34 protein-coding genes and 1 pseudogene are annotated in these 43,266 nt (G+C 49.1%); 7 read left to right on the forward strand and 28 right to left on the reverse strand.

Translation table 11 applies throughout. The features are described 5' to 3' along the window. The first annotated feature begins 219 nt into the window (after positions 1 to 219). Positions 220 to 1,293 carry a heavy metal translocating P-type ATPase gene (locus GEI7105_RS28755; RefSeq protein ID WP_202804414.1) on the forward strand — a complete coding sequence of 358 codons (1,074 nt, stop codon included), beginning with the start codon at positions 220 to 222 and terminating at the stop codon, positions 1,291 to 1,293. Positions 1,294 to 1,541: 248 nt separating this feature from the next. Continuing rightward, a complete protein-coding gene (locus tag GEI7105_RS0102525; protein ID WP_144053645.1) occupies positions 1,542 to 1,937 on the forward strand; it encodes a hypothetical protein in 396 nt (131 codons plus the stop codon). A 72-nt stretch (positions 1,938 to 2,009) separates the two neighbouring features. On the opposite strand, the gene GEI7105_RS0102530 is transcribed toward GEI7105_RS0102525, so the two are convergent. From GEI7105_RS0102530 to GEI7105_RS0102540, 3 genes are all read right to left on the reverse strand, one after another. Next, a complete protein-coding gene (locus tag GEI7105_RS0102530) occupies positions 2,010 to 3,812 on the reverse strand; it encodes an ArnT family glycosyltransferase (protein WP_017658913.1) in 1,803 nt (600 codons plus the stop codon). Between the two features lie 252 nt (positions 3,813 to 4,064). Further along, the gene (locus GEI7105_RS0102535) at positions 4,065 to 5,531 is read right to left on the reverse strand and encodes a leucyl aminopeptidase (RefSeq protein WP_017658914.1); all 1,467 of its coding nucleotides are present in this window, start codon (positions 5,529 to 5,531) and stop codon (positions 4,065 to 4,067) included. A gap of 292 nt (positions 5,532 to 5,823) precedes the next feature. Continuing rightward, entirely contained in the window at positions 5,824 to 6,414 is a 591-nt protein-coding gene (locus tag GEI7105_RS0102540; protein WP_017658915.1) for a COP23 domain-containing protein, read from the reverse strand. A 142-nt stretch (positions 6,415 to 6,556) separates the two neighbouring features. On the opposite strand from GEI7105_RS0102540, the gene GEI7105_RS0102545 reads away from it, so the two are divergent. The 3 genes from GEI7105_RS0102545 to GEI7105_RS28760 all read left to right on the forward strand — a co-directional run bounded on the left by GEI7105_RS0102545 (position 6,557) and on the right by GEI7105_RS28760 (position 13,631). Beyond that, positions 6,557 to 7,018, forward strand: coding sequence for an ATP-dependent zinc protease family protein (locus GEI7105_RS0102545; protein ID WP_051044169.1), 462 nt, complete (start codon positions 6,557 to 6,559; stop codon positions 7,016 to 7,018). Positions 7,019 to 7,080: 62 nt separating this feature from the next. Next, positions 7,081 to 7,986, forward strand: a complete 906-nt coding sequence (gene rimK / locus GEI7105_RS0102550; protein ID WP_026097371.1) for a 30S ribosomal protein S6--L-glutamate ligase — start codon at positions 7,081 to 7,083, stop codon at positions 7,984 to 7,986. A gap of 875 nt (positions 7,987 to 8,861) precedes the next feature. Further along, the gene (locus tag GEI7105_RS28760; protein ID WP_017658918.1) at positions 8,862 to 13,631 is read left to right on the forward strand and encodes a PAS domain-containing protein; all 4,770 of its coding nucleotides are present in this window, start codon (positions 8,862 to 8,864) and stop codon (positions 13,629 to 13,631) included. A 145-nt stretch (positions 13,632 to 13,776) separates the two neighbouring features. On the opposite strand, the gene GEI7105_RS28765 is transcribed toward GEI7105_RS28760, so the two are convergent. From GEI7105_RS28765 to GEI7105_RS0102680, 23 genes and pseudogenes are all read right to left on the reverse strand, one after another. Next, positions 13,777 to 18,438 (reverse strand): O-linked N-acetylglucosamine transferase family protein, encoded by a 4,662-nt coding sequence (locus tag GEI7105_RS28765; protein ID WP_017658919.1) that lies wholly within the window; start codon positions 18,436 to 18,438, stop codon positions 13,777 to 13,779. A 96-nt stretch (positions 18,439 to 18,534) separates the two neighbouring features. Next, positions 18,535 to 19,452, reverse strand: a complete 918-nt coding sequence (locus GEI7105_RS0102565) for a GDP-mannose 4,6-dehydratase (protein ID WP_017658920.1) — start codon at positions 19,450 to 19,452, stop codon at positions 18,535 to 18,537. A gap of 92 nt (positions 19,453 to 19,544) precedes the next feature. Further along, positions 19,545 to 22,061 carry a TylF/MycF/NovP-related O-methyltransferase gene (locus GEI7105_RS39200; RefSeq protein WP_017658921.1) on the reverse strand — a complete coding sequence of 839 codons (2,517 nt, stop codon included), beginning with the start codon at positions 22,059 to 22,061 and terminating at the stop codon, positions 19,545 to 19,547. Between the two features lie 152 nt (positions 22,062 to 22,213). Beyond that, positions 22,214 to 24,610: a tetratricopeptide repeat protein gene (locus GEI7105_RS0102580; protein ID WP_144053647.1), complete on the reverse strand. Its 2,397-nt coding sequence runs from the start codon at positions 24,608 to 24,610 to the stop codon at positions 22,214 to 22,216. Positions 24,611 to 24,645: 35 nt separating this feature from the next. After that, a complete protein-coding gene (locus GEI7105_RS0102590; protein ID WP_071591953.1) occupies positions 24,646 to 25,500 on the reverse strand; it encodes a sulfotransferase family protein in 855 nt (284 codons plus the stop codon). Between the two features lie 36 nt (positions 25,501 to 25,536). Next, positions 25,537 to 26,586, reverse strand: a complete 1,050-nt coding sequence (gene pseI, locus GEI7105_RS0102595) for a pseudaminic acid synthase (protein ID WP_017658925.1) — start codon at positions 26,584 to 26,586, stop codon at positions 25,537 to 25,539. Positions 26,587 to 26,607: 21 nt separating this feature from the next. After that, on the reverse strand, positions 26,608 to 27,216 hold the full coding sequence (locus tag GEI7105_RS0102600) for a hypothetical protein (RefSeq protein ID WP_017658926.1): 609 nt from the start codon (positions 27,214 to 27,216) through the stop codon (positions 26,608 to 26,610). A gap of 282 nt (positions 27,217 to 27,498) precedes the next feature. Then, entirely contained in the window at positions 27,499 to 27,912 is a 414-nt protein-coding gene (locus GEI7105_RS0102605) for a GNAT family N-acetyltransferase (protein ID WP_017658927.1), read from the reverse strand. Between the two features lie 13 nt (positions 27,913 to 27,925). After that, positions 27,926 to 30,118, reverse strand: a complete 2,193-nt coding sequence (gene pseG, locus GEI7105_RS0102610; protein WP_202804380.1) for a UDP-2,4-diacetamido-2,4,6-trideoxy-beta-L-altropyranose hydrolase — start codon at positions 30,116 to 30,118, stop codon at positions 27,926 to 27,928. An 8-nt stretch (positions 30,119 to 30,126) separates the two neighbouring features. Continuing rightward, complete coding sequence (locus GEI7105_RS0102615; RefSeq protein ID WP_017658929.1) at positions 30,127 to 30,810, reverse strand: Uma2 family endonuclease; 684 nt, start codon at positions 30,808 to 30,810, stop codon at positions 30,127 to 30,129. 47 nt (positions 30,811 to 30,857) lie between these two features. Beyond that, complete coding sequence (locus tag GEI7105_RS0102620; RefSeq protein WP_017658930.1) at positions 30,858 to 31,532, reverse strand: PIG-L deacetylase family protein; 675 nt, start codon at positions 31,530 to 31,532, stop codon at positions 30,858 to 30,860. Positions 31,533 to 31,562: 30 nt separating this feature from the next. After that, positions 31,563 to 32,153, reverse strand: coding sequence for a Uma2 family endonuclease (locus GEI7105_RS0102625; protein ID WP_035492415.1), 591 nt, complete (start codon positions 32,151 to 32,153; stop codon positions 31,563 to 31,565). A 61-nt stretch (positions 32,154 to 32,214) separates the two neighbouring features. Beyond that, positions 32,215 to 33,278: pseudogene (locus tag GEI7105_RS35775) on the reverse strand (IS630 family transposase). Positions 33,279 to 33,398: 120 nt separating this feature from the next. Further along, positions 33,399 to 34,151 carry an acylneuraminate cytidylyltransferase family protein gene (locus GEI7105_RS34290; RefSeq protein WP_071591955.1) on the reverse strand — a complete coding sequence of 251 codons (753 nt, stop codon included), beginning with the start codon at positions 34,149 to 34,151 and terminating at the stop codon, positions 33,399 to 33,401. Further along, the gene (locus GEI7105_RS0102645) at positions 34,148 to 35,212 is read right to left on the reverse strand and encodes an N-acetylneuraminate synthase family protein (protein ID WP_017658935.1); all 1,065 of its coding nucleotides are present in this window, start codon (positions 35,210 to 35,212) and stop codon (positions 34,148 to 34,150) included. The genes GEI7105_RS34290 and GEI7105_RS0102645 overlap by 4 nt, the downstream gene beginning before the upstream one ends. A gap of 35 nt (positions 35,213 to 35,247) precedes the next feature. Then, on the reverse strand, positions 35,248 to 35,880 hold the full coding sequence (locus GEI7105_RS0102650) for a pseudaminic acid biosynthesis-associated methylase (RefSeq protein WP_017658936.1): 633 nt from the start codon (positions 35,878 to 35,880) through the stop codon (positions 35,248 to 35,250). Between the two features lie 33 nt (positions 35,881 to 35,913). Further along, positions 35,914 to 36,123, reverse strand: a complete 210-nt coding sequence (locus GEI7105_RS39205) for a hypothetical protein (RefSeq protein ID WP_202804381.1) — start codon at positions 36,121 to 36,123, stop codon at positions 35,914 to 35,916. Positions 36,124 to 36,179: 56 nt separating this feature from the next. After that, positions 36,180 to 36,776: a Uma2 family endonuclease gene (locus GEI7105_RS0102655; RefSeq protein ID WP_017658937.1), complete on the reverse strand. Its 597-nt coding sequence runs from the start codon at positions 36,774 to 36,776 to the stop codon at positions 36,180 to 36,182. Beyond that, positions 36,773 to 37,939, reverse strand: a complete 1,167-nt coding sequence (pseC, locus tag GEI7105_RS0102660; protein ID WP_017658938.1) for a UDP-4-amino-4,6-dideoxy-N-acetyl-beta-L-altrosamine transaminase — start codon at positions 37,937 to 37,939, stop codon at positions 36,773 to 36,775. Before pseC ends, GEI7105_RS0102655 begins: the two co-directional genes overlap by 4 nt. Positions 37,940 to 37,943: 4 nt before the next feature. Further along, positions 37,944 to 38,933, reverse strand: coding sequence for a UDP-N-acetylglucosamine 4,6-dehydratase (inverting) (gene pseB, locus GEI7105_RS0102665; protein WP_017658939.1), 990 nt, complete (start codon positions 38,931 to 38,933; stop codon positions 37,944 to 37,946). Between the two features lie 270 nt (positions 38,934 to 39,203). Beyond that, positions 39,204 to 39,770: a Uma2 family endonuclease gene (locus GEI7105_RS0102670; RefSeq protein ID WP_026097374.1), complete on the reverse strand. Its 567-nt coding sequence runs from the start codon at positions 39,768 to 39,770 to the stop codon at positions 39,204 to 39,206. 31 nt (positions 39,771 to 39,801) lie between these two features. Continuing rightward, the gene (locus GEI7105_RS0102675; protein WP_245555362.1) at positions 39,802 to 40,452 is read right to left on the reverse strand and encodes a Uma2 family endonuclease; all 651 of its coding nucleotides are present in this window, start codon (positions 40,450 to 40,452) and stop codon (positions 39,802 to 39,804) included. A gap of 30 nt (positions 40,453 to 40,482) precedes the next feature. Next, positions 40,483 to 41,328 carry a DUF2887 domain-containing protein gene (locus tag GEI7105_RS0102680; protein WP_017658942.1) on the reverse strand — a complete coding sequence of 282 codons (846 nt, stop codon included), beginning with the start codon at positions 41,326 to 41,328 and terminating at the stop codon, positions 40,483 to 40,485. Between the two features lie 171 nt (positions 41,329 to 41,499). On the opposite strand from GEI7105_RS0102680, the gene GEI7105_RS0102685 reads away from it, so the two are divergent. Together GEI7105_RS0102685 and GEI7105_RS0102690 are read left to right on the forward strand one after the other, a co-directional pair. Beyond that, complete coding sequence (locus tag GEI7105_RS0102685) at positions 41,500 to 42,090, forward strand: Uma2 family endonuclease (protein WP_017658943.1); 591 nt, start codon at positions 41,500 to 41,502, stop codon at positions 42,088 to 42,090. Positions 42,091 to 42,208: 118 nt separating this feature from the next. Continuing rightward, the gene (locus tag GEI7105_RS0102690; RefSeq protein ID WP_017658944.1) at positions 42,209 to 42,802 is read left to right on the forward strand and encodes a Uma2 family endonuclease; all 594 of its coding nucleotides are present in this window, start codon (positions 42,209 to 42,211) and stop codon (positions 42,800 to 42,802) included. A 52-nt stretch (positions 42,803 to 42,854) separates the two neighbouring features. On the opposite strand, the gene GEI7105_RS38145 is transcribed toward GEI7105_RS0102690, so the two are convergent. Together GEI7105_RS38145 and GEI7105_RS38150 are read right to left on the reverse strand one after the other, a co-directional pair. Continuing rightward, on the reverse strand, positions 42,855 to 42,998 hold the full coding sequence (locus tag GEI7105_RS38145; protein ID WP_158413146.1) for a hypothetical protein: 144 nt from the start codon (positions 42,996 to 42,998) through the stop codon (positions 42,855 to 42,857). A gap of 65 nt (positions 42,999 to 43,063) precedes the next feature. Next, positions 43,064 to 43,266, reverse strand: a 203-nt coding sequence (locus tag GEI7105_RS38150) for a transposase (RefSeq protein WP_158413147.1), incomplete at its 5' end; no start/stop codon positions are given.

Below are 43,266 nucleotides of genomic sequence, written 5' to 3' on the forward strand. Positions count from 1 at the left end.
GCTGGCTTTCCCCGAGTAATCCTCCCAAATAGTGTCAAACCCCTTTTTTTTGTGCTTGGGTTTTGAAGTCGGGGTCGAAACGCTTGCACCACTTCTCAAAGCAGGGTGGCATAGCGGCTGGGGTGGTCTCTCTCATGGGGACACTCTCCACCTTAAATCCTTGTCAGTCAAGGGTTTTGCTTTTATTTTACCTTTTTTACCGTTTAAGTCCCGTTAGTCATTACCTGTCCCCACGCGTTGGGTCTCGCCATTCCCCTCGTCATTGCCAACTCGACGGGACTGGCAGCTCGCAACGGCATTTTAGTCCGCAACCGCGACTCCTTAGAACGAGCTAAAAATATCGAAATTATGGCGTTTGATAAGACAGGGACGCTGACTCAGGGCAAGTTTGGGGTTCAAAATGTTGCAGTAGACGAAACGGACGAAGATCGAGCGTTGGCGATCGCCGCCGCCTTAGAAAACGCTTCAGAACATCCCCTCGCTCGAGCCATCGTCGAGGCCGCTCGTCAGCGTCAGCTCGACCTTCCCGAAATGGCAGATTTCCAAACGGTGACGGGACAGGGAGTCGAAGGTAAAATCGACGGACAGACCTATCGAGTCGGTCGCCCGGAATGGGTGCAGGAACGAGATCTCTCGCTCTCAGATCGACTCCAACAGGCGTTAGATCGAGCGGACAAGCGGGGCGAAAGTGCTGTGGTTCTCATGACTTTCGATCGCCCGATCGCCGTGATTTCAATGGCAGACCAGGTACGAGAACGCGCCCGGATTACGATCGATCGCTTGCACGAGATGAACCTTCAAGCGGTGATGATTACTGGCGATGCGGAGGCGGTCGCTCGGTCGGTGGCTGAAGATTTAGGCATCGATCGCTATTACGCTCGCGTCCTTCCTGAAGACAAGGTCAACCGCATTAAAGAATTGAAACGAGAAGCTCCCACGGGATTCGTCGGAGACGGGATCAACGATGCAGCCGCGTTACTCGAAGCCAATATGGGCTTGGCGATCGGGGCGGGAACCAACGTCGCGATCGAATCGGCCGATTTGGTGTTGGTCGAAGACGATCCGTTAGATGCCGTCAAAGCGTTGAATTTGGCGAAAAAAACCTACGGAAAGATGATTCAAAATCTTTTCTGGGCGACGGGCTATAACGTCATTGCGATTCCCCTTGCGGCTGGAGTCCTTCAACCCTGGGGAATCGTTCTCTCTCCAGCAATGGGAGCGTTGCTGATGAGTCTTTCGACGGTCATCGTGGCGATTAATGCCGTTATGTTACGTCGGGCAAAGTTAGCTTAGAAACTGTTCCGGACGGGTCAGTTTTACGGTACAGCTCGAGTGGATACCGCCAGTCAAAGCAAGCAGTCTGATTTTTTGCTTTACAATCTACAATTCTCGAGTATATCGGTTGAAAATCAGTAACTCCGTAGATGGTTTTTATGAGATTCTGAGTTCTCTTTTCTAAGGTTAGAGTTCCCTATTCACTCTCATTTCATAATCGATCGGTATCTTGAGAATTGAAACTGTTCGTTGAAGAGAAATACGATATGAACGTATACCCAAAGTATCAAAAATCGATCGCTGCCTTAATGACGTTTGCGACGCTCGGAACTCTCAGCGCGATCGCCAAACCCGTTGTGAGTTCGACAGCGTTCCAAGAGTCCGCGATCGCTCAAAGAGAACCGAATTCAATGATGGAGTCCGGTCAGATGATGGAAGGCGGGCAAATGTCCCATCAAGGGATGCCGATGCAAATGTCAGGAGAAATGCTGGACTTGATGAGTCAAATGCACGAACTGATGTCTACGTTGACCCCAGAACAAATGCAAGAAGTACGTCCGATGATGATGGAGCATCACAACCGCATGATGGCAGAAATGCAGAGTACGCTCGAACAACTGCGCGACGTTACCGGCCAGACTCGCGACGCCAATTCCAACTAGCGACATAATCCCGAAGGCGAGCGATCGAGTCAACCCGATCGCTCGCCCCGAACCGAATCGAGATCGCGCGACTCAATCGATATCGTTATCCTTGTGAGTAAACTTATCGAGGCGATCGTGATAAATCCGAACCAGTCGATAGCGTCGTTCTGTATCCAAGCGATCGAACTGTTCGTCTCGCAAACCCAACTTCCGCAAGCGCTTTTTATCCACGATCGCCAACGTCGACGGAGATTCGGGGTGGTTCTGTACCCGTTCTCGCAAATATTCCCGCCCCAAAGACGGCCGAGATAGATACGTGACGGGTTGCTGCGTGTAAAACGCCAGGGACGGTTTTTTAAAGCCAATGGCGATGAGTTCCTCACTCGGAACCCGTTCCGCGTTAACCGTATCGGCTAAATCCCGTAACGGCTCTTGGCGCAGGCGATCGAGCAACTGAAACGTCGGATGTACCATCACCAGCAAAAACACCGCAAAACTGACGACATGAACCCCCGACATCCAACGGCGGCGATCGCTGACTACCACGCCCTCGATCGCCATCGCGATCGCCACGGCGACCCCCGATCCCACCAAGGTTAATCCCGATTTCCAAATTTCCTCATCGATGTCGTCCACGACGGGATCTTTCCCAATCCAAAAGGGAACCGTGGCGATCGCCACCGCCAACACCAACCAAATCCCAAAACTCAGCCAGTGACTCACCGACAGCCAACCTCGCCGCAACCGAGGACGACCCAAAGTTTCCTCCGCCAGCAGCAACGCCACCAAAATCGCCGCCGCCGGAATCAGGGGTAAAACATAACTCGGAAGTTTCGTCACCGCCGCTGTAAAAAACACGAACACCCCCGCAAACCAAAATAGGGCAAACCCTCCCAACTGTTGAGAGCGAGGGAGATTTCGCCAGGCTCGGCGCGGTAGCACCTGCAAACGAGCGATCGCCGCCGGAAGATAGACCGACCAGGGTGCGAACCCCACCAAAACTACCAAAAAATAGAAATACCAAGGGGCGCTGTGATGGTTCACCACCCGCGTAAACCGCTCGAAATTGTGATAGCCGAAGAAACTTTCGATATAGCTTTCTCCGTTGGTCGCCATCACCAAGACGTACCAGGGAACCGCGATCGCTAAAAACAGCAGCATTCCGCGCACCGGGCGCATTTCTCGCAATACCGCTTTCAACTGTCCCGCGTACAGCAAAAACGCCCCCACGATAAAGACCGGGAGGACGAACCCCACCGGGCCTTTCGTCAACACCGCCAAACCCATCAAGGCGAAAAAGGCTAAATACGCCCGAGTTGACGTTTTCCCCTCGCTGGCGTAGCCCCAGAAGAATGCCAACAGCGACGATCCCATACAAGCACACAGCAGCATATCCGAGACGCCCGTGCGTCCCCACACTAGCGTTTGCGGGTTAAAGGCGATCGCCACCGCCGCCAGCGTGGCCGCCCCCCAAGGCATCAACGCCCCCCGTCCCGTCAGTTTCGCGGGGGGAACGAAACGCCAAAGGGTTACGAACGTCACCGCCATCAGTGCGATCGCCGACAACGCCGAGGGGAGCCTCGCCGCCCACTCGTTCGTCCCCAAGGCCAAATATCCCACCGCCATCAGCCAATACACCAGCGGCGGCTTATCGAACCGGGGTTCGCCGTTGAAATAGGGGGTAATCCAATCTCCCGTCACCGTCATCTGACGGGCAGCCTCGGCAAACAAGGGTTCCGTTTCGTCGATGAGATTGGTACTGCCGAGTTGGTAGAGAAACGCCAAAATCGCAGCGATCGCCACCACCAACACCGACGTACTCCACACCAACGTCGGAAACTTTTCCGGCGAAGTCAACCACAACGAAGTCCGGTTGCGTAAGTTCGAGTTCATAGAAAAGGGGAGAGGGGGAGAGGGGGAGAGGGGGAGAAGGGGAGAGGGGGAGAGGGGGAGAGGGGGAGAAGGGGAGAGGGGGAGATTCGTAGGGTGCCGTGACGCGGCTAGAAAATGTTGCCGCAGTCAGGTCAATGTTGTATTACCGCGTCACGCACCGCCCCCAACCGAAAGGTAAGGAGATGAGGAGGTGAAGAGACGAGGAGAGAATTTCACCTCATCCGGTCGTCATATCATCTCCCCATCCGGTCGTCACATCATCGCCCAATTCACCAGAGTTCGCACGCCGAAGCCCGTCGCCCCAGCACTGTCGTAGCCGTTGTCTTTATCTGCCCAAACGGGGGCGGCGATGTCTAAGTGCGCCCAGGGCGTTTTTTCGACGAACTGCTTGAGGAATAAGGCTGCCGTAATCGCTCCTCCCGCGCGGCTTCCCGCGTTTTTCATATCTGCATGGAGGGATTTCATCAACTCGAAATAGGGTTCTTCGAGGGGCATACGCCAGAGTTTTTCACCGGCTACATCCGAGGCTGCCATCAACCCGTTCGCCACCTCGTCGTCGGGACTCCACAATCCAGCGATGGTATTGCCCAACGCGACTACGCAAGCCCCCGTCAGAGTGGCTAAGTCCACGATCGCATCGACGCCGAGTTTGTCGGCAAACACTAAGGCATCGGCGAGGGTGAGGCGGCCTTCCGCGTCGGTGTTGTTCACTTCAATGGTTTTACCGTTGGACGCGGTGAGGATGTCGCCGGGACGCATGGCGTGACCGCTAATCATGTTTTCCGTGACGGCGGAAATGAAGTGAACTTCTACGTCCGGTTTCAGTTGCGCGATCGCTTTGGCTGCACCGAAGGTCGCCCCGGCTCCGCCCATATCGATTTTCATGGTTTCGATGCCGCTGCCCCCGGTTTTCAGGTTGAGGCCGCCCGAGTCGAAGGTCAAACCCTTCCCGACGATCGCCAGTTTTTTACGGGGCGTGCCTTCGGGCTTGTAGGCTAAATGGACGAATTTCGGCGGTAAAGCTGAGGCTTGGGCGACGCCGAGAAACGCCCCCATTCCCAGTTTTTCGCAGTCTTCTTTTTCGAGAATTTCTAACTCTAAGCCATACTCGTTCGCCATAGCCTGGGCGGTTTCGGCCAGGGTAATCGGGTTGACCACGTTAGCCGGGGCGGCCACCAACTCCCGCGCCAATAGAACGCCAGAGCATATTTTGAGCGATTTGTCAACCGCCTCGTCCTGTCCGTCCAGTTCCAGTAAATCGACAGTTTCGACGATCGCACCTTTGTCATCTGTTTCGGATTTGAAGCGCGTGTCTTGGTGAAGTGCCAACTCGATACCTTCGACGAGGGATCGAACCGTCGAAGCGGGGTCGTTATTCCACTGCGGCACGCTGACGCCGAGGGTTTTACATTTTTCCTGTTTCGCCAAACGTCCCATCATCGCCGCGCACCGCCGCCAATCGTCGAGATGGTCGGCTTTACCCAGTCCCACCAAAATCACTTTACGGACAGTACTGCCCCCACCAACGCGAGTGACGGCACTGTTATCTCGCTTGCCGTCAAATTCCGTTTCTTCAATGAGTTCTTTGAGGGTTCCAGCCAGTTTTTCGTCCAGTTGCGCCAATTCGCCAGTTAATTCCACGGCATTTTCGGGCAATCCGATCGCTAAAGCGTCACCCGACCAATCTAACAGTGCCGTTGCGATCGCGTTGAATTTCATAAAACAGTCTCACTTCTACGACGTTGCAATATTTTATGTTAAATGGTTTTCGGCTCGGGAATAATCGATCCGTTGACAGGGAACAGTGTTCCAGTCACCAGTCATCAGTCACCAGTCACCAGTGAAGACGGGGAACCGGGAACCGGGAACCGGGAAGAATCGTAGGGTGTGTGACGCGGCCGGAAAAGGTGGCCGAAGTCAGGTCAATGGTACGTTACCGCGTCACGCACCGCCCCCAACCGGAAGATGAGGAGATAAGGAGAGAATTTCCCATCATCCCATCATCCCAGCTCTACCTCGGACAGACGCAGAACCCGCAGTAACATTGACAGGAAAGCGGCGTCTCGGGGTCGCGATCGAGATATTGGTTCACGTCCACGTAAACGGCCTCGTCGATGTCGCATTGAGATTGAGGTGGGATGAAGTCTAACTCGAACAGTTGGGACATAACCGTTTGAGCGTTGCGTCCCATTTGGCCGATGACGACGACGCGATTGATACGATTGCACCCAGACCGGCGATCGCTCACCGAACAAATTGCCAGTTGACCGTCAACGCGACCTAGGGTTAAATAATCGAGCGTGCCGTGACGAGCGGCGAGTTCTAATTGCTCTGCGGCCTCTCGACATTCGCGAAATCCCGTAATATCTAAGGTAACGTCTGGAGTGACGCCTGCTGCTGTTGCCCGATCGCGCTCCCATCGGACTAGCGGTAACACACCTCGCTCGGTGACCGCTTCTAGGATCGGTACGCTATCGCTGGCATTGCAGACAAACTGAAGGGCTTCGGCCGCTTCAGCAGACTGACTGAACACAGGACGGGGCGTAGCGGTGACGAGTGCGGCGATCGTCGCGAAGACGAAGCCGAGAGCTGTCGTTCTCATGCGAGAGCGCGTTAAGATCTTAGGGCGGCCTGTTATTCAAGACCGCAGGAGATCGAAAAAGTGCCGATCGAGCCATTGGAACCCACGCCAGGGATTGGGAGAAACAGGGAGTTGGCATCCGGTGACAGTACCAAACGAAACGATGGGTTGGCGGGAGTGGGTCGCACTGCCAGAGTTCGGGATTCCTGCCATTAAAGCGAAAATCGATACGGGGGCGCGATCGTCGGCACTTCATGCTTTCGATATCGAACCGTTTACAGAAAACGGAACGCAAAAAGTCCGTTTTCAAGTCCATCCCATTCAACGGGATACGAAAAGTACGGCGATCGCCTGCGCTGAGGTTTTAGACCGTCGCGAGGTTCGCAACTCTGGAGGGAAGGCAGAATTACGGTATGTCGTCCTAACGTCTGTCGAACTTGCAGGACGACGGTGGGAGATCGAACTGACTCTCACCAACCGCGACGTGATGGGGTTTCGGATGCTGTTAGGACGTCAAGCGGTGCGCGGACGGTTTCTCGTCGATCCGGGTCAGTCCTATCTCCTCAGTCGGGACGAAGAGGCGGCGCATCACGCTCAAGCCCATAAATCCCACGCCCACGAATAAGGCGAAAAATGCTCGTGTGGAAGCACGAAAACGCATCCAAGGATTATATCGAGTTTTTTTCTATGAAAATTGCGATTTTATCTCAAAATTCCTCCCTGTATTCGACCAAACGCTTAAAAGAAGCTGGAGAGAAACGGGGCCACGACATGAAGGTGGTCGATCATTTGCGGTGCTATATGAATATCACCTCTCATCGCCCGTCAATAATGTATCAGGGTAAACCGTTAGAAAATTTCGAGGCGGTGATTCCTCGTATTGGGGCATCTCATACGTTTTACGGAACGGCGGTGGTGCGACAGTTCGAGATGATGGGGGTGTTTACTGCTAACGAGTCCCAGGCGATTTCGCGATCGCGCGACAAGCTGCGCTGTTTGCAAATTCTCGCCCGCGAAGGCATCGGTTTGCCGGTGACGGGCTTCATTCACTCGACGCAAGATATTGAGGGGGCGATCGGGATTGTTGGGGGTGCGCCGTTGGTGATCAAACTTCTCGAAGGGACACAAGGCATCGGGGTGGTTCTCGCGGAAACCCATCAAGCTGCCAAGTCGGTTATCGAAGCGTTTCGTGGCTTGGACGCTAATATTTTGGTGCAGGAGTTTATTAAGGAAGCGAAGGGAGCCGATTTACGCTGTTTTGTGGTCAACGATAAAGTGATTGCTTCGATGAAACGTCAGGGCGCTCCTGGTGAGTTTCGATCGAACATTCACCGGGGCGGAAAAGCTGAAAAAATCAAACTTACCCCGGAGGAGCGATCGACGGCTGTGCGGGCGGCTAAATCGATGGGCTTAAAAATCGCGGGTGTCGATTTGCTTCGCGCCAATCACGGCCCGGTGGTGATGGAGGTCAATTCGTCTCCGGGGTTGGAAGGGATCGAAGCTGCCACTGGGGTCGATGTTGCGGGGAAAATTATCGAGTTTCTCGAGAAAAAAGCGGGTTCGAGTGCGCCGCGCGATCGCATTCCTTACTAAGTTATAAGAGAATCGAACTCAGGCGATCGAAATGGTAACTAAGCCCTCTCGTTTCTCGATGATGCTGGAGGGCTAATGTTTAGCTTCATTCGTACTGTTGCGATCGCGTTTGTTCGTTTGAATTATTGTCTTCACCACAGAGGCACAGAGGACACAGAGAAGGGCTTGCCATGTTTGATAAAACTACGTTTGAAATTCGGATTCCGCATCGTATCATTTTTTTATAAACTTTGCTATATGGCAATATTAAATAATTCGTGGCAAAATCCCCTATCGGTCAATGGCTGTGTGAGATCCTCAGCATCTTGTGGGTGTCGAGGATCTGAGGAGACCATCCGACCTTTAGTCTGGAGTTTCACTTCTGTTAGTTGCCACAAATGAATTAAAATTGCTATAAATGGTTGTAGGTTGGTTCGATCGAGGAAATCTAATAAAAAGTACCTACACTTACGACTGTTGAGTTGAGGCGAAGAAACTCAACTTATGTGACAAATAAACTTGCGGACTATCTCTAACAAGTTTAACGAAAAATGGTATCAATTCAAATTTTCACGCCGAAGTGTGAAAACGCGATCGTATCAGTACGTTATCGAAACTCGCAAGAGAGAGCTTTGTTTTGAGATCGTTAGTTATGGTGCTGCATTTAAGCTTGATTTTGTCTGTACGATATCAGACTTATAATGTTTTTTTTTGATGACCAATTCTACGAATATTAATAAATACAACGATATAAAAACATAAAAACTTATTAGCTAACCAAACTTTTTTATGTTAAAAAGAGGATAAACCTTACCCACTAATCGGTCGCGTCTTGTTGAGGTTCTCACGACCCAGAACTGGGACGCGAACCGTTCGATCTCGTCCAAAATTTCTTGATGTCTTCTTCCCATTCCCTGCCGTTCGATGCGTCGTCTTCACCTGGAGATCGATTTGCAGTCGTCGGCATCGGAGCTTCTGCCGGAGGACTCAGCGCCCTCGGAGCCTTTTTCAAGAACGTCCCCCCCGATTCCGAGCTGGCGTTCGTCGTCGTGCAACACCTGGCGGCTAACTTCGAGAGTGCCTTACCCCTTCTGATTCAAAATCAAACTCAGCTTGCGGTGCGAGTCGTTCGCGACGGATTAGCCATCGAACCGAATACAATCTACGTCATTCCCCCGAGGGCGAGGCTCGTGGCTCGCCAGCAACGGCTTTATCTATTCGAGCCTCAGTTAGAAACGTCGGGTCTCGACTTCCCTATCGATCGCTTTTTCGGCAGTTTGGCTAACGATATGGGCGCTCGGGCGATCGGGATCGTTCTTTCGGGAACTGGTAGCGATGGAACCTTGGGCTTACAAGCCATTCGGGAAGCTGGCGGGTTGACCTTTGCCCAATCTCCCGCATCGGCAGAGTTTTCGGGAATGCCCGAAAGTGCGATCGACAGTGGTGTCGTCGATCTGGTGTTGTCTCCCGAAGAACTGGCGCGAACCCTGGTGCGATCGCTCCAGCAAAACAACTCACCTCTACGTTCTTCAACAGAATCCTGGTGCAGCAATCTCTCGGACGATCTCTCGCTTCCCCTCGACGACATTATCGAGTCTCTTTCAGAGGACGATAGCCTCGATTTTTCTCACTACAAAACGGGAACGCTCACCCGCCGCATTCAACGTCGATTGTTACTGAGCGATTGCAGCGATATCCGAGCATATCTCGACTATCTCAAGAACTCTCCAACTGAGCGCCAGCGACTGCGGCGGGATCTCCTCGTCAGCGTCACCAGTTTCTTTCGCGATGTCGAAACTTGGCAAGTTCTCGAAACAAAGGTGTTACCTCCCTTGCTGGAGCGTCTCACTCGAGGGCAGCAGCTACGGGCTTGGGTAACCGCCTGTGCGACGGGAGAAGAAGCCTATTCGATGGCAATGGTTCTCGACGAGGCGCGACGGCGGGCGAACCGACGCCTGGACGTGAAGATTTTCGCGACGGACATCGACGCGATCGCCCTCGAACGAGCCTCCCTCGGTATTTACCCGGAAACCCTCGCCGATCGCATCTCTCCCGAACGGCTCGATCGCTATTTCACCGTTCGAGACGGTCAGCTTCAAGTTCGCCGGGAACTGCGGGACTTACTGGTTTTTTCTCCCCACAACCTGATTAAAAACGTGGGATTCTCCAGAATGCATGTGGTGAGCTGTCGCAACGTGCTGATTTATATGCAGCCTCACCTGCAACAACAGGTGTTGAGAACCCTGCACTTCTCCTTAGTACACCAGGGCGTTCTCTTTTTGGGAAGTTCTGAAACCCTCGGGAATCTCGATGGGGAATTCGAGAGCCTCGATTCGGCAACGAAACTGTTTCGCAAACGTCGCGACGTGCGCTTGAACCTGTCGCCTCGCAACCTCGAACCCCTGCAGCATCGCGCCCTCCACCGACCCCCTGCCGAAATGAAAACACCTCGGTTCGATCCGATTTTACAAGCGGCGTTTGAAACCCTCGTAGCCGATCGCAATGCGACCTGTTTCGTTGTCGGTAGCGGCGATCGCCTGTTACACGTTTTCGGCGACGGACTCCAACTGTTACAGGTTCCGAAAGGGGCCTTCAAAATCGATACAATGCTGCCTCAAGCGTTGCACCTGCCCCTCAAAGCCGCCTTGCAACGGGCCCGGCGAGAACAGAAAACCGTGCGCTATCGGGGAATTCGCTGGCAACAGGAGGGAGAGACGGTCGTTAACCTCAACCTCAACGCCGCCTATTGTCCGGCAAACTCTCCGGTAGAGGAATGTTTTGCGATTTCGATCTCAGCCGACGGTTCGCCGGAGATCGGACGTCCCAAGGCGTTGGAATTCGAGACGGATGCGGAAGCTGCCCAGCGAGTTTTGGAATTGGAAACCGAGCTTCAAAACATTCGCGAAAACCTGCAACAGACGATCGAAGAACTCGAAGTCAGCAACGAAGAACAACAGGCGACGAACGAAGAACTTTTAGCCTCGAACGAGGAACTGCAAAGTACGAACGAGGAACTTCAGTCGGTTAACGAAGAACTCCACACCCTCAACGCCGAATATCAGTCGAAAATTCGCGAGTTAGCGGCTCTCAACGAAGATACGAATAATTTTATCGACAGTACCCAAATTGGCGTAATTTTCGTCGATCGCACCCTGCGAGTTCGCAAGTTTACCCCCGCCGTGACGAACGCCGTTCCCTTAGTCGAGAGCGATATCGGGCGTCCTCTCCAACATTTTTCAAACAACCTCGACGTTCCCGATTTACTCGATCGCCTAACTGAAGTGACGGACAACGGCGGTGAATTTTCTCAGGAAGTCTACAATCGCGAAACCCAAAGCTGGTTTTTGCTGCGGGTCAATCCTTTTCGCCGACGAGATGGCAGTTTCGACGGGTTAGTGTTGAGTCTCGTAGACGTAAACCCTCTCAAACACGCGCAGGAGGAAATCGCGCGAAAAAACGCCGAGTTGAGCTATCTCTACAGTACGTTACCTGTGGGGTTGGCTTTGGTCGATGAAAACTTAGTGTTTCTCAAAATTAACGATATCCTGGCGGAGATAAACGGACTTACGGCTCGAGACCATATTGGGAAGACGGTTCGCGAGATTTTGCCGGAACTGGCTGAGGAGTTAGAGCAGCTTTACCAACGAGTTCTCGCCACTCGAGAGCCGATTCGCAATCTCGAAGTTGGCGGTATCACGCCGGCCGATCCCCAGCGTCTGCGGACGTGGTTAATCAGTTATAATCCCCTGGAACTCCCTGACGGAAAGCTTGCGGTCAGTTCGGTGGTGACGGACATTACCGAACTCAAGGCGGCGCAACAGGCGGTGGAAGACCGCGAAGCGCACTATCGCTTCGTGACGGACAATATTCAAGAGGCGATCTTTCAAACGGACGATCGGGGACGGTTGACGTTTTTGAATGCGGCGTGGACACGGCTGTTTGGGTTCGCGATCGCGGACAGTTTGGGACGACCGCTCGAGGCGTTTTTGCACCCGGACGATCGCGAACCGTTCGAGGCACTTCGACAGGCGGTTTTTAGCGACGGGGGAGACGAGAGAATTGTTGAAATACGCTTGGTGACGCGATCGCGCGAGATACGCTGGCTCGAGGTGTGGTTGCGGGAACTGCGGGACGGTCAGCGGGGAACGGTGAAACTGTTTGGAACGCTCAACGATATTAGCGATCGTAAGGCGGCGGAATGGGAATTCGAGCGGCTCAACCACGAACTCGAGGATCGAGTTGAGGAGAGAACTCGGGAACTCCAGGCGTCTCGGGAAGCGTTGGAGCGACAGGAATCGGAGTTTCGCCGCTTGCTGGCTAACACGCCGGATATTATCAGTCGGTTCGATCGCCAGTTGCGCTATCGCTATACGAACGCCACGATTCCCCCGAGAACGGACGAGCCCACGAAACTTGTCGGTCGAACTTTGGCGGAAACGGGAGTTTCGACGGAGTACGCCGACACCTGCGAGGCGGCGATGCGCCAGGTTCTCGAGACGGGGGAAGCGGTAAAGGTGGAGGAGTATTTTTCCGAAGACGATCGCTGGTATGAGATTCGCGTGATTCCCGAGTTCGATGGGACTTCTGAGGTCGTTACGCTGTTGAAAATCGTTCGGGACGTGACGGCGGCGAAACGGGCCGAGACGGAACTCCGCAGCAGCGAGGAGAAGTTCCGCCAACTCACCGAACATATTGAGGAGGTGTTTTATTTAACTGACCTCGAAACTCACGAGGTTCTTTACGTCAGTCCGGCTTACGAGCAAATTTGGGGGATTTCGCGAGAGCGACTGTACGATCGCTCGCTGTCGTGGCTCGATCCGATTCATCCGAGCGATCGCGATGGTGTCGCGTCGGCGTGGAAAGTGTTTTTTGAGGGACGAGGGGCGTACAACATCGAATATCGTATCTTGCGCGGGGAGAACGAGATTCGTTGGATACGGGATACGGCGTTTTTGATTCGCGATCGTACCGATCGACCTTATCGAATTGCGGGACTGGCGGAGGACATTACCGAACGCCACAATTACGAGGCGCGAATTCAGGCGTCGTTGCAGGAAAAGGAAGTGCTATTGCGGGAGATTCACCATCGGGTCAAAAACAATCTCAACGTGGTTCACAGTTTGCTGGCGATGCAGGCGCGTCAGGTCGGGGATAAACGGATGAAATCGCTGTTGCTCGAAAGTCAAAGTCGCCTGCGGACGATGGCGTTGATTCACGAGCATTTGTATCGGTCGGAATCTCTCTCGAAAATCGATTTTTCAAACTATTTGAGAAGTGCGATCGGGCATTTGTCGGATTTGTTCGAGCTGCATCGACAACCGATCGAGGTTCGTATCGAAGCCGAGGCGATCGAATTGAGTATCGAAACGGCGATTCCCTGCGGTTTAATCGTCAACGAACTCCTCTCAAATGCGATCGAACACGCATTTCCCGACGGAAACGGCGGCGAGATTTGGGTCACGTTGCGGGAACGGGATAACACGACCGTTGAAGTGGCCGTTTGCGACAACGGCGTGGGAATTCCCAAGGAATACTTGCAAGGACGCCCGAAATCGATGGGGTTGAAGCTAGTTAATATTCTGGTCGATCAACTCGATGCTACTTTTGAATGCGAAGTGGCAAACGGGACAAATTGTCGAATTGCGATCGTGCGATCGATGGATTGAACGAGAGCGCGACGCCTCCCCACCTGGCGCTCTCGTTCAAATCCCCGGCATCTCTCCAGATCCCCGGCATCTTGGAGATGCCGGGGATCTCGCCGCAGTCAAACCTCTGTGTTCTCTGTGTCTCTGTGGTGAATCCCCCCAAACACTACCCGAAAAACCGCTGGTAATCCGCCATCAACCACCCCGGTAACGTCGCTTGAGCGTTGGCAAAACTCAACTGGTCGCGACGACAATACAACATCGCCGCCAAGAAGCAGTTGAGAGATTTCGGACGGCTCATTCCATGAGCCAATTCTGCTTTCAACTGACCGAATAACGACTGCTCCGCCTCCGTGCGGGGTAAACGCTGCAAGCCACTCCCCACAAGGTTTCGCTGAGCTTCACCCATTGCCCCACCATAAGCCGCTTCCAGTTGTTCGGGAGGCAAGCTCAGCCAATACTGAGCCAACAATTGCCGTAGTTGGCGCAGTTGGGCGATCGCGTTAGCATCGTTAGCGTCAATTTGGAACAAATTCAGAAAAGTCGAAAGCCGCTTGAGAAACTCCGGACTCGGCGGTTGCGCCTCCGTCCCCGCCACCGTCACAGCGCCTTCAAACACCTTCTCATAATCCGCAATCAACCACTCCGGAAGCCGACTCCGAGCGTCCCGAACCTTCATCTGGTCCGGAGGATAGAACAACATCGCCCCCATCAACGCATTGAGAGACTGCGGTTTATCCAAACCCATCCCTAACTGCGTCAACTCCTGACGGTACTGCATATCCGCCTGGCTGAGAGGTTCCTTCTGAAAGCCGCTTCCGAGTAAAATTCGATAGCCGCGACCGAGATCTCCTTTATAGACCGTTTCCAAGTCCCCATCTGGAACCGTCATCCAATGTTCCGCGAACTTCCGGCGAATCTGGTGCAACTGCGCGATAATCGACTGGTCGGAAGGGTCGATTTGATAGAGATTGACCGTTCCCAACAGGCGATTGAGGAACTTAGGACTGTTAACAGGATCGTCGGGAATCTCCGTCGGAATCTCCGCCGCTGGCGTCGTCACCGTCGCCGTCGCCGCCTCCGGGGTAAGAACCGACTCGAACACCGCCGCATAATCCCCGTACAGCCACGCCGGAAGTCGCGTTTGAGCGTTTTGCACCTTCATCGTTCCCGGCGGGAAAAAGAGGAACAGCCCCAAAATCGCATTGAGAGCTTTCGGCTGTCCCGACTTCCACACCTGCGCCAACTGTTGCTTGAGTTGGTTTTCCGGTTCGCTAATCGGCTCTTTCTGGAATCCACTTCGCAGCAAAGCCTGATAAGCGTTCCCCACCTCCGAAGCATAGAGCGTTTCCAACTGTTCCGTCGGATGCGCCATCAACAACTGACAAAGTTGATACCGCAGTTTCCGCAGTTCCGTCGCGTTCGCCGTATCCGAGGAGTCGATGTCGTACAGATTGACACAGCCGACAATCCGGTTGAGAAAGGCGGTGAGGTCCGTTTGGGGTTGTGGCGGCGGCGTCGGCGCAGGAGGAACCGGTTCGGTGGCTTGAGGTTCCGTTTCAAACACCGCTTCGTAATCCGCCACCAACCACGCCGGGAGGCGGTTTCGCGCGTCTCGGACTTTCATCTCGTCGGCGGGATAGAACAGCATCGCCCCCATCAACGCATTGAGCGCCTTGGGTTTCGTCAATCCCGCCCCCAATTCCGTCAGGTCTTGGCGGTACTGGGTATCAGCCTCGCTGAGGGGTTCTTTCTGGAAATCGCTTTTCAGAATGGCTTGGAAGGCTTTGCCGATTTCGCCAGTATAGGCTGATTCCAGTTGCTCCGTCGGTAGCGTCATCCAATATTCGACCAATTGTCGCCGCAGTTGGTGCAGTTCGTCGATAATGGACTGTTCGCTGGGGTCGATGTAATAGATATTGCAGCAGCCGATAGTGCGGTTGATAAACACTTGGCTGGTGGGGTGTTCGTCCGGTTGAGACGGCGTGGGTTGCGAGACCCCTTCGTTCACCAATCGTTCGAGGAGGCTGGCAAATTTCGCCCCGAACGCCTTACTGTCGAGGAACGGCGGCGTTTGCTGCATTCCCTGTTGAATTTGTTGCCGTTTAGCGAGGCGGAAGTTAGCATCCGTCGCCAGTTTAGTCGCCAGTTGAACGTACCCGTCTTCGCTGTCGGCGATGAGGTCGGGGATTTGCAGCTCTCGCAGCAAGGCGGCGGACTGACGGAATCGCAGTTCTGAGCCTTCCATCGCCACGATGGGCAGTCCCACCCGCAGGGGGTCGAGGACAGAGGCGGCACCGGAGTAGGGGAAGGAGTCGAGATAGACATCCGCCTGTTGGAGAGCTTGGCGAATATCGGCTCGATTGGGCAGGGTTTTGATGAGGAGGAGCCGTTTCAAATCGACGCCGTACTTACGAAATGCCCCTTGCATCTGTTTGAAGAAGGGCATTTCGAGCTGGGGATGCCGTCCCCAGTTGGGACCGAAGGGGTAGATGGCGAGGATGGAGTTGGGAACCGCAGCCAGGAGTTTCGCCCAGGTTTCCCGCAGTTCCGGGTTAACTTTGCGGAAGTTCGCCCCGGACATAAACACGATGGTACCTTCGGGAAGTCCCCAGGTGGAGCGGTCGAGGTTGACCGTGGGGGTATCGGTATCCGGGGGAAATTGGAAACAGAGTCCGGAACCCTCCACGGTGACGAGTTTCTCGCTGTAATGGCTGGGGTCGGTGGCGGTGAGGGAACCGCCGATATAGACATCCAGATTCCGCATTCCGGTGGTGGTGGGGGCGGAGAGTCCGGTGGTTTGGATGCGGGCGAGGCGGTGCAGGGACAGCAGCGTGAGGGGGTAAGACCGGGCGGTGATATTCGTTCCAATCAGGAGTACGTCCAGGTCGTCGCTGCGGACGGCGTTCACCATGTTGGGGAGGTTATTCGCCGGGAGGGTGGTGAATTTATCGGCCCGTTCTCGACAGTATTGTTCGTGGGGGTGTCCGGTGGTTTGTAGGCTGTAGAGGTACACCTCGAAGCGGTTTCGGTCGAGATGCTCGAAAGCGGGAATAGTGGTGAAGGTTTCGGCGGTGGGGAGGTAGTTGAGACAGAGGACGCCGAAACGGAGCTTGCGGTGCGACCCCGCGCCGGTTTCCGGCGCTAGGGAACGCGCACCAAGAGAGCGGTTTTGGGGACGGGGTGGGAACTGGTAGTCCAGTTGGGAACCGGCCTGTTCGAGGTATCGTTCGAGGATGGCAGCGCGTTTTTGTTGGATGTCCCGTTGGTCGCGCTGGCTGAAGCAGAGGGGGGTGAGGTTAGCTAGGTTAGCGAACGCCTGGGTAACGGTTTTCCAGGTGGGGTTGTCGGGGTTGCTGAGGATTTTGTTGTGGAGGTAGGTCGTCCAGTGGGTGAGGTATTGGTGATAGGCGTCTACTTCGCCCACGTCTTTGAACAGACGGGGCGACTCGAACATGAAGTTGAGGTAGGTTCCGGTCATCCAACTGGGGATGGGGGCGTTTTGATATTGGATGTCGAACTGGTGGGGGTAGCCGTAGAGGGCGGCGGCGAAAAAGGCTTGGATGGCTTGGGGTGCGCCGAGTCCCTGGCTGAGTTTTTGGGACAGTTGGGCGATGGTGGTGCGGTCGGTGTCGGTGAGGGGTTCGTTTTTAAGGGAACTCTGCCACAGTTGTTTGTAGGTTTGGCCGAGTTGTCCGGTGAGTTGGGGGTGGAGTTGGTCGGTGGGGAGGTTGAGGAGGTGTTGGGCGACGGCGGTTCGGATGCGACGGAGTTGGTCGAGGGCGTCGCTGTTGAGGGGGTTGTGTTGGCAGGTTTGGAGGAGTTGAGTGGCTTGGGGGATTAACTGAGAGAGAGGTAGGTTTTCTGTCTTTTGTTCCATAGCTCGAGTGTCAGAAGTCGAAACGGTTGCAGTCAAGGCAGGAATTTTTTTAAACCGGATGCTTTCCCCCAAAGAGGCTTGAGGTAGAAAGGGTAACACTTGTTGCTTGGTTTCGTTCAGGATATGAATATAATTTTGATAAATTAACGATAAAGCTTCAGGATTTTTTTCGACTCGATAAAAACTCAAATTTGGATCGTAAACATTGGGTTCTTTTTCTTTGAAGCCATGAAAATGGTAAAAAACAAGAGGTTGCTCGTCTACCCAAAATTGACCGTCTTTAAATTGAATATTGAATCGATCGACATTCCACGGTGCTAAATTAGCCCCTTTATGCTGTAAAATAGCGACATTTTTAAATCGAATAGGTAATTCATTTAAATACTTTTGATCGGCAAACTTTCCGTCTTTATGATAATCGTGACACCATTCTAAACATCGCTCTCGCCACCAGTTCAGTCCTGCTAATCCATGAGAGTCTCGGCGAAAGCACACCCAACCGGCATTATAAAGTCCGTTAAATTTTAATCCTTCGAGTTTGGGTGGAAATCGATGTTCTACGACAGCGATCGAACGCTCTCCAATTTCTTCATAAATGGGTTCGAGATCGGAAAAGAAAAACTGATCTGAATCAACATAAGAAATCAGATCGATTTTGGAATCTTGACTCAAAATGTATTTAGCTAAACAGGATTTGCACGTAAAGTAATATTCTACTAAAGTGCGATCGTGTTTGGCTTGGAGAAGCCCTCTATCTGCTTGTTCCAGGGTTTCTAAATCAACCAACTTGAGGTGAGGAAGTGCGAGTTGTTTGAGAACTTCGTAACAAAGGCGATCGAGACATAAAACCCAAAGCTCGAAAGCTTGGCAGTTTTGAGTTAAAGAGCGATAGAGTGCTAAGCCTTTGGGTAGATAACGATGGTCGAAAAACGTGCAAAAATAACGCATCAGGTGAGCAGGGGTAAATATCTTCTACAATCCTATCACTAAGTAATCGAGCTAGATGACTCTTTTCTGGAAAAGCCAGGCTTTCAGAACTGCCGTTTATTGGAACGCGGCCAGGGTGGCTGATAGTCCTGCTTCTAAAGAAGTTTTAGGATGCCATCCATACAATTCTCGTGCTTTCTGGTTTGACAAAACATTTACTTTAACATCGCCTGGGCGATCGGGTATAAATTCTTTTTTTATAGTCTTTCCTGATAATTTTTCAAGCTCCCGAACGATTTCCAGAATAGAATAGCCTTCCTGAGAAGAAATATTCACCAATGAAGACCCTGGCTGCTGAGAGGCTAATAACATTGCTTCAATAACATCGTCAATATAAATATAGTCTCGAACAGCATCTCCAGCTCCATAGATTTGCAAGGTACGATCGTACAATAAGCAGCCAATAGCGACAGCAACAATTCCTTGGACTCTCCAAGAGTGCTGACCCGGACCAAAAGGATTGGAAATTCTAAGAATATTTACATCTAAGGGAGTCGTTCGGGCATAAAAGTTTAGATAATTTTCGATGGTTAACTTACTTTGACCGTAAGCAGATTTGGGCATTAAGGGATGATCTTCAGAAATCGGAATTGTTAGAGGTTCTCCATAAACAGTTCCTCCCGATGAGGCATATACGATTTTTTTGACGTTATTAGCGATGCAAATTTCTGCCAATCGAATAGTTGGCAATAAATTTGATAAAACATCATAAACACTACTTTTTAAAGTGCGGCTTGGAAAGGTTGTAGAAATTAAATGAAAAACTGTATTTACTCCTTGTAAAGCTTCTGATAATGCTACATCATCTAAAAAGTCTCCATAAATAATTTTTACATCATCCAAAATATCTTGAATTCGACCGATAGAGGAAGTTGGACGAGTGAATATTTTAGGTTTTATGCCTTTTTTGACTAAGGCTCTTGCTAAGTTTCCTCCAATAAAACCAGCACCGCCTAAAATTAAAGTCTCGTTCATGTTGACTGACTCAGGTATATTGCGATCGCTTTGCTTGATTCTCGCCATCCTCGAATTCCCAAGCCACTAACAAAGCTCCCTAGTTTCATGCTCTAGATTTCCGTTCGTAAGGTTGGCGTGGCAGCAGCATCTTTGCGGAACCAAACACCAGTGTAATCGATCGGCTGTAGGTTAAACTGCACGTGCCACTGAGTTTGTAAATCCTCGATCGCCTTACGGCAGCCTTCCCAATGTCCATAGTCGTCGATTTGAACTGCTCCTCCGGAAATTACGCGATCGTAGAGATGTTGGAAAATATCGATCGTGGATTCGTACCAGTCGCCATCGGCATGGAGTAAGGCAATTTCGCCAATTCGATCGCGAGTGGCGGGTAGAGTTTGGTTAAACAACCCTTTAACGGGGATAACAATATTTTCCACGCCAAGGGCGCGACAAACGACACTGAGGTTTTCCTCGATCGGCGCACCTAAAGTTCCTGCACCAAAACCTGTATCGTTGGCGGGTACGCCGTTGGCTCGATCGACCTCTGTGGGATCGGGCATTCCTTCAAATGTGTCGAAAGCATAAACTTGTCGCGGACGGCGACTATAACGTGCAATTGTCGCGGCGATTAAGGCAGCCGAACCGCCTTTACAAGTTCCGCACTCGACAACGTTACCGGGTAAATCGGTGAGACAAATTTCTTTGGTCAGACGATAGAGGGACAGCAATCGTGCCTCACTGAGAAAGGTATAAGGTCGCACGACTTGCAGCCAGTTTTGAAACTCTTCTAGTCCATCAGCGATCGTGCCATCGGATACACCGCTGACGGTGAAGCTTTGTAGGTGTGACGGCAAGGTCCAATTGACTCTAGGATCGGGCAGGTGGCGCACCGGCTGTACGCACCCTCGCCAAGCAATACCCATAATTTGCATGGTTTGGTAGACAAGCGTGTTCCAACCCTGTTGGCGCAGGTATGCTAACCCTTCAGCGACATCGGGCGAAGCCAAATCGTGAAAGACGATCGCGGCATCGGCGGCGGCGAGTTGGGCGCAAACTTTGGCGTCTTGTAGGGGGCCGGGGCGTTCGTGGTTGCCATCGATGAAAATGAGCGACCACGGTTGTTGTTTTTGGCGGGCGAGTTCCTGCACGGCTTGGGGACTATACCCTGGAACGAGATTCACGCGATCGCGCACGCACGCCGCTGTTAGCGAATCGGACACAGTTTGATAGATTTCCGGTTTTTCTAATAACGGATCGACGACATCGAGGTGTACGCCAGCTAATGCTAGGTGACAGGCTGACCAACCCATCCAACAGCCAATTTCGAGGGTGGGCTGTCCTTTGAATTTTAGGGCGATGTTATAGAGTAGGTGTGCTTCGTCACGGCTGAGGAAGCCGACGTTGGGGCTGCGGCGATCGACATACCAGTTGTGAGGAATCTCTTTACGCAGGTAAGGCCAGGCGATCGGGGCTGTATTCCCTACAGCTAGATTGGGGAAGTAGGGATCGGCATTGACTAAGGTTAATCCTGGCGAGATATAGTCGCGATCGCCCCATTTGAGTTTCCATCCCTTTTCGATCGCACGTTGCGAAGCCTCTGGCTTTTGTGCGTCTCGAAGGAGTTGACCCAAGCGAAGATAAGCATCCGCTTCATAGGGATTGTTCTGAATAGTGGTATAGAGTTGTGTAACGACTTCAGAGGTCGATCGATCGTTTTTGGACTTGTTTCGATTTTGCATATTGTTTTGTGAAGTGACGGAAACTTTACTAAAAATCATTTCTTCTGTGTAAGCATCTGCTTCGATATTTCTTTGAATTTCGAGTGGATGTCGTAAAGGAAATTTCATTTCCTGAACTAGTAAATTTTCAAATGGACTGTCAGACTTTGTATGGGTTGCGTGTTCGCCAAAGCCAATATTAGACACTAGATTAACTTCGGGCAAAACAATCAATCCATTTTGCTGCCAACAAGCCAATAGCCAAGCATAGTCCCAAGTGTCAAATCCTTGATAGGACATCTGAAAAATATGAGACCAGTATTGTGCAACTTTTGGATGCTGTAATTGTCGCTCTAGCCAGCCTGATATTTTAAGTTGAGGCCATTGACTCATGCTTAAATCGTAGTGTTGCCAAGCACGCCGCCAACTCGCCCATCCCCAGATATGGTTATATCGAGAAAAATAATATGAGTATGGTGTTCTTTGTTGTCCGAACTGGAAATTATCCCCAGAGATGGCCATGACTTTATTGTCATGACGATATTTTTCCAAAAGTTCTTCACAAAAACGAAAAAAACTCGGATGGGGTACACAGTCATCTTCTAAAACAATTGCTTCTTCAACTGTATCGAATACCCAATTTAATCCGCTAGCAACTCTTTTTCGGCAACCTAGATTAACGTCTGAATAGTTTTTTAAAACTTGGCAGTCCCAGTCTACGCGATCGACGATTTTTCTCGCGGCGACACATCGATCGACTTCTCCAGTGCGATCGGGACGCGGTCCGTCGGCGATGACCAGCAATTGAGGAGGTTGAGCTTGTCGAATCGCCTCAAATACTCGTTCTGTTGTGTCTGGCCGATTAAAAATAATGAGAACGACTGGGGTTTTCAGTTGCCACTGGGTCATCAGATAGCCTGGATCTCGCTCAATAGGGCAGGCAGAAATTTAGCCAACTATAGTCTGACATCGTATCATAGGAAGGGACGATATCTATGAAAAGCGAGTTCCCCAATTTTTACGATTCCTGAAATACTACTTTGTTTATGCCAGTGTCGGACTTATTTTGTTCTCAAGCGTTCTGCATATTGATAAGCTTTTCGAGCTGCATCTAACTTCCCTTGTTCGTTTAAGATATCTCCAAGCTGACGGTATAACTGGGAAGAAGTCGGTTGTTTTTTGATTTGTTCGTAGTAACGAGATAAATCCAACAAAGTCTGTACGGTTGATTGTTGATTTTGAAGTTGTGCTTGATGAACAACCAGCAGAGGAAGCTCCGTTTTGTCAATCTTTAATTGATTCAACCCATAAAAAAGCATTTCCGATGCTTGCAAATTGTTATTTACAGATTGAACAGTCTGGAGAAGTTTAACGATTACTGTTCGCTTCATCAGAACAAAAGAGAGCAGAACAAAGGGATCGATCAGTTCTGGTAATATTTGGATAGCTTGATGGTAATTATCGTGGGTAGAGGAGTGAGTGAAAAGTTTCTGGTTAATTGTGTTATTTGGTGACTGAATCCATCCAGCCGACCAAACACCATCCCAATCTTTCTCGCAATCTTCGGTTAGGCGATCGATCGCATAGGAGATAAATGATTCGTTATATTGAATCCCTTCATGTGCAATCAGGATGTAATCTTCTTGAGTTTTGTTAAGAAGATAAATGAGAGACTGAAAACCATTATTTATATGTTTGTTCGCTGTAAGAAATACCTGAGATACTAAAGAACGATGCCGCGAGCAAGTTTGCCATTTGGGTAAATCTTGCTCTGTTTTTTTATTTCTAGATTCTTTGACATGAATAAGACCGACAGGAATTTCTTGCGATAAAAAAGAACCGATTTTAACAGCATTTCGCTGTTCTCGAACTCTTTCGATTTCCTCTTTTAAAAAATTTTCTTCGTCAGTGAGAGATAAACTGTTGATTTCAGTTGGAGGCATTTCATAAAGGGAGGTTCCGTCTAAAATATGATTACAAATTCGATCGAGTGTTTGATCGATACCAGGCTTTAAATCTTCAAAGCTTGTAATCCGAATATCAAGATAGTGACGGTTCTTGACCCCAAAAGATTTGAATTTCTGTGAAAATCTAAAGAAATAGGTATGTGTGAAACGATAAAGTTTTTGGAAATCTTCAACTTGCAATTGAGCGGAAGGACTAAGTAATCGATCGATAACCAACCGTAAATTTTCTTTGTCAAGCTTATCTTGATGAAGAACGTGAGATAATGCCTGGCGATAAGTTGAATTTTCAAAAACGACTGTTGGGATACCCCGAGCTACAGCTTCAATAGAAACCGTGCTAAAAAACACCATAGCTGCGTCAGTATTGGCCAGTAACGCATAGGAAGTTAATTGTTCAGATGGCATCACAATCCGAACGTTGCTCGGAATTGTCAGAGATTGCTGGTAAGCTCGAACCAAAAAATCTGTTTCAGGCTTACTACCTCCGAGACCTCCGATATGAGGATGATGACGAATAACTAGATACTCATCGCGATCTGAAAAAATTTCAATAATTCTTTTCAATACTTCGATTTGATTGCTGAGTCCCTGATAATCTTTAGACAGAGCTAATTCATCTTCACTAGTGGTGAAAATCGAAAAGATTTTGGCTTCGGATGGAATTCGTAACTGATGGCGAACTTTTGAGTAATCTGTTTGATAGGTATAGAAAGGGTTCCAGTTCGTATTTTTTCCAGCTTCTCGTTGATGAAAGTAGCTACGAACTTGTTCGATTTCACTTTTCCGTAAGGGAACGTGCTTCCATGCTTGAGTATAGTGAATGAGCGGTTTAGTCTCAGAACACGTCGCATTTTGACGAAAACTGAAACTATCGTCAATAGAACCTCGTTCGTGGGTCAAGACTTCCAGACCCCGAGAACGTCCAAGTTCAAAGGCTACTCGATAGGGAGCCATCCGGCCGTTAAAATGAACGATACGATCTGGCTGAAACCAGTCCAGTATCCGAGACAATGCTTTATAGGTTACGACACCATCAATTAGATATCGTCGATGAACTTCCCGAACGTCGGAACGCTGCAATCCTTTTGCAGTGATTCTAAAATAGGTATAAATTGATGATGTAACCCATTCACCAATTGGTAAGTTTTGATAGCGGGCATTAGCATAGTCATCTGGAGCGACTGTTTCAACCCATTGCTTAGCTTGTTCTCTGTCGTCAGACTGAATAAACTGGCGAAGTTGAACTTGAGGAATTTGAAAAGCAGAAAATAACTGCTGACTTGCCTTGGCACAGGATTGGCAAACATGATTTTCTGCCTGAGTTGGAACATCACGCAGAATAGTGCAGTCTGCATAAAGACCGTCACAGAGAACTGCTAAGGCTTGGCAACCACGCAACTCAAGTGCTTTAGCAAGAATAGCATCGACTTGGTTGTGAATTCCCCACTGTCCGTAGGGTGCAGAGAACAAGATTTTGGGTTGGGATGTCATCAACTTAAATGAGTGTATTCAAAAAATGAGTGTATTCAAAAGGACATCACCTTGCAAGATAAATCGTGTTTTTGATAGGCAAAAAGTTTGAATATAAAATCGCATTGGTTTTCGATCGCCCGAATTTCTTCATCTGTTAATATTTTGCGGTAATGACCAATGTGAGATGCAGAAATGCTTTTTCCATACAAAGGGCTAAACCAAGCATCTAAGTTATCTTGTTGACCAAACTCTGGTTTTCGTCGTTGCCAAATATTGTCTCGATCGAATCGATCGAACTTCAATCCTGTATGCTTTTTGAGTTTGGCAACAATGGAGTCTGGATTAGTGACTAAAGACTCATATTGAACCCAGATCAGCTTTTCACGAAAGTCAACAGATTGAGATTGTTTGACTAAGCAAGGCAAGTAATAAGAACTATAAAGAGAAGACAACCTAATAATGTTTCGATTAAAGTTGGCAACCGATCTCTCTTTAATTGGAAGATCCTTCTTTCTTTCTGCCACTTTAATCATCGAAGCGATCGTATCTCTCGGATCTCGAACGATTAAAACAAATTTAGATTCAGGGACTAATTTATGAACGGTAGGAAATAGAGTGGCCATATATGGCCATCTTAAAATCAAATGTTCGGCGGCGGGATACTGCTGCTTGATATTGCTCAAAAAATTCAATATCCATGATGAATGAAACTGATGAAATTCATCAAAGCTCGCGAAATAATCAGCAGTTAGTTTAAAATTACGCTTTCCTTGATGGTAAGCCGAGACCAATTCGTGAAAGTAGGCGGCTCCCGCGAGAGGAGGGTTGACTGCCGAATCCAAGCTGAGAATACTTTCTAATAAGTGAGTCCCCGATCGAGCGCTACCGCCAATAAAAAAATAAGTCATAACAAACTCAAATTCGATTAACCCAATTGGTATATACTACAAAATTTCCCAGGTCAACGGAGTTCCTGCCTTGATGTTTACATTCACAAACTTACCTAAAAGTCGATCGTAATATTTTGGCGGCAATCCATAGCCGGGTCGTATGGCTCTCAAGTTCTCTGGAGTAAACACGTCACCGACTTTCATATCTTGCACGACATAAAGGGAACGCCGAAACACTTTCGATTCTTCTTCAGCTTTAGTGGCTCCATACTGAACCTTCCCTAAAGCTTGCCAAGCGCGTTTGGATTCTATCACAAGTTGACGCATTTCCTCCGGTTCCATCGAGAAAGTGGAATCAACTCCGCCGTCAGCACGGGATAGGGTAAAGTGCTTCTCAATGACTCTGGCTCCGAGTGCTACGCTGGCTACCGCAGCACCAACTCCCATCGTATGGTCGGAAAGACCTACCTGTACGTCAAAAAGTTCCCGGAGGTGGGGAATCGTGAGTAGGTTACTGTTTTCGGGTGTAGCCGGGTAGGTACTCGTACATTTGAGCAAGATGAGGTCTGTACAACCTGCCTCCCGAGCCGCACGAACCGTTTCATCGAGTTCGGCAACCGTGGCCATTCCCGTTGAGATAATCATCGGTTTACCTGTACTGGCAACCTTGCGGATGAGGGGAATATCGGTGTTCTCGAACGAGGCGATTTTATAGCAGGGAACGTCTAACGATTCGAGAAAATCAACGGCGGTTGCATCGAATGGCGTACTAAAGGCAATCAGTCCCAATTCTCGGCATTTTTCAAAAATGGGTTCGTGCCATTCCCAAGGGGTATACGCTTGTTGATAGAGCTTGTGAAGCGATTGACCGTGCCAGAGCGAGTTGGGATCGTCGATAAAAAACTCGCCCTCCTCTAAATCGAGGGTCATCGTGTCGGCGGTGTAGGTTTGGAGTTTGAGAGCATGAGCGCCCGCTTTGGCAGCGGCTTCGACAATTGCCAAGGCGCGATCGAGTGACTGGTTGTGATTGCCAGACATTTCGGCAATAACCAAAGGGGGATGCTGCGGAGAAACAATGCGGTTCTGGATTTGGATGGGGTGCATACAGCAGGCTTTTATGGTAGTTTATGACACTAGCTTAACACTTTCCGAAAAAACATAATTAATGGCACTCATTAAATGATTTAATTCCTCTAATGTATAAAATCGGATGTTTTTCGTAAATACTTCACCTTGTAGTTTTCCAAATTCCCACAGTTTGCCATTGGAAACAATACCAAAAATTATTTGACAGGATAGGTTATCGTTCAATTTCTGTGCTGCCACTAACTCAGCCAAACATTGTCCCCAACCCTCATCAAAGTTATCTTTCTTGGCTTCCACTAAAATCAAATAGGGTTGTCCTAAAATAATTTTTCCTCTTGGGGAGCGTTGGGCAACAATATAGTCGGGGATACCCGATAAAGTTTCGTTGTATATCAATGGCTGATGGCTCCAAAGCTGTAATCGATCTTTATATTTTATCCAAATCTCTTTTAGTATAGGAGAAATAATATTTTCACAGATTGCGTATTCTGAGTTAAAAACAACACCATCTTGAAGAGTGGTTTGGAGTCGGGACAGAAAAAAAGGCTCAGCTTCAAAGGATAAATTTTGAATAAAATTATCCTCTGTGTAAGTTAGCGAAAAATCATTCAATACAGATTCAATGTTCTTATAGCTGTTGAATGACATTATATTCTCCTAGATGTTTTTTATAGATGCTTTTAGGTGTCGTTTTTTAAATAGAAATCTCGATTCATAGATGCTTCTGTATTGTATTTTTTCTAGCTGAAGATAGCAGTGTGAATTTAGGAGCCAGAAAGGGTGAAGATATGGTTGAAAGATATGCTTGAGTAGAACCTTCGACAAAGTGATTGGTTGTGATTTCCCGACATCTCAGTAATGATATAGGGGGATAGTCAGCCCCAACAGGCCGGTCGGAAATTCTCAAAGTCATTTGTCAAATTTCACATATCAAAAGTTGAGGTAAATCATGAAGTATGAATTATCTGGAAGCTGAGTTATGGATTTAAATTCTAGTTTTTCAAAGAACTCTGGAATGCGTGTTGTAATTTGAATGACTCCTCGGTTTTCACCGATCAAGCGCCGAACCAGATTCGATCCTATCTGTAAACCTCTGAAATCAGGATGTACCGCCAAACTCTCTAGGGTTCCTCCTTTACTGTTGGGGGCTAGATAGGTAAAGCCTACAATTTTTTCATTTTCTTCGACAGCAATATAGACTGGAAAACCAATTCGATACTGTTCTATTAACCGATAAAAAACGTCCCTTGGTGGTTTAGGATAGCAAGTATCTAACAAGTCTCGCAATGCAGGTAAGACACCGGTTAAATCGTTGCGACGAGAAATTTTAATATTGCTTTTCATTCAAAGATATATTTTATTTATTGTTTTCGAGTAATTTGACTTTTAACGAATATTGCCGATCGTACAACTCAAAGAATGCTGGATATTTTTCATTATCTACTACGCGAAGTAGATCGAATTGCTCTGCCAGAGAACGGTTGACATCTAATTTGCTATCTTTGGGTCTCCGTCGAGGATAAAATGACTCCTTTCCAACTTGCGGTTTGGCGGACTGTAACACCGCTGGATAGCGGTTTACAAACTCTCGGCACAGACGTAAGGTTGCTTCTGCTTGAGTTTGCCTTAGCTCGTCGATGAGTTCGTGTCCCTCAAACTCTAGCCATTCTTGCAGATAAATGTCTCCGCTGTCTACCCGGTCAACGGCTTCAAAGAGCGTAACGGGAATTCGGTTCTTTCCTTCTAGGATTTGCCAGGTTAAGGGCGACCAGCCTTTACCATTGGGTAAATCGCTTTCATGAACGACGAGGTTATTGTGAAACCTTGCTAAAACCTCACTAGAAACAATTTGACCGCAACTGAGATAAAAGCATAAATCTCCAGGTCGTAACTCTTCAACTTCATGAGTCCATAAAACTCTGTGTCCATCGTGAAGCCAGCCTAAGACGAGATCGCAAAGGTAATCGTTCAGCCAGCTCTGGTTGTCGGAGAGAATGCTAAGCGAAAGACGCTCATTGCTTGAGACGCTTGGGGGGGGGGGAGATTGTTCCTCAAACCCCAATCGTAAAAAGACTGCCCGCGATGCTGTATTTTGCGATTTCACGTCAGCCCGAAGATAGGTTGCTTGGGTGTTTCGTAGCAATTGCATTCCTAATCGAACGAGTTGAGTTGCCCAGCCACGACCCCTGACCAAGGTATCGAGGGAATAATCGACGATTGCCTCTTCGCCTTTGAGATCGAACCGAATCTGACCAACTGGAAGACCGTCGGCGTCTAAGACTCCCATATAACAGTTCGGGTCGGCAAGTTTCTTTTGAAACCAAGCTTGATGGGTTGCCCAGGAAATCGGATCGGTTTGAAGCGACTGGCGGCGGACTTCAGGCTCGTTGACCCAATCGTAATATAGTGGAGCATCTTCAGACCGAGCCAGTCTCAATTTGAGTTGACTGGGTGAGGTGGGTTTCAAGGCTTCCGCCACTCGCATTGCTCCCAATCCATCCACTTGAAGCCTCGCTTTAGCAGACATCTCCATGAGATGGGAGGGATTTTGAATGAGCGAATCGATCGAACTTCGTAACTGCTCCACATCCACGGTTTCAGCCGTTCCCAAATACGCGATCGATCCCTGACGCTGGAGAGCCTGACAGGCCGAAACCTGATTCTCAGCAATACTAACCACTAGAGTTGGCAGTCCCAGACACAACCGTTCCCAAGTCGTCGTTCCCCCTGCCCCCACCGCCAAATCTGCCTGAGCCATCAAATCGGCGAGATGAGGGCGAGAATGATATAACACGGTATGGGGTCGTTGCGCCACTTGCTTCTCGATTTCGGAGCGATGGGGATTGGTCGCGCCAACCACCACATCCACAGTCAACGACTCGAACTGAGGAGCAGACAGGGCTTCTAAGGTTTTCCCGGTCATGTTCTGGGAATCGGTTCCCCCGAAGAACACCAACACCCGCCGCACCTCCCCTGTCCGAGGGGACTGCGTTTGGCGGTACACAGCATATTCAGGTCGCAACAGGCTGTAACGAGACCCAACGAGCAAGCGGCAACGTTCTGGAACGAGTTCTCGATAGCGGATTTCGCCGTTAACACTCTCGTTTTGATCGAGTAAGAGGTCGCAGTCGTGGGGACGGTTGGCTAAGTCGTCCAGAACCATAATTTGACGAACATGGGGACGCAAGTGCCGTTCCCATTGGCTGTCAATACCATAGTGATCGACAATCAGCCAATCTGGTTTTTGACCGGCTAATGCCTCGATGGTCTCTGCGGCATCGATATCCTGAGACACCCCAAGCCACGCAGCATAATTTTCTTCGAGGTCGATCGACTCGTTACTCTTACCCGTGGCAGGAGGAGAGGGCAGAACAGTCACCGGAAATGCAGCTTGACTGAGGAGATGAATGAGATTCCCTGGGAGGTTGCGACAAATAAATTGAACCTCAACGTCTCGGCGACGCAACTCTTCCGCCAGTGTCCGACACCGAATCAGATGCCCCGTTCCGATTTGCTGAGATGAATCGACTCGAAAAACGACCTTCATCATCACCAAAACTACAAATCCTCGGGATTTACGCCTAATTGCCGTAATCGCTCTGCCATTTTTTGCGATTTTTCCCGTTCCACCTGTCTGGATTTCTCAATTTCCATTAAGCTCTCCAGCCGCTCTCCCTTCTCAGGAGAATAAAAACGAAAACTGCCATCCTGCAAACGTCGTAGCTCTAAACCCAATACTTCTGAAAATAGGATTAAGCTAGGTTCGTTAGCCCGAGGAAGAATCGGAAAATAATTACCATCTACCAAACGAAATCCTTGAAGTGAAGGGCTTAAATAATCTGAGGTGGGGTCATACTGAAAATACTCTTGAACGCCCAAGTAGGCATAGAGTCCTTTCTTAATACCTTGGTCTTCACTGCGGGTACTTTTTGAAGTAATTTCTAAAATAAAACTCGGCAGTTTATTATTTTCTTCCCAGACCTTATAAGATAACCGTTGCTTGTCCTCAACTCCAAACACCACAAACACATCAGGAGCAACAACGGCTCTAGGATTACCCCGTTCGTAGTAAACAAATAAGTTTCCTGAAACATAGACATCTGAACGATGCTGGAAATGCAGCTTCAGGGCTTCCGTCCCATAAATCAAATAATCCCGAGCTGCGTCACTTTCCGCCATAGGTAATCCATCGCAATCAGGATACTCAATTTCATTCTGAATCTTGTTCAGGGACGTAGGCATCGATCGTTATCCTATAGCGTCGTATTAGATACACCGTACCACAAGTCTCAATCAATCCGTCTGCCTAAGATAAACCCTTCAGCTGCCCTCTTTCCCACCGTTGCCCCTCGCCAACGCGCTAACGCCTCGACCGCCTCACGGGAACGGGGATGGGGAAAGTCTCGGAGTTCTTCAGTATAGGCATCTAATGCTTTTAATTTACAGTCTAAAGTGCTGGAAATATCCACAAACCAGTTGGGAGTAAATGCGGGAGCAGAACCGGGAGGTTGCCACTCCGTACTCGACGGGACTTCAAAAAACAATAGGGTTCGCACTGGATGTCCTTGTTGAGGACGACAAGCCGTCACCACGGCTTGATGGACTCGTTGGTGGTCGATATTGACATCGCCGACGTGGTGCGTCAAAACGGTATCGGGTTGATGTTGGGCGATCGCCCCTTCAACCACTTTCACAATATCGAGTAAATCCACGGTGTCGAGTCGGTTGTCCGGAAACTCCCCAAAGCTAACCGACTGGATACCCAAACAATCAGCCGCTTTTCGAGCGGCACTTTGACGTTGTTGCAATGCCTCGGAGTCCATCCCATCACGAGCGGCAATACCATCGGCAAGGAAGATAACACGAGCTTGCACGCCTCGGGCTGTGTAGCGAGCGATGGTTCCACCGCAACCGAGAACTTCATCGTCAGGATGAGCGGCAATAATCAGGATGGACTGACTCATCGTTAAGTCGAAAGCAGAGGACGATCGAAACTAGACACGATGATAGAGATCGGCGATCGCGATTTCAACAGGAATAGAAGCCAAAGGAATTTTAGCATTGAGATCCTCGTGAATCGTCAAGAGCCAGTGGCGATCGTCTTGTTTCACGTGCTGTTCGATTTGAACGCCATCTTGTTCGATGAGTAGATATTCTAGAAAGCTTGGAAGACTCCGATAGGTAACAAATTTTTGGCTGCGGTCATAGTTGCGAGTCGAGTCGGAGAGAACTTCGATAATGAGTCTCGGGTTGGTAATAGCGGTGGTGTCGTTGTCAGCTGTAATAATCGGTTCTCGAACCACAACCACATCTGGGTAGGTAAAAGTACGATTTTCTGGAATCCATAGCCGTTGGTCGCTATCAAAGACCTGATAAGGTGTGTCTTTGAGGGCAACCCCAAGGGCAATAATTAAATTGACTTTTATTCTATTGTGTCTTGGGGATATTCTATTGTGTCTTGGGGAACCCCCAGCCATTGGAAGAACTGCTCCATTAATATATTCATGGCGTTCGTTGGCGCGAGTTTCTAGATCGAGGTATTCCTCGACTGAATAAATATGTTTTGTGGGTACTTGTATGCTCACAACATCCTCTTCCTTGATGCGCTAAGTAGCCCCAGAGAAAAAAAGGAATGTGTGTAAAGGATTATTTCAGACCTCGAAGGTTGACATACTTAACAGAATGTCCGTGGCGCTCTCCTCGGGCTTCGAGTCCCTCGGTCACGTGAAAAGCCAATTCGGACTCGGATTCAAACATCTGTCCGACTAATTCATCACGTTTAAGATGCTCCCACTCCAATTCAATGGGATTCATTTCGGAACAGTAGGGTGGCAAGAAGAATAAGTACAGTCCTTGAGCTTCCCATTGAGAGAACTTCTGCTGAACTACCTTACTCGTGTGAATCGAACCATTATCGAGTACGATGACGCGGATTCGACCCGTAAGTTCGTAAATTTTCTGGGCTTCATGGGCTTGCTCGTCCATCAGCTTGATGAAGTCTTCACTTTTCCAACTGCCCAAGGCCAAACTACAGACAAAAGTCACTAAGGGTTGCCATAGCCCTAACAGACTCACTCGTTTCCCTCGTTTCTTCGTCTGTTCTTGCCGTTTCTGTTCTCCCTTGAAGTAATAGCTGTAGCTGGCGGCACTCCACAAACAGCATCCCGATTCGTCCGTGTAGAGTAAGTCAATCTCTCCAGCCGCGGCAGCGAGTTCGAGCATTTCCAGGTCGTTTTGCTTAGCTAGGCGCTTTTGGGGGTCTTGTCGTTGTTGATGGCTTATTCGGGTCCGCTTCCAAATGACCCCCTTTTTTTGAGGATCTGACGCAGATACTCAGGACTCAGGTTCACTTGTCGTTCGCGGCGCAGTTTTTCCGCCAGTTGCTCGCTGTTATAGGTTCTTGGGTCATTTCTGAGGCAGTTTTCTAGATATTCGATGTCTTCTTCATTCCAAGTTTTTTTCCGTCCCCGTCCTTGGGCTTCCCACAGTCCCCCTAATCCCTTATCTATCCAAGTCTTGAGAGTTTTCCTCACCGTCTTGACCGTTTGGTGCAGGTGCTCGGCTATCTGTTCGACATACCACCCTTGGTGGCTCAGACGAACGGCTTCGGCTCGGTCTTTGACTCGCTGACTCACCGTCGTTGCCTTCCTCATCTCCCAGAGCGTTCTTTCTTCTTCACGGTTGAGAAACACTCTCAGTCTGGCTCCCATACCTCTGACTCCTTTCTGGGGAAACACTTTATAATCTGTAATATACCTCCTTTTTTTTTGTATGACCTGCTTAATACGTACTACTATTAATTTTAAGAGCGATCGAGAACTAGCTGCTATTTATTTCGAGCGACCCAATAAGTCTTTTTCTAAAATCAACGATCTCTCCAATAAAAACTCACAGAAGACAAGATCGTGTTCTGTATCAATATCTATTCCACGAATCCAGGGCATCTGGTATGCAGCAAGTGGATAGCTGTAGTAACACTTTTCCTTTCTAAAGCGATCGACATCAACAATTGTCACGGCTCCGTTACACCTTACCAACTCCGGAACTTCTTGTTTTTTAGCCTTTGCTCCTAGTCGATCTATCCATTCTGGATGTAGCGGACTGAGAAATCCTTGCTTATCCAATTTGAGCGCACTTAAAGGAGAAGGTTCGAGCTTTGTAACACTCATTAGAAAGTTGGCATCACTTTCTAAATAACGATCGAGAGAAGCATGAATATCAAAAACAGATCTAAATGGAGAAGATGGAAGGAGTATAACTAATGTGTGAAAGTGTTGTCCTTGAGCTTCTAGCTCATCTAAAGCGTGCAAACATACATCGACTACTCCAGCCGGATCGACAGCCAACTTATGAGGTCGTACAAATGGAACCTCTGCACCTAAATTTTGTGCTTCTTCCGCAATTTCTCGATCCTCTGTGCTAACCACAACTCGATCAAAAACATCCGCTGCCAAGGCGACTCTAACTGTCCAATCTAATAAAGAGCGTCCTCCTAGTAACCTTAAATTCTTTCTAGGTATGCGCTGAGAAGCTGCTTTAGCAGGAACGAGTGCTAATGTTTTTCCTAGCTGTCGGTGACTCATTCTACATCTGACCATTCAACTTGTTTACCTTCAGGACATTCACGACGAATACGCCGTCCGATCAGTTTCACAGCTTCACTCGGCGAAATACCATATCCAGGTCGGCGGTAATCGAACATCTCCTCAGTTAAAATTTCACCGGGATAAATAGAAGTTTTATAAAAACAACTTCTGCGAGTCGCTAATCTTTTTTGCCGTTCTGTGTCTGTCATCAAACGACGAGGACGACCTAGTGCAGTTTCCACATTCCGGATAGTTTGCACGAACTGCTTCATGTCTTCTGGTTCTAAGGAAAAAATATGCTCGACACTTCGAGTCGTTCGATCAAGTGTAATTGTCTTCTCAACTAAATTGGCTCCTAACGCAACAGCAGCAATATCCATTTCCCAGCCCGGTGTATGATCGGAATAGGCCACTGGGACTTGAAACATTTGCTTCAAGGTCGGAATGATTCGTAAATTTATACTTTCTAAACGTGCAGGATACCCTGAAGGACACTGATGAATAATGAGGTTCTCATTACCTTCATGTAAAATCAGATCGACAGCTTCTTCCACTTCACCAATTGTCGAGTTTCCTGTATCTAGCTGAATACACATTCCTGTCTGTGCTGCCTTTTGGATGAGAGGATGGTGGTTAACATCCGAAGAAGCAATTTTAATCGAGTGACAACCCAACTCCTGAAGAAACTCAATATCTTCTGGATAACCGACTGTAGCGAAGAAAGCTAAATTCTCTTCATCGGCAGTAGCTTTGACTGTCTGCCATTCGTCTCTACTTAAGCTACGCCTGAGCAAAATGTCGTATAAGGGTTCTTGAACTTCTTCGACTTGTCCTGACTCCCTGTCCAACAAAACTTTGTAGGTAAACAATTGCTGTTTATCAGAAACCAGTCGATCGACATCAAAAATTTGAAACTTCACAGCGTCAGCACCAGCTTGAGATGCTAGTCTAACGAGCTGCTTTGCATACTCTACTCCTGAGTGGGTTGCACCTGCCTCAAACGTTATAAAACAAGGATACTCATCTCCGATTTTTCGATTCCCAATCTGAAAACTCATTTTTTTAACTCCATTTTTTAAATTCTAAGGCAAACCTATTCAATTTTTTCGATCAAAAACCAGGTGATGTCATCTTGTGGAAACGTGGCATCACGATGATACACAAACCCATAATCTACAAGCTTTAACCTGCTAAATTGATCGAGCATCTCACCTGCAAAATCTCGCTTAAATAGTTTACCACTGTGACCCCTATAAATTACCTCCATTGGGGCTGGATTGTAATACTCGCACAAAAGTATGTATCGGTTAGTACAGCTATAAATTTTATGATAGACACGATCGAGCATATCAGGATTAATATGGATTAAAACTCCTTTTATTAAAACCAAATCAAAAGTTTTATTTGTAGAAAAATTAAAGATAGAACCGTTAAATACATTTTCTCTTCCGAGCAGAACTTCTAACTGCTTTGCTGCATCCAAATTTATTTCAACTCCGAATTGATGTATATCAGGATAGAGAAGAGCTAAGGCTTGTAAGTTCATGCCCACATTTGCACCAAGCTCAAGGCACGAGCTTAATTCTTGAGCCGATCTAAGTGCATGAGCAAAAAATGAAAGGTTAGAAGCTAAGATATGTCTGCTCGTGTTTCGGGCAATATAATCTGTTCCAAATTTACCAGCCCAAAACTCTTCTTGTTCTGTTTGAAATTTTTTCGAGTTCATGTTTTATCCTGCAATTTTCTGAATTAGTTTATCTCAATAAATAGTTGTATTGTTGGCGCAATATCCACCAGGAGTCACAGCACGGTACACACCCAACCACGCCATAATATCGCTGTGGGGTTGACCGTGCTGCCGATACCTTAAGGGAGATGCCACGTAAAGGACTCCTTCCACGAGTTCCGCTTTTTTAACGTGAGGCATTCGCTTACTTCCTCCCCGTTCCGGAATAACCGCAATTTTCATAAAGCTTCTTAACCGTAACATGATATGCAAGACTTTAATTGAACGTATCTCCTTGATTAGCTAGACAACTCTCCAATAAAATCATTCACCGCATCATACTGATCGTGATACAAAATATACTTTATCAACAGATCTAAATCTAAATCCGGCAACAGACCGCTCCTCTCCACCCGACGATACTCCCCTTGCCAAGAATAGACTGTCAACAAACCATCCTCCCAAAACCAAACCTCTTGAATCCCAAGCCTGCCATAGATTTCCAGCGAATCAATTCCACCACTGGACATCACCACCTCGATCGCTAGATCGGGAATCGCCTTTCTACTGCCAAAACTATAGGACTCATCAGGTTCCTTTTGAACCCCAATCCCCTCATCTCCCAACGTCGCACTGCCTTGACTATAAAAGCGAATTCCTTGACTTCTCAAATAGGCTTCCAATAACAAGCTAATCGTCCGTTTATAATACTCATGCTCGTCCCCCAAAATCACAATTTGTAAAACTCCATCCAAATAGACTAATCTGACCCCAGCAATGGGAGCAAACGACGACTCCAAACTCTTAAACTGTTGCCAGGTAATGCCAGACAGAACTAAAGATTCTTCGCGACTTTCAACAAAGTCTTGCTGTTGTCCTCCTCGTTGAATCCTCATCCCAGAACCTCCCGCAGCGTATCGACTACCCTATCCTGAGCGGATTCGGTCAACCCATAATATAACGGTAAACTAATCGCCTCTCGATAATAGCGCTCTGCCTCCGGAAAATCTCCCCATTGAAACCCGAGTTTTTGGTAATACGGCTGAGTATGGACGGGGATATAATGTAAATTTACCCCAATTCCCGCGCCTCGCAACGCCTCAAACACTTCCCGATGGGTTTTCTCAATTTTCTCTCGGTTTAAGCGAACGACGTACAAGTGCCAACTCGATGCAGTATCTGAATGTTGTGCGGGTAACGTGACGGGCAACCCTTGCAGTAACTCGTCATACCGACACGCCAAAAATCGACGACGGGACACAAACTCATCGAGACGCTGCATCTGACTCGCTCCCAACGCCGCTTGAATGTCCGTCATGCGATAGTTCAATCCCAACTCTAACTGTTGGTAATACCACGAACCATGAGGCGCTTCGGTCATGAAGTCAGGATTGCGCGTGATGCCGTGGGTTCTCAGCCGAACGAGCCGTTCGTACAAATCCTCTCGATTCGTCACCACCATTCCGCCTTCCCCCGTGGTGATAATCTTCACAGGATGAAAGCTGAACACTGCCAGATCGGAATACGCACAAGATCCGACGGGCTTACCTTTATACTGCGCTCCGATCGCGTGCGAGGCATCCTCAAGCACCGTAAACCCATAACGTCGCGCCAGCGGTTCGATACGTTCCATCTCGCAGGATTGCCCCGCCAGATGCACGGGAACTACCACCTTGGGAAGTTTCCCTTCCCGTTCGGCGCGATCGAGCTTCTGTTCCAATACCTCAATACTGAGGTTATAAGTCCGAGGATTGATATCGACAAAATCGACATCTGCACCACAATACAACCCACAGTTTGCCGAAGCCACAAAGGTATTCGGCGAAGTCCAGAGAATATCCCCTTTTCCCAATCCGGCAGCTAAACAGGCAATGTGTAAAGCGGCGGTAGCACTCGTCACGGCTACAGCATATTTCGCGCTGCAATACTCCGCAACCGCTTTTTCAAAGCGTTGAATTGCCGGCCCTTGGGTAATCCAGTCCGATCTCAACACTTCAACCACAGCATCGATATCCTGCTGCGAAATATCCTGACGACCGTAGGGGATATACTCTGCCATAAACCTATTCTCGAATCAAATCGAGTAACTGCTCTGCTGTCAGCCATTCCGTATTATTGTCGGAACTGTAGACAAATCCTTCCGGCACGGGTTTTCCCGTTTCTCCCACTGCGTTACAGCTATAGTCTACTTTGTGAGAGTATTCAATGGTCGGCGTGATGACGTAGCGATCGAAAAACTCCAAGGTCAAGTGAGAGGACTCAGCTAGACACATCACCTCATGCAGTTTTTCCCCAGGGCGAATTCCAACAATTTTGTGAGGGAGATCGGGCGCTAAAGCCTTCGCCATCTCCGTCATTTTCATCGACGGAATCTTAGGAACGAAAATTTCGCCGCCCTGCATGCGATCGAAGCTTGAAAGAACCAGATCCACGCCTTGCTGAAGCGTAATCCAGAACCGAGTCATTCGCGGATCGGTAATCGGAAGCTCTGTCGCCCCCTCCGCAATCAGTCGTTTGAAAAACGGAATAACAGAACCGCGCGAGCCAAGCACGTTACCATAACGAACAACTGAAAATCGCGTCTTGAGGCTACCCACAATATTATTCGCCGCAACAAATAATTTATCTGCCGCTAACTTTGTGGCACCATAAAGATTAACGGGATTCACTGCCTTATCTGTAGACAAAGCAATGACTTTTTCAACTCCCTGCTCCAAGGCAACATCAATAACATTATTCGCGCCGTGAATATTGGTTTTAATACACTCCATTGGATTGTATTCAGCAGCGGGAATCTGCTTGAGTGCTGCGGCGTGAATAACATAATCCACATCCCGCATCGCTAAACCCAGGCGCTTAGAATCCCGAACATCACCAATAAAATAGCGCATGGATGGCGCATCAAACACTTGCGACATCTCGAATTGCTTGAGTTCGTCACGGGAGTAAACGATGATTCGCCGTGGCTGGTAACGCTCCAACAGAGTTTTAACACAGTGCTTCCCAAAGGAACCCGTTCCGCCCGTAATTAATATCGTCTTACCATCAAACATTTTGTGTATCTTTACAATTCCAAATATATTAAGTTTGACCTCGACACCATTCTCAGTGTACCGATTGAATGAATAGCAAAATCCAGAAATAGACTTTTACCAGATAGCTACCCAGGCTTTTTGCGGATTAATCCTAAAATGTCAGGATTAGATTGGCTTAACTGAACCTACAGCTCCGAAGAATTTGTGGCTGAAGAAAACCTCAAACAAAAACACTCAAGTCTACTTAAAGTGTCTTGACGAAAGATGTTTTTCTAAGTTCCCACTCCACTAAATCACCAACCAATCGAATATCTGTTTTGCCGACACGCTCAGATTGTCCAGACCCTCCCACACCGGTAAAGGTTCCACCCCCGATCGCACCTGCGGCAAGCTATCCGGTTGGAATACTACCACCGACTCGTCTTGAGGGTCAATCAACCATCCTAATTGCGTCCCGGCATTCAAGCAATAGAGAATTTTCTCAATGACCTGGTTCGCCGACTGCTCCGGCGACAGAATCTCGATAACCCAATCCGGATGACAGTCGAAGCGATTGGCAATTCTCCCCCGTTCCGTCCGGGGAATCCGACTCCAAACAAACACGGCGATATCAGGAACGATCGATCGTCCCGAAAACGTACACCGCAGTTCCGTAAACGCATGAGCCAACTTCCCCGGAACCGCCACCTCGTTAATCGCCGTCCCCAGGCGAATCTGTAACGTGCTATGTTCCCCTTGCGGCATGGGTTTTTGCCGAACGCTCCCCTCCACATATTCACAAGCCGGTTGAGTCTCGGGATAAGCCAAGAACTCCTCAAGAGTAAGTTGACCCATCAAGGGAGGAACCGCAACCATAAAACACCTCCAAACCGTCAAATTACAACCCTCACGACCCCAACCCCGTCTGCAACCGCGCCAACACCTGCCCCATCTCCCCCGCCAGCAGCGCCTTCACGTCCAACGCCAACCCCAGAAAAAACGGACTGCTCAAACACCCCGCCGCGTCCGGTTCCTGCTGGCGATATTCCCCCTCCTCCAGCACGTACCAGCGAAACTCCTCTTCCAGAACCACCCAAACCAGATATTCCCGAACCCCATTGCGACGATAAGCCCGTAACTTATCGTGGAGGTCGTAAGATGCCGTACTCGCCGCAATCTCCACAATCAACTCCGGCGCACCTTCAAGATAATCGTCCTCGCTAATCCGCGACTGTCCCCCCGCCGACGCATCAAGGCGCAAAAGAGCATCCGGTTGAACTTCATTTTTCGAGTCTAGGCGAACTGTCGCGTTATCTCCAAGCGTTACACTTGGCGCGATCGCTTCGTACACTCCCAACCAAGTTATAACTCGAGCATGAGGGTTCGCGTGTTTTCCCATCCTCACCGGAGATGCCACATAAACGACTCCTTCCACTAGCTCGGCTTTCTTAACATAAGGCATTCCGTGGTAGCGTTTCTCAAATTCAACCCGAGACAGACGGTCTCCACTTTCCAAAATTGGCACGAGTTTCGACGCCACCTGTTTTCCTCGACTCACGACAAAACCTCCCCTCGTTCTCAAATCGGTCTAGACAGACTGCTGCTGCAACCAAACCTGAAAATCCGCCATTCCCGTAAAATCCAACAGCGCATCCGCCAAGGCTTCCCGCTGCGTTCGAGAAAGCGATTTCACCTGTTGTTGCTGCTGGGGGGACAGTTCCCCACAACGGCGGCTTAACTGTCGCAGCAGTATCTCCAGTTCGCCTTGGTCGAGACCTTCCTGGCGACCTTCGGCGAACACATCCTTGTAAAACTGGGTGTCCTGAAGTCTGACGTTCGTGATATCCAACATCTCCCGTATCTGCTCCAAACTCAACTTTGGAAACTTACTCACCAGTATACTTTCGAGCAAATCTAAGCGTCGCTGAAATGCCGCTTCACTCGCTTCTCGACTTAACAGACGACGGGCACTTTCGGCCGCTTCTTCTGGCGAAACCACCAATAACCGCAACAGTTCTAAATTGGGACTCAAGTCCGTCAATGGGATTAAATCTTCGAGATAGAACCGTTCCACTTGGCTGTCTAACAGGCTGCGATAGGGCGTTTCAACGCCAAAATCCAAGGTACGACGGGGAAACAGCAACAATCCCCGCCAAGGTCGCGTCACCTCGTACTGTTCCAAATACAGGAAAATTTCCCCGAAAAAGCGTCGATAAAACCCGTTGTCGCTCTGCATCTGGGCTTCGAGGAATACCAGGGGGAGGTTGAGGTCGTCGCCGATAGGAGTCAGTAAGCCATCGAGTCGCCGTTCCCGTTCTTTGAGGACGGGGGCGCTATACTCGAACTCGCAATCTGGCGGAATTCCGGGGACGAGTTCGGCGATGAGTTCCGGTTGTCGCAGGAAAATGCGGTAGAAAATCTTGTCGGTTTTCATAGCGATATACGTTGGCGGTGCGTGACGATGTATCGGTTTCAGGTTCGACCCCCGAGTTTTCAAGTCACGCACCCTACGTCACTGTAATAACAAGACGATCGACCCTCAAATTCCCCCCTTTCCAACCGCCTACAATACAAACATCGCCCCAAACTACCAGGAGGCCATCCCATGCACTCCACCCTCACCTTGGAACTGCCCATCTCCACCGTTCTCCAGGTCACTCAGGAACAATTTGAAGCCCTCGCCGCGGCCAATCGCGACTTACGCTTAGAACGTACCGCCAAAGGAGAATTGATTGTCATGCCCCCTGCTGGCGGCGAATCCGGTCGACGAAACTTCAGCTTGACCGCCCAACTTGGCATTTGGGTCGAAACTCATCCAGACCTCGGTGAAGGGTTCGACTCTTCTACTGGATTTATCCTCCCCAACGGTGCCATCCGTTCCCCGGATGCGGCTTGGGTCAGTCGCTCTCGCTGGGACGCCCTCACCCCGGAACAACGTCGCGGTTTTCCGCCGCTGTGTCCGGATTTTGTTATCGAACTGCGATCGCCCTCCGATAACCTGCCGCCGCTACAAGCTAAGATGCGGGAATATCGCGACCACGGGACGGGACTGGGTTGGTTCATCGACCCCCAACGGCAACAGGTGGAAATCTATCGTGACGGAAGAGAAGTCGAGGTGTTAGACCGTCCGATGGAACTGTCGGGGGAGTCAGTTTTACCGGGGTTTCGTTTGAATTTGCAGCGAATTTGGCGATAAACCAGCAATTTTTTGTAGATGGATTTCATTTTAAAACACAGCCCAAAAAGACAGATGCGAAAAATACTGTAGAACCTACAATACAAACATCGTCGCCAACTCCCCCCGAGGCCATCCCATGCACGCCACCCTCACTCTAGAACTGCCCACCTCCACCGTTCTCCAAGTCACTCAGGAACAATTTGAAGCCCTGGCTGCGGCCAACCGCGACTTACGCTTAGAACGTACCGCCAAAGGAGAATTGATGGTCATGCCCCCTGCTGGTGGCGAATCTAGCCAAAAAAATAGCAGCCTCACTGGACAACTTTACGCTTGGTTTGAAACCCGTGACAACTTAGGCGTGGTTTTCGACTCCTCTGGGGGATTTATCCTCCCCAACGGTGCCATCCGTTCCCCGGATGCGGCTTGGGTCAGTCGCTCTCGCTGGGACGCCCTCACCTCGGAACAGCGTCGCGGTTTTCCGCCGCTGTGTCCGGATTTTGTTATCGAACTGCGATCGCCCTCCGATAACCTGCCGCCGCTACAAGCTAAGATGCAGGAATATCTCGACAACGGCACTCAACTGGGTTGGCTCATCAACCCCCAACAGCAACAGGTGGAAGTCTATCGTGACGGACGAGAAGTCGAAGTGTTAGACCGTCCTCTGGAACTGTCGGGAGAGTCAGTTTTACCGGAGTTTCGGTTGAATTTGCAGCGGATTTGGTCGCCCTAGAAACTGTCAACGACCCAAATCTCTGGAAGATATCGGGGATTTTCAACCAAACTCAACCGATAATGTCACTCATCACCGCCCCGGCCAAAGGATTGTCAAAACTGCTATGTCGGAACAACCAATTGATAAGTAACGGTTCGATACTAAACTCATCAGCGCCCACTTTTCCTTCAATAAATAGAAATAAAACGTCCATTTGCAGCTTCACCTCATTGTTCTCAAAGTCTTGAAAATAGATAGAAGGTATCTATAAAGAAAAAATTAAGAGGTGAGGCGTTTGAGCATCAGAGCTGTCATGGCTTGATATACAAAGCACTCACTCATCTGAGGAAGACGCTCGTAATCCTTACTCAAACGTCGGTGCTTTCCTAACCAAGCTAAGGTGCGTTCGACGACCCAGCGTCTTGGCAAAACGACAAAACCCGGTTCAGTCCGTTCGACGACCTCCAACTCCAAGTCACAGC

Origin of the sequence: Baaleninema simplex PCC 7105 (assembly GCF_000332355.1) — a bacterium.
GTDB lineage: Bacteria > Cyanobacteriota > Cyanobacteriia > Cyanobacteriales > Geitlerinemataceae > Baaleninema > Baaleninema simplex.

Coding starts and splice junctions, on each gene's coding strand:
- GEI7105_RS0102525 (WP_144053645.1), top strand. CDS start 1,542: ATGAACGTATACCCAAAGTATCAAAAATCGATCGCTGCCTTAATGACG.
- GEI7105_RS0102530 (WP_017658913.1), bottom strand. CDS start 3,812: ATGAACTCGAACTTACGCAACCGGACTTCGTTGTGGTTGACTTCGCCG.
- GEI7105_RS0102535 (WP_017658914.1), bottom strand. CDS start 5,531: ATGAAATTCAACGCGATCGCAACGGCACTGTTAGATTGGTCGGGTGAC.
- GEI7105_RS0102540 (WP_017658915.1), bottom strand. CDS start 6,414: ATGAGAACGACAGCTCTCGGCTTCGTCTTCGCGACGATCGCCGCACTC.
- GEI7105_RS0102545 (WP_051044169.1), top strand. CDS start 6,557: ATGGGTTGGCGGGAGTGGGTCGCACTGCCAGAGTTCGGGATTCCTGCC.
- rimK (WP_026097371.1), top strand. CDS start 7,081: ATGAAAATTGCGATTTTATCTCAAAATTCCTCCCTGTATTCGACCAAA.
- GEI7105_RS28760 (WP_017658918.1), top strand. CDS start 8,862: ATGTCTTCTTCCCATTCCCTGCCGTTCGATGCGTCGTCTTCACCTGGA.
- GEI7105_RS28765 (WP_017658919.1), bottom strand. CDS start 18,438: ATGCGTTATTTTTGCACGTTTTTCGACCATCGTTATCTACCCAAAGGC.
- GEI7105_RS0102565 (WP_017658920.1), bottom strand. CDS start 19,452: ATGAACGAGACTTTAATTTTAGGCGGTGCTGGTTTTATTGGAGGAAAC.
- GEI7105_RS39200 (WP_017658921.1), bottom strand. CDS start 22,061: ATGACCCAGTGGCAACTGAAAACCCCAGTCGTTCTCATTATTTTTAAT.
- GEI7105_RS0102580 (WP_144053647.1), bottom strand. CDS start 24,610: ATGACATCCCAACCCAAAATCTTGTTCTCTGCACCCTACGGACAGTGG.
- GEI7105_RS0102590 (WP_071591953.1), bottom strand. CDS start 25,500: ATGACTTATTTTTTTATTGGCGGTAGCGCTCGATCGGGGACTCACTTA.
- pseI (WP_017658925.1), bottom strand. CDS start 26,586: ATGCACCCCATCCAAATCCAGAACCGCATTGTTTCTCCGCAGCATCCC.
- GEI7105_RS0102600 (WP_017658926.1), bottom strand. CDS start 27,216: ATGTCATTCAACAGCTATAAGAACATTGAATCTGTATTGAATGATTTT.
- GEI7105_RS0102605 (WP_017658927.1), bottom strand. CDS start 27,912: ATGAAAAGCAATATTAAAATTTCTCGTCGCAACGATTTAACCGGTGTC.
- pseG (WP_202804380.1), bottom strand. CDS start 30,118: ATGATGAAGGTCGTTTTTCGAGTCGATTCATCTCAGCAAATCGGAACG.
- GEI7105_RS0102615 (WP_017658929.1), bottom strand. CDS start 30,810: ATGCCTACGTCCCTGAACAAGATTCAGAATGAAATTGAGTATCCTGAT.
- GEI7105_RS0102620 (WP_017658930.1), bottom strand. CDS start 31,532: ATGAGTCAGTCCATCCTGATTATTGCCGCTCATCCTGACGATGAAGTT.
- GEI7105_RS34290 (WP_071591955.1), bottom strand. CDS start 34,151: ATGAGTCACCGACAGCTAGGAAAAACATTAGCACTCGTTCCTGCTAAA.
- GEI7105_RS0102645 (WP_017658935.1), bottom strand. CDS start 35,212: ATGAGTTTTCAGATTGGGAATCGAAAAATCGGAGATGAGTATCCTTGT.
- GEI7105_RS0102650 (WP_017658936.1), bottom strand. CDS start 35,880: ATGAACTCGAAAAAATTTCAAACAGAACAAGAAGAGTTTTGGGCTGGT.
- GEI7105_RS39205 (WP_202804381.1), bottom strand. CDS start 36,123: ATGAAAATTGCGGTTATTCCGGAACGGGGAGGAAGTAAGCGAATGCCT.
- GEI7105_RS0102655 (WP_017658937.1), bottom strand. CDS start 36,776: ATGAGGATTCAACGAGGAGGACAACAGCAAGACTTTGTTGAAAGTCGC.
- pseC (WP_017658938.1), bottom strand. CDS start 37,939: ATGGCAGAGTATATCCCCTACGGTCGTCAGGATATTTCGCAGCAGGAT.
- pseB (WP_017658939.1), bottom strand. CDS start 38,933: ATGTTTGATGGTAAGACGATATTAATTACGGGCGGAACGGGTTCCTTT.
- GEI7105_RS0102670 (WP_026097374.1), bottom strand. CDS start 39,770: ATGGTTGCGGTTCCTCCCTTGATGGGTCAACTTACTCTTGAGGAGTTC.
- GEI7105_RS0102680 (WP_017658942.1), bottom strand. CDS start 41,328: ATGAAAACCGACAAGATTTTCTACCGCATTTTCCTGCGACAACCGGAA.
- GEI7105_RS0102685 (WP_017658943.1), top strand. CDS start 41,500: ATGCACTCCACCCTCACCTTGGAACTGCCCATCTCCACCGTTCTCCAG.
- GEI7105_RS0102690 (WP_017658944.1), top strand. CDS start 42,209: ATGCACGCCACCCTCACTCTAGAACTGCCCACCTCCACCGTTCTCCAA.
- GEI7105_RS38145 (WP_158413146.1), bottom strand. CDS start 42,998: ATGGACGTTTTATTTCTATTTATTGAAGGAAAAGTGGGCGCTGATGAG.